This window comes from Burkholderia cepacia GG4 (assembly GCF_000292915.1).
GTDB lineage: Bacteria > Pseudomonadota > Gammaproteobacteria > Burkholderiales > Burkholderiaceae > Burkholderia > Burkholderia cepacia_D.
Genome location: NC_018514.1, coordinates 627,141 through 683,627, shown reverse-complemented (window position 1 = coordinate 683,627; position 56,487 = coordinate 627,141). Strand labels below are relative to the sequence as shown.

Annotated in this window: 54 protein-coding genes and 1 pseudogene (2 of these 55 running past the window's edge); 23 read left to right on the top strand and 32 right to left on the bottom strand. The window is 67.5% G+C overall.

Annotated features, from left to right (window positions below):
• Nucleotides 1-338, top strand: the 3' portion of a protein-coding gene (locus tag GEM_RS18905) for a hypothetical protein (RefSeq protein ID WP_041490918.1). It extends 310 nt beyond the left edge of the window; 338 of the gene's 648 nt are visible here — the last part of the coding sequence; its start codon lies beyond the left edge, outside the window; it ends in the stop codon at nt 336-338.
• 356 nt (nt 339-694) lie between these two features.
• Here GEM_RS18905 and GEM_RS18900 read toward each other — a convergent pair whose 3' ends face one another.
• Complete coding sequence (locus tag GEM_RS18900; RefSeq protein WP_014898976.1) at nt 695-970, bottom strand: hypothetical protein; 276 nt, start codon at nt 968-970, stop codon at nt 695-697.
• 582 nt (nt 971-1,552) lie between these two features.
• On the opposite strand from GEM_RS18900, the gene GEM_RS18895 reads away from it, so the two are divergent.
• Nucleotides 1,553-2,407 carry a helix-turn-helix domain-containing protein gene (locus GEM_RS18895; protein ID WP_014898975.1) on the top strand — a complete coding sequence of 285 codons (855 nt, stop codon included), beginning with the start codon at nt 1,553-1,555 and terminating at the stop codon, nt 2,405-2,407.
• 116 nt (nt 2,408-2,523) lie between these two features.
• Nucleotides 2,524-4,191 (top strand): ATP-dependent helicase, encoded by a 1,668-nt coding sequence (locus tag GEM_RS18890; protein WP_014898974.1) that lies wholly within the window; start codon nt 2,524-2,526, stop codon nt 4,189-4,191.
• 61 nt (nt 4,192-4,252) lie between these two features.
• Here the strand turns inward: GEM_RS18890 and GEM_RS18885 are convergent, their stop codons facing one another.
• Nucleotides 4,253-5,812 carry a methyl-accepting chemotaxis protein gene (locus GEM_RS18885; RefSeq protein ID WP_014898973.1) on the bottom strand — a complete coding sequence of 520 codons (1,560 nt, stop codon included), beginning with the start codon at nt 5,810-5,812 and terminating at the stop codon, nt 4,253-4,255.
• Nucleotides 5,813-6,040: 228 nt separating this feature from the next.
• Between GEM_RS18885 and GEM_RS18880 the strand changes: the two genes are divergently transcribed.
• Nucleotides 6,041-7,555, top strand: a complete 1,515-nt coding sequence (locus tag GEM_RS18880) for an MDR family MFS transporter (RefSeq protein ID WP_041490744.1) — start codon at nt 6,041-6,043, stop codon at nt 7,553-7,555.
• Nucleotides 7,556-7,651: 96 nt separating this feature from the next.
• On the opposite strand, the gene GEM_RS18875 is transcribed toward GEM_RS18880, so the two are convergent.
• Nucleotides 7,652-8,650: a quinone oxidoreductase family protein gene (locus GEM_RS18875; protein WP_014898971.1), complete on the bottom strand. Its 999-nt coding sequence runs from the start codon at nt 8,648-8,650 to the stop codon at nt 7,652-7,654.
• 125 nt (nt 8,651-8,775) lie between these two features.
• On the opposite strand from GEM_RS18875, the gene GEM_RS18870 reads away from it, so the two are divergent.
• The 5 genes from GEM_RS18870 to GEM_RS18850 all read left to right on the top strand — a co-directional run bounded on the left by GEM_RS18870 (nt 8,776) and on the right by GEM_RS18850 (nt 13,252).
• Nucleotides 8,776-9,684, top strand: coding sequence for a LysR family transcriptional regulator (locus tag GEM_RS18870; protein ID WP_014898970.1), 909 nt, complete (start codon nt 8,776-8,778; stop codon nt 9,682-9,684).
• 79 nt (nt 9,685-9,763) lie between these two features.
• The gene (locus tag GEM_RS18865) at nt 9,764-10,324 is read left to right on the top strand and encodes a GNAT family N-acetyltransferase (RefSeq protein ID WP_014898969.1); all 561 of its coding nucleotides are present in this window, start codon (nt 9,764-9,766) and stop codon (nt 10,322-10,324) included.
• 9 nt (nt 10,325-10,333) lie between these two features.
• Nucleotides 10,334-11,173, top strand: coding sequence for a MerR family transcriptional regulator (locus GEM_RS18860; RefSeq protein WP_041490743.1), 840 nt, complete (start codon nt 10,334-10,336; stop codon nt 11,171-11,173).
• A 123-nt stretch (nt 11,174-11,296) separates the two neighbouring features.
• On the top strand, nt 11,297-12,277 hold the full coding sequence (locus GEM_RS18855; protein ID WP_014898967.1) for a sulfonate ABC transporter substrate-binding protein: 981 nt from the start codon (nt 11,297-11,299) through the stop codon (nt 12,275-12,277).
• Nucleotides 12,278-12,607: 330 nt separating this feature from the next.
• Nucleotides 12,608-13,252: a J domain-containing protein gene (locus GEM_RS18850; RefSeq protein WP_014898966.1), complete on the top strand. Its 645-nt coding sequence runs from the start codon at nt 12,608-12,610 to the stop codon at nt 13,250-13,252.
• A gap of 427 nt (nt 13,253-13,679) precedes the next feature.
• Here GEM_RS18850 and speB read toward each other — a convergent pair whose 3' ends face one another.
• Nucleotides 13,680-14,642 carry an agmatinase gene (speB, locus tag GEM_RS18845; RefSeq protein WP_014898965.1) on the bottom strand — a complete coding sequence of 321 codons (963 nt, stop codon included), beginning with the start codon at nt 14,640-14,642 and terminating at the stop codon, nt 13,680-13,682.
• Between the two features lie 421 nt (nt 14,643-15,063).
• On the opposite strand from speB, the gene GEM_RS18840 reads away from it, so the two are divergent.
• From GEM_RS18840 to GEM_RS18820, 5 genes are all read left to right on the top strand, one after another.
• Nucleotides 15,064-15,735, top strand: coding sequence for a lysoplasmalogenase (locus GEM_RS18840; protein ID WP_014898964.1), 672 nt, complete (start codon nt 15,064-15,066; stop codon nt 15,733-15,735).
• 246 nt (nt 15,736-15,981) lie between these two features.
• Nucleotides 15,982-17,577 carry a flavin-containing monooxygenase gene (locus tag GEM_RS18835; protein ID WP_014898963.1) on the top strand — a complete coding sequence of 532 codons (1,596 nt, stop codon included), beginning with the start codon at nt 15,982-15,984 and terminating at the stop codon, nt 17,575-17,577.
• A 21-nt stretch (nt 17,578-17,598) separates the two neighbouring features.
• The gene (locus GEM_RS18830; RefSeq protein WP_014898962.1) at nt 17,599-18,537 is read left to right on the top strand and encodes an SDR family NAD(P)-dependent oxidoreductase; all 939 of its coding nucleotides are present in this window, start codon (nt 17,599-17,601) and stop codon (nt 18,535-18,537) included.
• Nucleotides 18,534-19,439, top strand: a complete 906-nt coding sequence (locus GEM_RS18825) for a metal-dependent hydrolase (protein WP_014898961.1) — start codon at nt 18,534-18,536, stop codon at nt 19,437-19,439. Before GEM_RS18830 ends, GEM_RS18825 begins: the two co-directional genes overlap by 4 nt.
• 4 nt (nt 19,440-19,443) lie before the next feature.
• Nucleotides 19,444-20,367 (top strand): alpha/beta fold hydrolase, encoded by a 924-nt coding sequence (locus GEM_RS18820; RefSeq protein WP_014898960.1) that lies wholly within the window; start codon nt 19,444-19,446, stop codon nt 20,365-20,367.
• Here the strand turns inward: GEM_RS18820 and GEM_RS18815 are convergent.
• A complete protein-coding gene (locus GEM_RS18815; RefSeq protein WP_014898959.1) occupies nt 20,328-20,882 on the bottom strand; it encodes a putative glycolipid-binding domain-containing protein in 555 nt (184 codons plus the stop codon). The two genes, GEM_RS18820 and GEM_RS18815, sit on opposite strands and share 40 nt — an antisense overlap.
• Nucleotides 20,883-21,125: 243 nt before the next feature.
• Here GEM_RS18815 and GEM_RS18810 point away from each other — a divergent pair, with 243 nt between their 5' ends.
• From GEM_RS18810 to GEM_RS18790, 6 genes are all read left to right on the top strand, one after another.
• Nucleotides 21,126-22,019 carry an urea transporter gene (locus tag GEM_RS18810; protein ID WP_014898958.1) on the top strand — a complete coding sequence of 298 codons (894 nt, stop codon included), beginning with the start codon at nt 21,126-21,128 and terminating at the stop codon, nt 22,017-22,019.
• Nucleotides 21,994-22,770, top strand: coding sequence for a class II aldolase/adducin family protein (locus GEM_RS18805; protein WP_014898957.1), 777 nt, complete (start codon nt 21,994-21,996; stop codon nt 22,768-22,770). Before GEM_RS18810 ends, GEM_RS18805 begins: the two co-directional genes overlap by 26 nt.
• A 53-nt stretch (nt 22,771-22,823) precedes the next feature.
• Entirely contained in the window at nt 22,824-23,012 is a 189-nt protein-coding gene (locus GEM_RS18800) for a 4-oxalocrotonate tautomerase (protein WP_014898956.1), read from the top strand.
• A gap of 302 nt (nt 23,013-23,314) precedes the next feature.
• A complete protein-coding gene (locus GEM_RS31370; protein ID WP_148283863.1) occupies nt 23,315-24,229 on the top strand; it encodes a hypothetical protein in 915 nt (304 codons plus the stop codon).
• 12 nt (nt 24,230-24,241) lie between these two features.
• On the top strand, nt 24,242-24,463 hold the full coding sequence (locus GEM_RS18795; protein ID WP_041490742.1) for a hypothetical protein: 222 nt from the start codon (nt 24,242-24,244) through the stop codon (nt 24,461-24,463).
• 159 nt (nt 24,464-24,622) lie between these two features.
• Nucleotides 24,623-29,464 (top strand): NAD-glutamate dehydrogenase, encoded by a 4,842-nt coding sequence (locus tag GEM_RS18790; RefSeq protein ID WP_014898953.1) that lies wholly within the window; start codon nt 24,623-24,625, stop codon nt 29,462-29,464.
• A gap of 15 nt (nt 29,465-29,479) precedes the next feature.
• On the opposite strand, the gene GEM_RS18785 is transcribed toward GEM_RS18790, so the two are convergent.
• The 6 genes and pseudogenes from GEM_RS18785 to GEM_RS18765 form a co-directional block, all read right to left on the bottom strand.
• On the bottom strand, nt 29,480-30,340 hold the full coding sequence (locus GEM_RS18785) for a class I SAM-dependent methyltransferase (protein WP_014898952.1): 861 nt from the start codon (nt 30,338-30,340) through the stop codon (nt 29,480-29,482).
• 25 nt (nt 30,341-30,365) lie between these two features.
• Nucleotides 30,366-30,446, bottom strand: a pseudogene (locus GEM_RS32525) (VOC family protein); the annotation flags it as partial.
• A 1-nt stretch (nt 30,447) separates the two neighbouring features.
• Nucleotides 30,448-30,624 (bottom strand): hypothetical protein, encoded by a 177-nt coding sequence (locus GEM_RS18780; protein WP_014898950.1) that lies wholly within the window; start codon nt 30,622-30,624, stop codon nt 30,448-30,450.
• Nucleotides 30,625-30,741: 117 nt separating this feature from the next.
• Complete coding sequence (locus tag GEM_RS18775) at nt 30,742-31,575, bottom strand: arylamine N-acetyltransferase family protein (RefSeq protein WP_014898949.1); 834 nt, start codon at nt 31,573-31,575, stop codon at nt 30,742-30,744.
• A gap of 129 nt (nt 31,576-31,704) precedes the next feature.
• Nucleotides 31,705-32,397, bottom strand: a complete 693-nt coding sequence (locus GEM_RS18770) for a hypothetical protein (protein ID WP_014898948.1) — start codon at nt 32,395-32,397, stop codon at nt 31,705-31,707.
• A gap of 254 nt (nt 32,398-32,651) precedes the next feature.
• A complete protein-coding gene (locus tag GEM_RS18765; protein WP_014898947.1) occupies nt 32,652-34,136 on the bottom strand; it encodes an amidase in 1,485 nt (494 codons plus the stop codon).
• 404 nt (nt 34,137-34,540) lie between these two features.
• Between GEM_RS18765 and GEM_RS18760 the strand changes: the two genes are divergently transcribed.
• Nucleotides 34,541-34,975: a universal stress protein gene (locus GEM_RS18760; protein ID WP_014898946.1), complete on the top strand. Its 435-nt coding sequence runs from the start codon at nt 34,541-34,543 to the stop codon at nt 34,973-34,975.
• A gap of 636 nt (nt 34,976-35,611) precedes the next feature.
• Nucleotides 35,612-35,860: a hypothetical protein gene (locus GEM_RS18755; protein ID WP_014898944.1), complete on the top strand. Its 249-nt coding sequence runs from the start codon at nt 35,612-35,614 to the stop codon at nt 35,858-35,860.
• Between the two features lie 185 nt (nt 35,861-36,045).
• On the opposite strand, the gene GEM_RS18750 is transcribed toward GEM_RS18755, so the two are convergent.
• The 20 genes from GEM_RS18750 to GEM_RS18655 form a co-directional block, all read right to left on the bottom strand.
• The gene (locus GEM_RS18750) at nt 36,046-36,450 is read right to left on the bottom strand and encodes a hypothetical protein (RefSeq protein WP_051138002.1); all 405 of its coding nucleotides are present in this window, start codon (nt 36,448-36,450) and stop codon (nt 36,046-36,048) included.
• A gap of 76 nt (nt 36,451-36,526) precedes the next feature.
• Nucleotides 36,527-36,928 carry a PPC domain-containing DNA-binding protein gene (locus GEM_RS18745; RefSeq protein ID WP_014898942.1) on the bottom strand — a complete coding sequence of 134 codons (402 nt, stop codon included), beginning with the start codon at nt 36,926-36,928 and terminating at the stop codon, nt 36,527-36,529.
• 119 nt (nt 36,929-37,047) lie between these two features.
• Nucleotides 37,048-38,070 carry a 2Fe-2S iron-sulfur cluster-binding protein gene (locus GEM_RS18740; RefSeq protein ID WP_014898941.1) on the bottom strand — a complete coding sequence of 341 codons (1,023 nt, stop codon included), beginning with the start codon at nt 38,068-38,070 and terminating at the stop codon, nt 37,048-37,050.
• A 13-nt stretch (nt 38,071-38,083) separates the two neighbouring features.
• Nucleotides 38,084-39,751, bottom strand: a complete 1,668-nt coding sequence (hcp, locus tag GEM_RS18735; protein ID WP_014898940.1) for a hydroxylamine reductase — start codon at nt 39,749-39,751, stop codon at nt 38,084-38,086.
• 192 nt (nt 39,752-39,943) lie between these two features.
• Entirely contained in the window at nt 39,944-40,171 is a 228-nt protein-coding gene (locus GEM_RS18730; protein WP_014898939.1) for a DUF3079 domain-containing protein, read from the bottom strand.
• Nucleotides 40,172-40,270: 99 nt separating this feature from the next.
• Nucleotides 40,271-40,822: a GNAT family N-acetyltransferase gene (locus GEM_RS18725; protein ID WP_014898938.1), complete on the bottom strand. Its 552-nt coding sequence runs from the start codon at nt 40,820-40,822 to the stop codon at nt 40,271-40,273.
• A gap of 172 nt (nt 40,823-40,994) precedes the next feature.
• A complete protein-coding gene (locus tag GEM_RS18720) occupies nt 40,995-42,395 on the bottom strand; it encodes an MFS transporter (RefSeq protein WP_014898937.1) in 1,401 nt (466 codons plus the stop codon).
• A 38-nt stretch (nt 42,396-42,433) separates the two neighbouring features.
• Entirely contained in the window at nt 42,434-43,678 is a 1,245-nt protein-coding gene (locus GEM_RS18715; RefSeq protein ID WP_014898936.1) for an NAD(P)/FAD-dependent oxidoreductase, read from the bottom strand.
• Nucleotides 43,675-44,637: a VOC family protein gene (locus GEM_RS18710; protein WP_014898935.1), complete on the bottom strand. Its 963-nt coding sequence runs from the start codon at nt 44,635-44,637 to the stop codon at nt 43,675-43,677. The genes GEM_RS18715 and GEM_RS18710 overlap by 4 nt, the downstream gene beginning before the upstream one ends.
• Nucleotides 44,638-44,655: 18 nt before the next feature.
• Nucleotides 44,656-46,146: an aldehyde dehydrogenase gene (locus GEM_RS18705; protein WP_014898934.1), complete on the bottom strand. Its 1,491-nt coding sequence runs from the start codon at nt 46,144-46,146 to the stop codon at nt 44,656-44,658.
• Between the two features lie 98 nt (nt 46,147-46,244).
• Nucleotides 46,245-47,084, bottom strand: a complete 840-nt coding sequence (locus GEM_RS18700) for an aspartate dehydrogenase (RefSeq protein WP_014898933.1) — start codon at nt 47,082-47,084, stop codon at nt 46,245-46,247.
• Entirely contained in the window at nt 47,077-48,744 is a 1,668-nt protein-coding gene (locus GEM_RS18695; RefSeq protein ID WP_014898932.1) for a thiamine pyrophosphate-binding protein, read from the bottom strand. The genes GEM_RS18700 and GEM_RS18695 overlap by 8 nt, the downstream gene beginning before the upstream one ends.
• Nucleotides 48,737-49,534: an SDR family oxidoreductase gene (locus tag GEM_RS18690; RefSeq protein WP_014898931.1), complete on the bottom strand. Its 798-nt coding sequence runs from the start codon at nt 49,532-49,534 to the stop codon at nt 48,737-48,739. Before GEM_RS18690 ends, GEM_RS18695 begins: the two co-directional genes overlap by 8 nt.
• Nucleotides 49,531-50,388, bottom strand: a complete 858-nt coding sequence (locus GEM_RS18685; RefSeq protein WP_014898930.1) for an IclR family transcriptional regulator — start codon at nt 50,386-50,388, stop codon at nt 49,531-49,533. The genes GEM_RS18690 and GEM_RS18685 overlap by 4 nt, the downstream gene beginning before the upstream one ends.
• The gene (locus tag GEM_RS18680) at nt 50,385-51,281 is read right to left on the bottom strand and encodes an alpha/beta fold hydrolase (protein WP_014898929.1); all 897 of its coding nucleotides are present in this window, start codon (nt 51,279-51,281) and stop codon (nt 50,385-50,387) included. The genes GEM_RS18685 and GEM_RS18680 overlap by 4 nt, the downstream gene beginning before the upstream one ends.
• Before the next feature lie 18 nt (nt 51,282-51,299).
• Nucleotides 51,300-51,827 carry a cupin domain-containing protein gene (locus GEM_RS18675; protein WP_014898928.1) on the bottom strand — a complete coding sequence of 176 codons (528 nt, stop codon included), beginning with the start codon at nt 51,825-51,827 and terminating at the stop codon, nt 51,300-51,302.
• A 34-nt stretch (nt 51,828-51,861) separates the two neighbouring features.
• Complete coding sequence (locus tag GEM_RS18670; RefSeq protein WP_014898927.1) at nt 51,862-52,632, bottom strand: SDR family oxidoreductase; 771 nt, start codon at nt 52,630-52,632, stop codon at nt 51,862-51,864.
• Entirely contained in the window at nt 52,625-53,695 is a 1,071-nt protein-coding gene (locus tag GEM_RS18665) for an aromatic ring-hydroxylating oxygenase subunit alpha (RefSeq protein WP_014898926.1), read from the bottom strand. Before GEM_RS18665 ends, GEM_RS18670 begins: the two co-directional genes overlap by 8 nt.
• Before the next feature lie 54 nt (nt 53,696-53,749).
• Nucleotides 53,750-54,061: a recombinase-like helix-turn-helix domain-containing protein gene (locus GEM_RS18660; protein ID WP_014898925.1), complete on the bottom strand. Its 312-nt coding sequence runs from the start codon at nt 54,059-54,061 to the stop codon at nt 53,750-53,752.
• 1 nt (nt 54,062) lies between these two features.
• Complete coding sequence (locus GEM_RS18655; protein WP_014898924.1) at nt 54,063-54,380, bottom strand: non-heme iron oxygenase ferredoxin subunit; 318 nt, start codon at nt 54,378-54,380, stop codon at nt 54,063-54,065.
• Nucleotides 54,381-54,828: 448 nt separating this feature from the next.
• On the opposite strand from GEM_RS18655, the gene GEM_RS18650 reads away from it, so the two are divergent.
• Nucleotides 54,829-55,908, top strand: coding sequence for a porin (locus GEM_RS18650; protein WP_014898923.1), 1,080 nt, complete (start codon nt 54,829-54,831; stop codon nt 55,906-55,908).
• Between the two features lie 99 nt (nt 55,909-56,007).
• On the opposite strand, the gene GEM_RS18645 is transcribed toward GEM_RS18650, so the two are convergent.
• Nucleotides 56,008-56,487, bottom strand: the 3' portion of a protein-coding gene (locus tag GEM_RS18645; RefSeq protein ID WP_014898922.1) for an IclR family transcriptional regulator. Its footprint extends 465 nt past the window's final position; 480 of the gene's 945 nt are visible here — the last part of the coding sequence; its start codon lies beyond the right edge, outside the window; its stop codon occupies nt 56,008-56,010.

The following is a 56,487-nucleotide window of genomic DNA, read 5'->3' as shown; positions in this document are numbered from 1 at the left end:
CACTGCGCCGTGCACTGCGCGCGCAGCCCGAGCCGGCCGAAGCGGGAACGCTCCCGCGCACGATCCCGGAATTTCAGCGCATCACGTGGGCCGAGCTTCGCGATCGCTGGCGCCACCTGAGCGACAAGCCATCGATTCGGCAGAATGTCGAGCAACGGATGGTGCTCGAGATTGCGCGCCAGCGATCCGTGATCCTCGCGCGAGCGAGGAAACTGGTCGATGCAGCGATCGCGGAAGCGGCGGCAGATGGAAAGCAGCTGTTCGCGCTCGATCAGCTCAAGCGGCTCCTGTCGGTCGAGCGCGAGGACGGCGAGCCGTTCACGTACATGCCGGCGTAAGGCGATTGCGCGCCGGCCGCGACGCTTGTCGATCGCGACAAAGGACATGGTCCGTCGGCAGCAACATCGCGCACTTCCGCGCCGCACGCCTTCTCGATCATTGCGACATTCACGGTGGAGTTCGTCGAGTATTGGTTAGCATTTCTACGTGATAAAGCATAAAAACATGCTGCTCGCGATGTATTCGACGACGTTACGTTGCTCCACCCATTGATACCTGATCGAAGGACAGGAAATGGCGCCGGTGTCCCGGCACGCGAGAATTAACTTCGGACTACTGAATCGAAGTCCGATCCGGATAGTCGGAATTCGTGGTCGGCGCCGGGGCGATCCCGGCACACCCGGAAGCAGTACGATCAGTACGAATAGCGCGTTTGAGCGCGTGTCGAACGCTCGAATGACCGGAGCCTCGCGAGCTGTTCGACCGACATCGCGGCGACCTCGAGAACATGCCGGACGATTTCGTCGTCCGCCATGCCGGCGTTGACGTACTGATCGATGCGCATCGTGCGGGGCGGATAGCCGCCCGATTCGTCGTCGACGATGTCAATCCTGGCTGTACGACTCTCAGGCGACAACATGACTTGAACAGTCTTACCGTGAACGACGGTCTGCATGAACAAGGTGGACATTCGCGGTCTCCGGTTGCGTTGCCTGAACGATCGATACCGCACAACGTGACGCATCAATCTACAAACTTCCGCCAACATTCGCAACTCACAGATGCGAATTGGCGGCTATCCGTCAATAAATGTACCTGCGATAGTTACGCTAGAAGAAAACGTCGAATCTTCCGTGTACAAGATCGAGACCTTCGTCCGGTCGTTGCTCGATGTTCCTGTGAATATTTGTCACTGGCGCGGTGGCACGACGCCGCCGTCGTGGAACGACGATGCGCCCTTGTCTGGTGCATCGCGTCGGCCGCGCAGCGCGATTACATGCCGCTCGTAACGGAATCGCCTCCCTGTCATCAGGATCCGCGCCTGAAGGTTTTCAACGCCCGTTTTCGCGCCGGGCTACCGCACGGGCGAGCGTTACGTCATGACACACCTTTTCACACAATCGCACCTTGCGCATCATGGAATGACCGCCGTTTTGCGGTAAAGTTATCTTTTCCGCGCGTGGCCGGTCGGCTCGCCACTGGACGTCGTCAAGACTGTCCGCCGAGACTGCCGCAAGGCGTCGTTCTGAACGTCACGATCCGTTCCCGTAGCATGACCACTGAAGCAATCACCACGGATTCCCTCGCGGTTGCCGAGCGCGTGCGCGAGCTAATGACTCGCAACGGCATCGGCAAGCGCCAGCAGACCACCGAGCTGTGCCGCATCCTCGACCTGAGCTTTTCGCAAGGTCACCGCAAACTGCGTGGCAGCAGCCCCTGGACGCTCGCGCAGATCAAGAAAGTCGCCGAAGCGTACGGCGAGCCCGCCGCTCAACTGTTCGGCGCGCAGACGCTCGACCCCGGCATGGTCGGCGCCTATTCCCAGGAGGCCGTCCTTTATGCCGGCGTCGCCGAAATTCCGTGCACCGCATGGATCGGTGCGCCGCTCGAAGCCGGCGCGCGTCCCGAGTTCGTCGCGTATGAACAGAACGGCCGCTGGCGCGTACTGCGCCACACGGGCGTGCTGTATCAAAACGCGTACGACGTGCACAAGATCGAGATCTATCCGCGCCGCGCGGAGAGCGACAAGCTCGTCGTCGCGGTGATCGATCCCGATCGCGTCAGCGCGACCGAGCTGTGCCGCTATCTCGAAGGGCAGGGTTTCGCGACGGCCGCGTTCGACGGCCTCGCGCCGTTCGTCGATGCACTGCAGGGCCAGGCGTTCGACGCGGTCGTCACCGAATGGCTGTTCGACGACAGCTCGGCCGCCACGGCGATCAAGGCCGTGCGCACGTCCGACAATCCGGGCGCGCCGATCTTCGTGCTGACGGGCGACCTGCTCACCGGCCGCGCGAGCGAAGCCGACATCAGCGAAGTGATCCGCGCGTTCGACGTCGTCTGCTACGAAAAACCCGCGCGCATGGCGATCCTCAGCGCCGATCTCGCGAAACGGCTGGCACGCGGGTAATTCCCGCCCGCCCTGTTCTTTCGCATGGCCGGCCCCGCGCGACGCGGCGGTCGTGAACAGGTTCCTCAGTACAATAGCCGGACCCTGTTCACGACCGGCATCCGCCGCCCGACTTCATGGCCCGCCTCATTCCCGACGACTGGAAAAGCCTCGCCGCCACCGGCGCGGCCGAACGCGAGCGCGAGACGCTCGCCGCCCTCGAACACGCGCTGCCGGACAGCTACACCGTCTATCACGGCGTGCACTGGACGCGCGCCGACCAGGGCTTCTCGGTGTTCGGCGAAGCGGCGTTCGTCGTCGTGAGCCCGGCCGGCCGCGTGCTGCTGATCGAGCAGAAGGCCGGCTTCCTGCGCGAAACGCCGAAGGGGCTCGTGAAGGTCTACCTGCAGAAGGAGCGCAATGTCCCGATCCAGCTCGCGCGCACGCAGGAAACCCTGCACCGGCGCCTGACCGCCGCGCTCGGCGCGGGCGTCTATGGTGTCGAGGCGCTGCTGTACTGCCCCGACTACTCGATCCGCGAGACGGCGATCGCCGGCGTCGCGGCCGACCGCATCGTCGACGCGTCGCGCAAGGCGCAGCTTGCGCAGGTGATCCTGCAGATCCTGCCCGAGCACGACGAACCGTTGCCGAACGCGTCGAAGCTGCATCACTTCCTCGCCGACGAGCTGGCGCTCACGCCCGACACGAGCGCGCTGGTCGGCCAGGCCGGCACGCTCGTCACGCGGCTGTCGGGCGGCCTCGCCGCATGGGCGCGCCAGCTCGAGTTCACGCCGTTCCGCTTGCGCGTGACGGGCACCGCGGGTTCGGGCAAGACGCAGCTTGCGGTGCAGGCGATGCGCGATGCGGTCGCGGCCGGCCAGCGCGTGCTCTACGTGTGCTTCAACCGCCCGCTCGCCGACTACATCGCGCGCATCGCGCCGCCCGGCGCGAAAATCGCGAACTACCATCAGCTGTGCGACTGGGTGGCCCGCGATGGCGGCTACACGCCCGACTTCGACACGCCCGGCGCGTTCGAGCGGCTCGAGGCGCGCTTCGCGGAAGCGCCGATTCCGGAACGCTGGCGCTTTGACGTCCTGATCGTCGACGAAGGGCAGGATTTCCACGCGCCGTGGGCAGCCGCACTGGAGCGCCTGCTGGCACCGGACGGTGCATGGTGGTGGCTGGAAGATCCGCTGCAGAACCTCTACCTGCGCGAACCCGTCGCGCTGCCCGGCTGGGTCACGCTGAAGGCGCTGACGAACTACCGCAGCCCGCGCGACCTGCTCGAATTCGTGCGCGACGTCGTCGGCCGCGTCGAACCGCTCGCGGCCGAGCTGCGCTCGGGCAGCCCGTTCGACGGTTCCGATCCGTCGGTGTCGTCATACGGGGAAGACGGCGCATCGGGCGACGCGCTCGCCGAAGCCTGCATCGACGCGACCAAGCGCGCGATCACGCATGCGCTGTCGCTCGGGTTCCGCAAGCAGGACATCGCGGTGCTGTCGTATCGCGGCCGCGAAAGCTCGGTGCTCGCCAGGCTCGACCAGCTTGGCCCGCACCGGGTCAAGCGCTTCACGGGCAAGTACGATCTGTTCGGCAACCCTGAATATCGCGAAGGCGACGTGCTGCTCGATTCGATCTACCGCTTCAAGGGCCAATCGGCACCGTGCGTGATCCTGACCGAGATCGACTTCGACACACTCGATGCGCGTGCGGCACGCAAGCTGTTCGTCGGCGCGACGCGCGCGACGATGAAGCTGCTGCTCGTCGCGTCGTCGCGGGCGGCTGCGCAGCTCACGGCCGATTGATGCGGCGGGTGGCGGGCGCGGCCTCAGGCTGACCGCCCCGCCGGCGGCATCCCGCCACGGATCACGCCACCCGAAACGCCCCCACCGCCCGACGCAGCCCGTCAGCCTGCTCCTCGAGCGACGCCGCGGCAGCGGCCGCCTGCTCGACCAGCGCGGCATTCTGCTGCGACACCTGGTCCATCTGCGACACCGCGCGGTTGACCTGCTCGATCCCGTCGCGCTGCTCGTTCGATGCGGCCGCGATCTCGGTCATGATGCCCGTCACGCGGCCGATCGCCTGCTGGATGTCCTGCATCGTCGTGCCGGCCACGCCGACGAGCCGCGAGCCGTTCGCGACACGTTCGACCGACTCGCCAATCAGCGTGCGGATTTCCTTCGCGGCGGACGCCGAACGCTGCGCGAGCGTGCGGACTTCGCCCGCGACCACCGCGAAGCCGCGGCCCTGCTCGCCCGCGCGCGCGGCTTCGACCGCCGCGTTCAGCGCGAGGATGTTGGTCTGGAATGCAATGCCCTCGATCGTGCCGATGATGTCGGCGACCTTCTGTGAACTCTGGTCGATCTCGTTCATCGTGCCGATCACTTCGCCGACCACCACCGCACCGCGCGTCGCGATCTCGCTCGCGTCGTCCGCGCAGGCCTGTGCCTCGACCGCATGATCGGCGTTCTGCTTCACGGTCGCCGTCAGCTGCTCCATGCTCGCGGCCGTCTCCTGCAGGGCAGACGCCTGCTCCTCGGTGCGCTGCGACAGGTCGGTGTTGCCAGCCGCGATCTGGTGCGTCGCGGTCGAGATGGCTTCGGAGCCCTGGCTGACCTGGCGCACCGTATCGGCGAGGCTGCGCTGCATGCCGGTCACGCCCTTGACCAGTTCGGCCATCTCGTCGTGCGACGACCAGCGCACTTCCGACGTCAGGTCGCCGTCCGACAGGCGGCGGAAATGCGACAGCAGCCGGTTCACCGGTTGCGTGATCGCGAAATGCAGGCCGACCGCACAGCCGAGACACGCCGCGAGACCGAACGCAATGCCGGCGATCGCGCCCGCGCGCATCCAGCCGTAATACGTCTGCGCGGTGTCGTAGACATCCTTGCCGCGCGCGGCCTGGTACGCGTCGAGCGCATCGCTCGCCTGCGTGAGCGCGACCGACAGCGGCGGCGCGACCGTCATCAGCAACCGGTCGGCGTCGTCGCGACGTCCTGCGCGGATCGCGTCGACCAGCGGCTTCAGCGCCTGCTCGATCAGCGCCTGGCGGGCGGCATCGAGTCGCGTCGCGAGCGGGCCTTCATCGCCGTCGTGCGGCATCGCCGCGTAGGCGCGCCACGCGGCGTCGGCCTTGGCGAGATAACTCTCGGCCTTCTTGACGAGATCGGGCACTTCCGGCGCCTCCGGATGCAGCAGCGCGCGATCGAGCGTGGTGCGCACGATCGTCAGGTTCAGGCTCGCGGCAGACAGCGTCGTCTTCGCGGCCATCTGCCGCGTGTAGGCCTCGTCGAGTGCACGGTTCGAGCTTTGCATGCCGGCGAGACCGATCAGGCCCGACGTGACGAGCAGCACGGCGACGAGACCGAGTGTGGAGAAAATCCGCGTACGGATCGAGAAACGGGAAAACAGGGCGTTCAGGTTCATGACGGGACGTGAGCGATGAAAAGTGCCGCGGTAACCGGTCCGCGGCACTCTGGATTACGGTTTGCCTGCAAAAAACTTGAGTCCGCCCCGCCTTCGGACTGATCGTGATCAATTTCCCGGCCGGCAATCTCCTGTTACCGATGCAACAAATCGAGGCCGGGCAGAAATTGACCAGGCAACTAATTGCCTTTATATTTCGGTCAATTCCCTGCCATGGCAGATATTCCAATGAGAACCGATACCCTCCTTGCTCCGCCGGCCGCCGACGCGGCCCACCGCGACGCGCCGACCGGGCTGATCGTCGCCGCGCTGCTGCTCGTCATGCTGCTGTCCGCGCTCGACCAGACGATCGTTTCGACCGCGCTGCCGACCATCGTCGGCGAGCTCGGCGGCCTCGACCAGCTGTCGTGGGTCGTGACCGCGTACCTGCTTTCCTCGACGGTCGTGCTGCCGCTGTACGGCAAGCTCGGCGACCTGTACGGCCGCAAGATCGTGCTGCAGGCCGCGATCGTGCTGTTTCTCGCCGGCTCCGCGCTGTGCGGCGTCGCGCAGGACATGACGCAGCTGATCGTGCTGCGTGCGCTGCAAGGGCTCGGCGGCGGCGGGCTGATGGTCGTGACGATGGCGGCGATCGGCGACCTGGTGCCGCCCGACCGCCGAGCACGCTACCAGGGAATGTTCGGCGGCGTGTACGGCCTCGCGACGATCGTCGGGCCGCTGCTCGGCGGCTTCCTGGTCGAACACCTGTCATGGCGCTGGATCTTCACGATCAACCTGCCGCTCGGCTTGCTCGCGCTCGCGGTGATTGGCGTCGCGTTCCGGCCGCACACCGCGCACGTGAAGCACCGGATCGACTACATGGGTGCGGCGTTCCTCGCGACGGCCCTCACCTGCGTGATCCTGTTCACGAGCGAAGGCGGTTCGCTGCTGCCGTGGTCGTCCCCGCAGCTGTGGATGACGCTCGTGCTCGGCGTGGTCGCGATCGGCGGCTTCATCTACGAGGAACGTCTCGCGGCCGAGCCGATCATGCCGCTCGAACTGTTCCGCCAGCGCACCTTCGTGCTGATGAGCCTGATCGGTTTCGTCGTCGGCATCGCGCTGTTCGGCTCGGTCACGTTCATTCCGCTGTACCTGCAGGTCGTGAAGGGCTCGACGCCGTCGCAAGCCGGGATGCAGCTGCTGCCGATGATGGGCGGGATGCTCGCGATGTCGGTTGCGAGCGGCCGGCTGATCTCGCGGCTCGGCACCTATCGGCCGTTTCCGATCGCGGGGACGCTGATCGGCGGCGTCGCGATGGCGCTGCTGTCGACGCTGTCGCTCGACACGCCGCTGCCCACCATGTACGCCTACATGGCGCTGCTCGGGATCGGGCTCGGCATGGTGATGCCGGTGCTGACACTCGCCGTGCAGAACACGGTCGAATTCCGTCACATGGGCGTCGCGACGTCGGGGGCGACGCTGTTCCGCTCGATCGGCGGCTCGCTCGGCGTCGCCGCGTTCGGTGCGTTGTTCTCGCACGGGCTGCAGTCGCGGATGCAGCAGGCGCTGCCGGCCGGCACCGAGCTGCCGCCCGCGCTGGGCCCGGCCGCCGTGCACCTGTTGCCGGAGGCCGTGCGCGATGCATACCTGCATGCGTTCGCCGGGTCGTTGCATGTGGTGTATCTCGCGGCGGCGGCCGTGATCGCGATCGCGTTCGTGCTCGCGTGGTTCGTCGAGAGCACGCCGCTGCGCAAGCATCACTGACCGGCAGGCGGGCGGCGGCGCGGCGCCAGCGCAGCCGACGTCGAAGCCGCGAGGCGCGGCCGTCCTGTCGCCTCGCGGTTGCCCCGCCGCCCGCCGTCACGGCACCAGCACCACCCCGCCCGTCGTCTGCCGCGACGCCAGCAGCCGGTGCGCGTCGGCCGCCTGTTCGAGCGGCAGCCGCGCGCCGATCTCCACATGCATCCCGCCCGCGAGCCGTTCGAGCGTCGCGCGCGCCGCCTCCTGATACCCCGCGACGTCACGCGCAATGAACCCGAGCACGCTTGGCCGCGCCAGCGCGATCGAGCGGGCCGGCCCCAGTTCGTCGAGATCGATCGTCTGTCGCGCACCGATCGCGGCAACCTGCCCGATGCTCGCGACCATCCCGAACGGCCGGACCGCGCCGAGCGTACGCGTCAGCACGTCGCCGCCGATCCCGTCGATCGCGTAGTCAACGCCCGCGCCGCCGCCGAACGCGCGCGCCGCCGCGACAAAGTCCTCCTCGCGATAGTCGACCACCGCCTCCGCGCCGTACGCGCGCACCAGTGCCGCCTTCGCAGCCGACCCGACCGTACCGATCACCCTCGCGCCGAGTGCGCGCGCCCACTGCGTCGCCAGCAGCCCGACGCCGCCGGCCGCCGCATGCACGAGCACGGTGTCGCCGGTGGCGACCTGCCGCACGCGGCGCAGCAGCATGTAGACGGTGATCCCTTTCAGCAGCCCGGCTGCGGCCGCGTCATCGCTCACGCCGTCGGGCACGGGCACCACCCGCTCGGCAGGCAGCGTGCGCATGCTCGCGTAGCTGCCGGTCGGCAATCCCGCGTACGCGACGCGCTGGCCCGCGACGAGTGCCGTCACGCCGGGCCCGACCGCGTCGACCACGCCGGCCGCCTCGACGCCGAGCGCGTCCGGCAGCGCCGGCAGCGGATGCGCGCCCGTCCTGAAATAGATGTCGACGAAGTTCACGCCGACGGCGGTCTGGCGAATTCGCACCTCGCCGGCGCCGGGCGGCACCACCGGCGCATCGACGCGCCGCAGCACGCCGGCGTCGCCATAGCGGTCGATCCCGATCCGGATGGCGGTGGCAGCTTGGGTCATGACGTTCCTCGCAATCGAATGAAGTGACACGATCATCCCATCGTGCATAATCGATCGGAATCCCCATTACTCGCCCATCTACTGTGCAAAATTCGACCGATCCAACGCCTGCGTCCGTGCTGCCGATGAGCTGGGACGACCTTCGCTATTTCCTCGCGGTGATGCGCGGCGGCAGCCTGTCGGCCGCCGCGCGGGCGCTGCAGGTCCAGCATTCGACGGTCGCGCGGCGCATCGACGCGCTGGAGTCCGCGCTCGGCATCCGGCTGTTCGACCGGCTGCCGCGCGGCTGGCCGCCGACCGACGAAGGGCTGCAGCTCGCCGAGCACGCGGCCCGCGTCGAAGCCGACGTGCACGCGCTCGCGCGCGCCGCGCAGGGGGCGGCGGCACTCGACGGCGTCGTGCGCGTGTCGGCGTCGCCGGTGTTTGCGAGCCACTTCCTCGCGCCGCGGCTTGCCCGCGCGCAGCGCGCGTGGCCGGCGCTGCGGATCGACCTGATGGGCGAGATGCATGCGGCCAACCTGTACGCGCGCGAAGCTGACCTTGCAGTGCGCCTGTCGCGGCCGAGCGAGCCGGGGCTCGCCGCGCGCCGGCTCGGCACGATGCGCTTCGCGCTGTGCGCGGCGCCGGAATGGGCTGCCGCGCCGCCCGACACGTGGACGTTTCTCGGCTACGACGACGCGCTCGCGCAAATGCCGCAACAGCAGTGGCTCGAACGGTTCGCGGCCGGGCGTCGCTTCGCGTTCATCGCCAACGATCTCGCCGCGCTGCATCACGCGTGCGTGGCCGGCGCGGGCATCGCGTTGCTGCCGCGCTTTCTCGTCGATACGACGGCCAGCGGCGCGGGCACGGGGGCCGCGGCCGATGCGTCGTGGTCGGCCGCCGCGCCGCTCGTCGAACTGACGTCCTTGCCCCGCTGCGATGTCGAGCGCGAGATCTGGCTCGTCGTCCACCCGGACGTGCGCCGGTCGCCGCGCGTGCAGCGCGTCGCCGACGCAATCGCCGACGCGGTTCGCGACGCAGACGGCCACCTGTAGGCATGCCACGCGGCCGACGCCTTTACCGCGCTGCCCGACGGCCGGCATAGTAGCGATTTCGTCCGCCCGCTCCGCCACCATGCCTGCCGCTCCCGCCTGCGTCGTCCGCGACGCGACCGATGCCGATCTCGACGCCATTCACGCGATCTACGCGCACCACGTGCGCCACAGCGTCGCGTCGTTCGAGGAGACGCCGCCCGACGTCGACGCGTTGCGCGCGCGTCGCGACGCGGTGCTGCGCGACGGGCTGCCGTATCTCGTCGCCGAATGCGACGGCCGCATCGCCGGCTACGCGTATGCGACGCCGTACCGCACGCGCAGCGCGTACCGCCACACGATCGAAGATTCGATCTACATCGACGACACACAGCGCGGCCACGGCATCGGCCGCGCGCTGCTCGCGGCTTTGCTCGCGCGGTGCGAGACCGGCCCGTGGCGGCAGATGATCGCGGTGATCGCCGACGGCGGCACCGGCGGCTCGACGTCGCTGCACCGCGCGTTCGGTTTCGAGCCGGCGGGCGTGCTGAAGGCGGTCGGTTTCAAGCATGGCCGCTGGATCGACACCGCGCTGATGCAGCGCGCGCTCGGCGACGGCGCACGCACGCTCCCCGCCTCGCCCGAGCCTGCCGCGTCGCGCTAGAATGGCCGCATGTCAAAACAGACTCCAACCATGCCAGACGAGGCCGCGGCGGATTCCCGCAACGAGTACACGGTCGACGAACTCGCGCGCGTGTCCGACACGACCGTGCGCAACGTTCGTGCGTACCAGGATCGCGGGTTGCTCGCGCCGCCCGAGAAGCGCGGGCGCGTCGGCATCTATGACGACACGCACGTCGCGCGCCTGAAGCTGATCAACCACCTGCTCGCGCGCGGCTACACGCTGTCGAACATCCAGGATCTGATCAAGGCGATCGACGAAGGCCACGACCTGCGCTCGATCCTCGGCCTGGAAAACGCGATCGGCGGCCGCTGGTCGCACGAACTGCCAAAAACCTACTCGCTGGCCGCGCTCGCACAGATGTTCGGCCCGCAGACGGCGTCGCAGCTGTCGCGCGTGACCGAACTCGGTCTGCTCGAACGGCGCGGCCTGTCGTTCGTCGCGAAAAGCCCCGCGCTGCTCGAAGCGGCCGCCGCGATGACAAAGGAAGGCATCCCGCCGCGCGAGCTGCTCGACGTGATCAGCCTCGCGCGGCCGCACTTCGACGCGATCGCGCGGCTGCTCGTCGATCTCGTCGTGAAGCGGCTCGACCGCTACGACGAAGGCACGCTGCCGCCTGCCAACGACGTGCCCGCGCTCGTCGATGCAATCTGGCGCCTGCGCCCGCTCGCGGCCGCGTTCGTCGAAGGCGAGACGAACCGCGCGCTCGAGAACGCGGCGAGTGCATATCTCGGCGGCCGCGTCGCGACGATCCTCGACAAGAAACTCAGCGACGAAGCGGCGCGCCAGGCCGGCACGCCCGATCCGCAAGGCGACGGCGACAAAGCATAGGTCCGCCGCCGCCATATTCATATCGGCAATGCTTCGTTTGCGGGCCCGACCGCCCATGCGACGATTCTTCCAACCGAGCGGCACGCGCCGCTCCCCGAAGACGTTTCGCATGGAGTCCGTTCGATGATTCGTTTCACCCGCTGGATCACCCGCACCGCCGCGACGGCGCTCGTCGCCGTCGCCGCCACATCGGCGTTCGCGCAGGGCAGCGCCGACAAGTTCGTGCGCATCGGCTACCAGAAGGCCGGCCTGCTGTCGATCATCAAGGCGCAGGGCTCGCTCGAAGCGCGCCTCAAGCCGCTCGGCTACAACGTCCAGTGGTTCGAATTCCCCGCCGGCCCGCAACTGCTCGAAGCGCTGAACGCGAACAGCATCGACTTCGGCTATACGGGCGCGCCGCCGCCGGTGTTCGCGCAGGCGGCTGGCGTGCGCTTCGTGTACGTCGGCGCGGAACCGCCATCGCCGCACAACGAAGCCGTGTTCGAGAAAGCCGGTTCGCCGGTCCGTTCACTCGCCGACCTGCGCGGCAAGAAGGTCGCGCTGCAGAAAGGCTCGAGCGCGAACTACCTGCTGCTCGAAGCGCTGAAAAAGGCCGGCGTGCGCTACGACGAAATCCGCCCCGTGTACCTGCCGCCCGCCGACGCGCGCGCCGCGTTCGAGAGCGGCAACGTCGATGCATGGGCCGTGTGGGACCCGTACTACGCGGCCGCGCAGAATTCGCTGAAGATCCGCACGCTGTCCGACTACACGGGCCTCACGCCCGCGAACAACTTCTACGAGGCGACGCGTGATTTCGCTGACCAGCATGCCGACGTGGTCGGTGCGATCCTGAAGCAGGCGCGTGAGACGGGGCTGTGGGTCAACGGGCACCCGGCGGAAACCGCCGCGCTGATCGCGCCGAAGGTCGGCCTGCCGCTGCCGCTCGTGGAAACGTGGATCAAGCACGTGCCGTTCGGCGCGGTGCCGGTCGACGAGAAGATCGTCGCGGTGCAGCAGGGAGTGGCCGATGCGTTCTACGCGGCGAAGCTGATTCCGCAGAAGCTGAGCGTCGCGGATAACGCGTGGACCGACAAGCGCGTGGCAACGGCGCTGGCGGCAAAGTAACGCGCAGCGCGCGCTCATTTGGAACAGGCCGACGGGTGCCCTGCCCGGCGGCCTTTTTTGGCTCTTCCCGAATTTGCGGGGAACGTCGGGCGTGCTGTCGGCGTTCGGCCATGAAGCGTCGTTCGCCTGCATGCTCCTTCGGACACTCGAGCGACAGCTCCAGTCGGCAAACGGCCGTTCCGACGAGAATGATTCAGATCTCGTCATCGGCCAAAGCGCCCCCCTGACCTGCACTCATGGCGTTCGGAACCTGGTGAACCCTCAACCCGACGGATTGGCGCTCGGCGACATGCTACGATCAACGCGATCCGACTTTCATCCCGACGCACAATGACGACATTGTATGAAATGCTTGGTGTGTGCGAGGACGCCACCGACGAGGAAATCAAGCGCGGCTACCGAAAGGCAGCGATGAAAGCGCATCCCGACCGCAACGTCGGATGCGAAGCGGACGCGCATGCGCGATTTCAGGAGATCAAGGAAGCTTACGCAATTCTCTCGGACCCGGAGCAGCGCCGCATCTACGACACCGTTTATGCTGAGGAAATGCTCCGTCACGCACGGCTTCGCGAAGAAGAAGAGGAGCGCTTGAAGGCGGAGCGCGAAGCGGAATATGCGCGGTTCGTGACATTGGCGATGCGCTTCGCCGAGCAAGGGCACAACCGCGCCGTCGTGTTCGGCGTTCTGCTCGGCCGTGATTGCGATGTGCAGCTCGCCGAGCGCATTGCCGGCAGCGTGGTCGAGCTGCATGCGTCGCGCCAGCCAGGCGCATCCCAGGACGCACAGCGTGATGAGCAGATGCCGCCATGCGACGAGAGGGCGCCACGGTCGGCGTCGGCGCAGGCCGCCCCGGAGTCGGACGAGATGCCGCAATCGGCGCCGGCGCCAAATAGCGACGCGGGAAGGAGTCACGAACGCGCGCATGCGGACTTTTTCAGCGCTCTGTGGCACGGCGTGTTCGGGCTGCGCTCGTGAATCCTGGTGGGGGACCGGTTTTGCGAACGCGGAACTCGACCTCGATCGGAGCCATCTTCGGGGGATGTTCCTCGATCGACTGCGTCATGAATTGAAGGCTTATTGGGCAGTATTCGGCGAGTAGCCGCCATAGCAACGCTACCTCAGTGTCGGAAAAGGCCGAACTGCCGTCCCCGAAAGGCCGGCTTCGATGACCGGACCACGCTGTTACCTGCCGTTGAACCCCTGACAGCGCGACCGGCGGCAACGGGTCGGAAAGCACCATCCACGAAAACGCACGACGAGCTTTTCAGCTCGCCCCACGGCAAGCAAGCCACCCACGGCCATCGATCAGTCGAAGTTGCGCGCTGCGCATGAAAGAAGGCCGGCGGCCACCCGGCCCGCCGGCCTTTTGCATTGCATGACCGTGCAAGCCGGCCTCCCCCCTTCAACGCCCCGCCACCTTCTTCTGCCGCCACAGACACAGCAAATCACACGCAACATGCGCAGCGGCAATCGCCGTGATATCCGCGTGATCGTAAGCCGGCGCGACCTCGACGACATCCGCACCGACCAGATTCACCGCGCCGAGCGCACGCACGATCGCGAGCGCCTGCGCGGACGACAACCCGCCCGCGACCGGCGTCCCCGTACCGGGCGCGAACGCCGGATCGAGACAGTCGATATCGAACGTCAGGTATGCGGGCCGCGCGCCGACGATGTCGACGATCCGCTCCACCGCCGCGCGCGGACCATGCTCATGCACCCACGCGGCATCGAGCCGCTCGATCCCGAGGAAATCGTCGTTCCACGTGCGGATGCCGACCTGCACCGATGTCGCCGGATCGATCAGCCCTTCCTTGACCGCCTTGTAGAACATCGTGCCGTGATTGAGGCTGTCCGGCTCGTCGTCGGCCCACGTATCGCAGTGCGCGTCGAAGTGGATCAGCGACAACGGCTTGCCGTAGCGCTCCGCGTGCGCGACCAGTAGCGGATACGTGATGTAGTGATCGCCGCCGAGCGTCAGCATCTTCGCGCCGGAGCGCAGGATCGTGCGTGCATGCTCGACGATCGCCGGCCTGATCGACAGCGGGTTGTGCGCATCGAACCAGCAGTCGCCGTAATCGATCGCCGCGAGATCGTCGAACGGATCGAAGCCCCACGGATACGGATTGAGCTCCGCGAGCTGCACGCTCGCCGCGCGGATCGCGGCCGGCCCGAGCCGCGCGCCCGAGCGATAGGTCGTCGCGAGGTCGAGCGGCACGCCGGAAATCGCGACGTCGACGCCGTCGAGCGCGCGCGAATAGTTGCGGCGCATGAACGACAGTACGCCCGCATAGGTGTTTTCGATCGAGGAGCCGTATGGCGTCGTGCGACGGATCGCGCCGTCGCCGTGGAGCAGTTCGGTCATGTCGAACCTGTTGGTCATGAGGACCGGGCCAGCCACTGCGTCAGGCGCGCTGGCGGGACCCGGCACGGATTCATTGAAAACGCGGCGGCATGCCCTCGCCGGGCGCGGCCGTCGCGCCGGCCTGCGAACCCTGTAGCGCGGCCGGGCGGGCAACGTCGATACGCGGCGATGATAGCAAGCCGAAACCGCAGCGTTGCCCCGGTTCGACCGGGGCAAGCGCATCGGAACAAGCGGCGCGGCGGCAGATGCACCGGCACCGCATGGCCCGAGCCGGCACCGCCGCACCGTCGCAACCGTCGCCATGCCGCGCCTAGAAGGATTCGCCGGTTTTTACCCGCCCGTTCTTCCGGATAATGGCCGCAGCCGCGCCGTCGAAAACGCGCCGTCCACCGCAGACAACAACAAACCGGAGACACCCGCCTTGATCGCCACGCTTCCCGCCACCTATCGCCGGCTCTGGCCGCTCGCCGTCGCCGCCGCGCTGCTGTACGGGCTGTCGCTCGCCGCCGCGCCCTATCCCGGCCAGGCCGTCGCGAAAGCCGCGATGGGCATCCTGCTGCTCGCGGCCGGCAGCACCTGCGCCGCGCCGCGCGAACGCGCGTGGCTGTGCGCAGCGCTTGCCACGGCCGTGCTCGGCGACGTGCTGCTCGCGCTGCCCGACTGGCCGCTGTCGTTCGTCCTCGGTCTCGGCGCATTCCTGCTCACGCACCTGTGCTACTGCGCGATCTTCTTTCGCTGGCGCGCGCGGCCGCACGGCTGGCGCATCGCCGCGCTGATCGGACTGTGGATCGCCGCTCCGGCGTTCTACGCGGCGTTCCTTCCGCACCTCGGCGAGCTGCTCGCGCCGGTCGCCGTCTACATGCTCGTGCTGTGCGCGATGGCGAGCTTCGCGCTCGCGGCCCGCACGCACGGCCCGCTGGTCGCCGTGGGCAGCCTGATCTTCGTCGGCTCCGACACGCTGATCGGTGTCGGGCGCTTCCTCGGCGGCTTTCCGGGCATCGACTACCTGATCTGGGGCCTCTACGCGCTCGCACAGGTCACGATCGTGGCCGGGGTTTTCCATGAGACGGCCACCCGCCCGATGCGTCCCTGATTGTGTTTCAAACAGGCCGCTGCGCGTCGGCGGCCTGATCGCCTTCCTCTTACGCCCTGCCGACGGCCGTTTCCGCCCCTTCCGCCATGCGGAAACCGCACCGTTCCAAACCCCGCTCAGCCTTTTCCCGTCTGGCTTCCGGCCCTTAGAGCGCCGCTTCTAGCCTCTTGCGGTTTCCGGGTTCACCCACTATCGTTACATCAAACAATGTAACATTCCAAAATGAGCCAAATCGGAGACACCCGGATGAATGCTCGCACGTTGCCTTTCGGCCCGCCCGGCCATGACGGCCCGGACGAAACCACCGACATCGCCATCATCGGCACCGGCTTCGCCGGTCTCGGGATGGCGATCCGCCTGCGGCAGACAGGCGTGACCGACTTCGTCGTCCTCGAGAAGGCTGCGTCGGTCGGCGGCACGTGGCGCGACAATCATTACCCCGGGTGTGCATGCGACGTGCAATCGCACGTCTATTCGTTCTCGTTCGCGCCGAACCCGCGCTGGACGCGCATGTTCGCGCCGCAGCCGGAGATCCGCGCGTACCTGGAAGACTGCGTGCAGCGCTTCGGCGTCGGCCCGCACCTGCGCCTGAACCACGAGCTGCAGCGCGCCGAATACGACGAAGCCGCGCAGCGCTGGCGCCTCACGTTCGCGAACGGCAAGCGGCTGTCGGCGCGCGTGCTGGTGTCGGGGATGGGCGGCCTGTCGCGCGCCGCGCTGCCGGCGATTCCCGGCGTCGAGAATTTCCAGGGCCGCGCGTTCCATTCGCAGCAGTGGGATCACGACTACGCGCTCGAAGGCAAGCGCGTCGCGGTGATCGGCACCGGCGCGAGCGCGATCCAGTTCGTGCCGCAGATCGCACCGCGCGTGAAGGAACTCGCGCTGTTCCAGCGCACGCCGCCGTGGATCATGCCGAAGCCCGACCGCAACCTGACCGGGCTCGAGAAATGGCTGTTCCGCGCGCTACCGTTCACACAGAAGGCCGTGCGCAGCAGCATCTACTGGATGCTCGAATCGCGCGTGCTCGGCTTCGCGATCCATCCGTCGCTGATGAAGAACGTGCAGAAGCTCGCGCTGCGCCATATCCGCAAGCAGATTCCCGATCCGGAGCTGCGCCGTGCGGTCACGCCGAACTACACGCTCGGCTGCAAGCGCGTGCTGATCTCGAACGACTACTACCCGGCGCTGTCGCGCAAGAACGTCGACGTGATCACGACCGGCATCGACCACATCGAAGCCGACGCGGTCGTGACGACCGACGGCAAGCGCCATGAAGTCGACTGCCTGATCTACGGCACGGGCTTCCAGGTCGCCGATCCGTATCCGCGCGGCGCAATCATCGGCCGCGGCGGGCTCGACATCGTCGACGCCTGGCGCGACGGCGCGCACGCGTATCTCGGCACGACGCTGCCTGGCTACCCGAACTTCTTCATGATCGTCGGCCCGAACACCGGCCTCGGCCACAACTCGATGGTGTTCATGATCGAGTCGCAGATCGAATACATCCTCGGCGCGCTGCAGGCGATGCACCGCGAGCGCGCGGACGCGATCGAGGTACGCCCGCTCGTCGAGGCGCAGTTCAACAGCGACCTGCAGGGCAAGCTCAAGAAGGCGATCTGGTCGACTGGCGGCTGCAAGAGCTGGTACCTCGATCCGCGCACCGGCAAGAACACGACGCTGTGGCCGGGCTTCACCTGGCGCTTCCGCCAGGCTACCGCCCGCTTCTCGATCGCCGATTACCACGCATATCGCGCGCCGCAACACGACAACACCGCGCGGCCCGTCGCCGCGCCGGCCGCTGCCGCTTCCACCTCCACCTCCGCCTCCGCCGAAGCGGCCTGAGCCAGACAAGGAGCAACCGACATGAGAGATTTCGCCAACAAGGTCGCCGCGATCACGGGTGCCGGCTCGGGCATGGGCCGCTCGCTCGCGATCCAGCTCGCGCAGGCCGGCTGCCACGTGTCGCTCGCCGACAAGAACGGCGTCGGCCTCGCCGAAACCGAGCGGATCGTCCGCGCGATCGCACCGAACGTGCGCGTATCGACGCGCGTGCTGGACGTCGGCGACCGCGACGCGATGTTCGCGTGGGCCGACGACACCGCGAAGGAACACGGCAAGGTCAACCTGATCTTCAACAACGCAGGCGTCGCACTGTCGAGCACGATCGAAGGGATGGAATACAGTGATCTCGAGTGGATCGTGAACATCAATTTCTGGGGCGTCGTGCACGGCACGAAGGCGTTCCTGCCGCACCTGAAGGCATCGGGCGACGGCCACGTGATCAACACGTCGAGCCTGTTCGGGATCTTCGCGCAACCGGGCATGAGCGGCTACAACGCGACCAAGTTCGCGGTGCGCGGCTTCACCGAATCGCTGCGCCAGGAACTCGACATGATGAAGTGCGGCGTATCGGCGACCTGCGTGCATCCGGGCGGCATCCGCACGAACATCGCGCAGGCCAGCCGCGTGTCGAAGAACATGGTCGGCTTCATGGTCGCGAGCGAGCAGCAAGGCCGCGACACGTTCGAGAAGTTCTTCATCACGACCGCCGACGATGCCGCGCGCACGATCCTCTCGGGCGTGCGCAAGAACAAGCGCCGCGTGCTGATCGGCCGCGACGCAAAGGCCGGCGACTGGATGGCGCGCGTGCTGCCGTCCGCGTACCAGGCGCTCGTCGTGCTCGCGACGCGCCGCGAGGCCGCGAAGGCCCGCCGCGCAGCCGCCCGGCACGGCGCACCGACGGCCGCACCGCTGCACGCCACCTACAACAACGCAGGCAATCAGGGAGGAGAACAATCATGACGACCCCGAACATGATGCCGGTACGACGCGACATCCGTTTCGCGCTACCGCCCGAACACGCGAAGGACTGGCACGTGCAGGGCGTGCCGGTCACGCACTTCATGAACGCGCTGTCGTTGCTGTTCCCGGCCGGCGAGCGCTTCTTCATGGATTCGGTGCGCAACTACCGCGACCGCATCGAGGATCCGGAGCTGAAGAAGCAGGTGCTCGGCTTCATCGGTCAGGAAGCGATGCATACGCGCGAGCACATCGAGTACAACGACTTGCTGCAATCGTCGGGCCTGCCCGCACACAAGCTCGACAAGCGCCTGTGGACGATCCTCGGCTGGTTCAAGAAGGCGCTGCCGCATTCGATGCAGCTCGCGATCACGATCGCGCTCGAGCACTACACGGCGATTCTCGCGAACCAGCTGCTGTCGGGCCACGAGCACCGGATCGACGGCTCGGTCGAAGGCTACCAGCAGATGTGGATGTGGCACGCGATGGAGGAAACCGAGCACAAGGCGGTGTCCTACGACGTGTGGACCACCGTGATGAAGCCGGGCCTCGGCAGCTACCTGCTGCGCACGGGCACGATGCTGACGACCACCGTGTTCTTCTGGACGATCGTGTTCGACTTCCACGTGCGCCTGATGCGCGCGCACCGTCGCGAGCACGGCAAGTTCGGCGGCATGTGGCGCCTCGTGAAGTACCTGTACGGCCCGAAGCACGGCGTGTTTCCGAGCATCGCGCGCGAATGGCTCGACTACTTCCGCCCGGGCTTCCACCCGTGGGACCACGACAACCACCAGTACCTGCAGGGGCTCGACACGTTGCTCGCGAACATCGACGCGACCAACGCGCGCCATGCGGCGCAGGCCGCCCCGCGCCGCGTGCCGCTGCATCCGGTTGCGCAGGCATGACGTCATGGCGCGCGCCCACGAGATGCTGACCGTCCGCTCTGGCGACGTGAAACTCGCCGTCTATGTCAGCGGCCCACGTCGCGCGCCGCCGCTGATCCTCGTGCACGGCTATCCCGATTCGGCGGCCGTGTGGGCGCCGATCCGCGCGCGGCTCGCGAAGCGCTACCGCGTGATCGCCTACGACGTGCGCGGCGCCGGCGCGTCCGATGCGCCGCGCCGCCTCGCGGACTACGCGCTCGCGCGGCTCGCCGACGACCTGAAGGCCGTCGCCGACGCGACCTGCGGCAACCGGCCGTTCCATCTCGTCGGCCACGACTGGGGGTCGATCCAGTGCTGGGAGGCCGTGACCGATCCTGCGTTCCGCGGCCGGATCGCGTCGTATACGTCGATCTCCGGCCCGTGCCTCGACCACGTGTTCCGCGCGAAGATGCGGCTCAAGCAAAGCCTGAAGTCGTGGTATATCGCGTTCTTCCACCTGCCGGTCGTGCCGTCGCTGGTCTGGCGGCTCGGCGGCGCTGCGCTGTGGCCGCGCTGGCTGCAGTTGACCGAGCGCGTGCGGCCGGAGCGCGATCCCGCGCAGTTGAAGAACGCGCTGAACGGGTTGCAGCTCTACCGCGCGAATTTCCTGGCGCGGGCGAGAAAGCCGCGCGAGCGGTATGCGCAGGCGCCGGTGCAAATCCTCGTGCCGGTGCGCGACCGCTACGTGACGCCCGAGATGTCGGTCGATCTCGACCGCTGGCTCGGCGAGCACGTGCGCGAGGAAATCGACGGCGCGCACTGGGTCGTGGTGCGCAATCCGGAGTTGATTGCGGCGCGGATCGACCGGTTTGCGGCGGCGCATGAAAGGCCGGCGGTTGCGGCAGCGCCAGCGGCAGCGCGAGCCGCGGTTCAGCGCAACGTCGGCAGGCGTCTGAACAGCGTTTCGTAGTCGATCACGAGCCCGTCGGTGTCGATGTCCATCTCCGCCATGAAATTCCGGAAGATGCCTTCGTAGCGGTAGCGCCGGCCGGGCTCGATGCACGCGTAGGCCTGCTTGACCGGCGTGACGGTCAGGTCCGGCGTCGAGATGTATGCGACGTCGATCGGCCGACGCTCGCCACGCGCGAGCCCCAGGCGGCCGATCGGCAGCGAATTCGTGAACGGCGTCGCCGCGATGTCGATGTCGACGCAGCCATCCAGTTCCCGCAGCGCACGGCCTGAACCGTCGCGCCAGTGCCCGGCCCCGTCGCCGCGCAGTTCCAGCGTGCCGCCGCCCATCACCCTGAGCACCGCATACCTGACCCGCCACTGCGGATCGCACTCGACCCGGTACGCAAGCCCGTAAGCACGGCCGTACCGCTGGCCGACCACGGCACTTTCGACGATGATACCGGCGTCACTCCGGTCGAACGTCAGATGCTCGATTCCGTCGCCTTCGAGCGACGCCCAGCGCAGTTCGTGCATTGTTCCTCCCCGGAAACGCCAACGCGTCAGCATACGCACGAAAAATCCACTGGCGATCAAAATTCCGATACCAACACCGGGAAATCCGTCGAAGGCACCATCACCCCCGGCAAACAAATTCCGGACCGCCTCTCTGCGCCCCACTTCGGGGCACCGACCTCAAATTCTGACTATCCAGGATTCCCTATTCCGGTGCATGAGATTGTGTCCTATGCTCGCGGCTCGTCCTGCTCCGCCGCCGCCATGCCTACCGCCCGCCCCGCTTCGCCGTCGATCGACCTGCGCATCCTGCTGCGCAGCATCGGACAGATCGTGCTGCAGGCGAACGCGTTCACCGGCGCGACGCTGGTTGCCGCACTCGCGCTGACCGACCTGCGGCTCGCGTGCGCGGCGCTGGTCGGCGCGGCCGCCGCCAACCTGACCGCGGTGCTGACCGGCGCGGCGCGCCGCGACGTCGAACAGGGTTTGCACGGCTTCAACGGCGCGCTCGCCGCGCTGGTGGCCGTGATCTTTTCCCCCACGCCGCTCGCGGCACTTGCGCTGGTGCCGCTCGCCGCAATCGGCGCCGCGCTCGTGCAGCGTGCGATGCGCACCCCGCTCGCGAAATGGCGCCAGTGCCCGTATTCGAGCCCATGCCTGGCGGCCACCGCGCTGTGGCTGCCGTTTGTCGCGGTGCAACATGCGAGCGGCAGCACCAGCGGGGCAACACCCACGCTCGAATCGTTCGCCCCCGCACTGCTCTCGGGCGTTGCGCAGACCACCTTCGCGCAAGGCGCGTGGGCCGGCGCGCTGATCGTCGCCGGCATCGCGGCTGCATCCCGCCGGGCAACCGCGTTCGCACTCGGCGGCGCGATCGTGTCGACCGTGTTGCTGGTCGCGCTCGGCGCGAGCGGCGCAGTGTTCGCCGACGGCCTGCTAGGCTTCAACGGCGCGCTCGCCGCACTCGCGCTGATGCCGCGCGGCGCACGCGCGGCGCTCGCGGCCGCCGCGCTGGCCGCGCTGATCCAGTGGCTCGCGATGCACGCGGGTGTCCCCGCGCTCACGGCCCCGTTCGCGCTCGCGTCGTGGATCACGGTGGCCGTCGCGCGCCGCCTTACCCTCGGAGAACCCGATGTCGTCATTCGCACACCGTCCTGACACCGTGAAGCCCGGCGGCCCGATCTCGGACGCCGAACGACGGCTGCGCGTCGATCTGGCCGCCGCCTATCGCCTCGTCGCGCTGAACGGCTGGGACGATCTGATCTACACGCATCTGTCCGCGACCGTGCCCGGCGAGCCCGGCCACTTCCTGATCAACCCGTTCGGCCTGACGTTCGACGAGGTCCGCGCGTCGAACCTCGTGAAGATCGACCTGGCCGGCAACCGGATCGGCGACAGCGAGCACGCGGTCAACGTGACGGGCTTCGCGCTGCACGCGGCCGTGCATGCCGCCCGTGCCGACGCCGTCTGCGTGATGCATCTGCACAATACGGCCGGCATCGCCGTGTCGATCCAGCGCGACGGGCTGCTGCCCGCGTCGCAGCACGCACTGCGGTTTCACGGCGACCTCGCGTATCACGACTACGAAGCGCTCGCGTTCTCGCCGGCCGAAGGCGCGCGGCTGACCGCCAGCCTCGGCGCAAAATCCGCGATGCTGCTGCGCAACCACGGTACGCTGACCGTCGGCCGGACCGTCGCCGAGGCGTATGTGCTGATGGATACGCTGATCAAGGCCTGCGACATCCAGGTGCGCGCGCAGGCAGGCGGCGGGCCGCTCGTGCTGCCCGAGCCGGCCGTCGCCGACCGCACCGCCGAGCAGTTGCGCGACGGCGGCGCGATCGAGGGCGAGCTGGAATGGCCGGCGCTGCTGCGCCGCCTCGACCGGATCGATCCGTCGTATCGCGACTGACGCCGCCGGCGTCCCGACCAACCTCTTCACCCCAACCATCGGAGCATCCAGTCATGCCGACTTTCAATATCCAGTTGTTCGAAGGCCGCACGGTCGAGCAGAAGCGCGCATTCGTCGAAGCAATCACGCGCGTCACGTGCGAGACGCTCGGCTGCGACCCGGGCTCGGTCGACATCATCCTCGCCGACGTGAAGAAGGAGAACTGGGCGACGGCCGGCAAGCTGTGGAGCGACGAGCGCTGACGAGCGCCCCGGGATATGCGTGCGTCCAGCCCGTGGGCGCACGCTACTCGGGTGCCAGTTTGTCATCTCAAAAAAGGGGGGCTGGCAATTCGAATATGCTGAAATCAGCAGCTATCTCGATATATTGCCGTTGACAATTAGCCTCACGGCAATTAGCTTCCGTAAGCGCAGGCACGTCCGGATTTTCTGTATATAAATCTGCATAACGAATCAAATGCATTGCATCAGAATCAGAAAAAATCTAGCCAGCTGATCGCCACCAGTGGTGTCACCGCCAGCAATGAACCCCGGCAATCAAAATCATGCCGATCTTCAACTCATCATTGCAGGTGGACGCCATGAAAATCATGACGCTTAAAGGCTATTTCGCCGCACTGCTGCTTTCATTGATTTCCTTCTCGAGCGCCGGTTTCGGCAGCTCGTTACCAACAGCATCCGGCGGAGCAGCCCCTCCCTCTGTCGGCCAGGCATGGGAAACCTTCGAAAACGGTACAAACTACAAAATCGTCAAGATTTCCAACGACCGTTTTCTAATTGTCTACGGAAACAAGAATAACATTTCAGGGTACGTTGTCTACGATCGACAAAACGGCCCGACCAGTACCGAATATGTGCCGTGGACGTCGATTTCGTCAGACATCACGATCGGAATTCAGGAGACGAGCAGCCAATCGATCGGTGTCATGCTAAGCATCGACGGCGAAACCACGAGCTTTGTCGCGAAACCCTACCGGCCTCGCCATAAGGTACGAGCCGTCATCCGCCCCGGAAAATGGTCCGCGGTGGTTTCCGGTACCTCGATGCAACTCCAGATCGCCCCGAACCTCGTGGACGTGTCCATCGATATTGGCAAATGCAGACTGACCGGAAAGATAAAATCATCCAATCAGGAAAATGCATATCGCGTGACGGCATCACCAGCAACGGCGGCCTGCCGGACGACTGTCGGGCAAACAATTGACGCCGCATTGCTATTCTCGGAGGATCTGGCTGTCGTCTATACGACGGAACGAGAGTCGGCAACCTTCATTTTCGTCGGTCCCGAGGCCAGTGCGAGCGTGCTCAACACGACGCCGGAGCCCCGAAACACCTCCGCCTGTGCACAATGGCGGGCATTGTGCCGGGCAAAATGTTCTGCAATGACTTTGCCCACCGGCAACTTCGGATTCAAGTTCTGGAACTGCGTCAACAGTTGTAATGCGTTGGCGGGATGCTAAAAAGGCGAACAAGTGATCTCAGACAAGCAAATCGCAAGTGTCCTTAACGACATGATCTTGCAAATGGGAGCCGATCTGGATCGCTCCCTGCTGACAGTCAAGGCGTCGTGTCCGGATTCGGAATTCGTCGCCTACCGCGAATTCGTGTCGCAACTGCTGACCACGATGCTGCTCGACTTCATGAATCCGCTCTACGCGCGGCACCCCGACCTGAAGCCACCGGACCTGGCTTGACCCTCCCGTGCAACGCCGGGCACCGGCGTTGCATGCAGCTTCCCTTCCCTGCTCCGCGTTGTGCGCCCGCACATCGCTCCATCACGCAATCGGCGCATCAATCGGCGCATAATGCCGGACACACGCAGCAGCCAATGGCCACCTGACCAGGAGACCGCCATGGAAGCGAAGAACGAGGAAGTCGTCGCACACCTGCTCTCCGATGTCGTCGAATTCGCGCGTGGGCGCCTGCCCGAAGCCACGTTCCGGATCGTCGAACCATTCCTGCGTCATTACTACGATTTCGTCGACGCGGATGATCTGCAGAGTCGCGGCATCGCCGACCTGTACGGCGCCGCGATGGCGCACTGGCAGACCGCCCAGAAGTTCGTGCCCGGCAGCGAGCGGCTTCGCGTGTACAACCCGATCCTCGAACAGCACGGCTGGCACTCGGACCACACGGTCATCGAGATCGTCAACGACGACATGCCGTTCCTCGTCGACTCGGTGACGATGGCCGTCAACCGCCTCGGGCTCGCGCTGCACTCGGCACTGCACCCGGTGTTCCGCATCTGGCGCGGCAGCCACGGCAGCATCGAGCGCGTCGACGCCGGCGGCGCGACGCCCGGCGACGGCCAGTCGCAGCTCGCGTCGTTCATCCACTTCGAAGTCGACCGCTGCGGCGACGCCGCGCTGCTCGACACGCTGCGCGACGACATTGCGCGCGTGCTCCGCGACGTGCGTGCATCGGTCGAGGACTGGCCGAAGATCGTCGACATCGCGCGCGCAACGATCAAGGACATGAAAGCCCGCGAATCGACCGCGGAAGACATCGAGGCGCGCGCATTCCTCGAATGGATGGCCGCCGACCACTTCACGTTCCTCGGCCAGCGCGACTACTCGCTCGTGTCGGACGGCACCGGCTTTGGCCTGCGCGGCGTCGAAGGCTCGGGCTTCGGCCTGCTGCGCGAATCGCTGCGCCCGCCCGGCGCGCCGGACGTGACACCGCTGCCGCCGGCCGCCGCCGAGATCATCACCGGCCCCTGGCCGATCTTCCTGACGAAAGCGAACTCGCGCGCGACCGTGCACCGGCCCGGCTACCTCGACTACGTCGGCGTGAAACTGGTCGGCGCCGACGGCAAGGTGATCGGCGAGCGCCGCTTCATCGGGCTCTACACGTCGACCGCGTACATGGTGTCGAGCGCCGAGATCCCGATCGTGCGCCGCAAGTGTGCGAACATCGTGCGGCGCGCGGGCTTTCTGCCGAAGGGGCATCTCGGCAAGTCGCTCGTGACGGTGCTCGAAACCTATCCGCGCGACGAGCTGTTCCAGGCCGACGAAGACCAGCTCTACGACATCGCACTCGGCATCCTGCGCTTGCAGGAACACCAGCGCACGCGCCTGTTCGTGCGGCGCGACCGCTTCGACCGCTTCGTGTCGTGTCTCGCATTCGTGCCGCGCGACAAGTACAACACCGACCTGCGCCGGCGCATCGCTAAGCTGCTCGTCGACGCGTACAACGGCGTGAACGTCGAATTCACGCCGCTGCTGTCGGAATCGGCGATCGCGCGGATTCACTTCGTCGTCCATGCGGAACCGGGCACGATGCCCGACGTCGATACGCGCGAGCTCGAAACGCGGCTCGTGCAGGTCACGCGCCGCTGGCAGGACGATCTCGCGGACGCGCTGCTCGACGCCTTCGGCGAAGAGCAAGGCAACCGCCTGCTGCAGCGCTATGCGGACTCGTTCCCGGCCGGCTATCGCGACGACTATCCGGCGCGCACGGCCGTGCGCGACATCGAGCTGATCGAGCGCGTGAAGGAGTCGGGCCAGCTCGCGATGAACCTGTACCGCCCGATCGAGGCCGAGGCGCGCGCGTTCCGCTTCAAGGTATATCGCGCGTGCGACCCGATCGCGCTGTCGCGCAGCTTGCCGATGCTCGAGCATCTCGGCGTGCGCGTCGACGAGGAACGGCCGTACCGGATCCAGGCGCAGGATGGCGCGCATGCGTGGGTGCATGACTTCGGCCTGGAACTTGCCGACGATACCGAGTTCGACATCGAGCGCGTGAAGGGCCTGTTCGAGGACGCGTTCGACCGGATCTGGAGCGGCCGGATCGAGAACGACGACTTCAACCGCCTCGTGCTGCGCGCGCACCTGAGCGCGCGCGAGGTCACGATCCTGCGCGCGTATGCGAAATACCTGCGGCAGGTCGGCTCGACGTTCAGCGATGCGTACATCGAGCGCGCGCTGACCGGCAACCCGGCGATTGCACGGCAGCTCGTCGAACTGTTCCTGCTGCGCTTCGACCCGGCCACCGGCGGCGCGCGCGACGTGCAGGCCGAACGCCTGCTGAAGGCGATCGAGACGGCCCTCGACCAGGTGCCGAACCTCGACGAGGACCGCATCCTGCGCCAGTTCCTCGGCGTGATCAACGCGACCGAACGCACCAACTATTTCCTGCACGACGGGAACGGCGAATCGAAGCCGTACCTGTCGTTCAAGTTCAATCCGGCGAAGGTGCCCGGCCTGCCCGAACCGAAGCCGATGTTCGAGATCTGGGTGTACTCGCCGCGCGTCGAGGGCGTGCACCTGCGCGGCGGCCGCGTCGCACGCGGCGGCCTGCGCTGGTCCGATCGCCGCGAGGATTTCCGCACCGAGGTGCTCGGGCTGATGAAGGCGCAGATGGTGAAGAACGTCGTGATCGTGCCGGTGGGCTCGAAAGGCGGCTTCGTCGTGAAGAACCCGCCGCCGCCGAGCGATCGCGAAGCGTGGATGCGCGAAGGCATCGCGTGCTACCAGACGTTCCTGCGCGGCCTGCTCGACCTGACCGACAACCTCGCCGGCAACGCGATCGTGCCGCCGCCCGACGTGGTGCGGCACGACCCGGACGACCCGTATCTCGTGGTCGCGGCCGACAAGGGCACCGCCACCTTCTCCGACTACGCGAACGCGATCTCGCACGAATACGGCTTCTGGCTCGACGACGCGTTCGCGTCCGGCGGCTCGGTCGGCTACGACCACAAGAAGATGGCGATCACGGCGCGCGGCGCGTGGGAATCGGTGAAGCGGCACTTCCGCGAGATGGGCGTCGATACGCAGACGACCGACTTCACCGTGGTCGGCGTCGGCGACATGTCGGGCGACGTGTTCGGCAACGGGATGCTGTTGTCGCCGCATATCCGGCTCGTCGCGGCGTTCGATCACCGCCACGTGTTCCTCGACCCGAACCCCGACCCGGCGGCGAGCTTCGCGGAGCGCCAGCGGATGTTCGCGCTCGAACGCTCGAGCTGGGCCGATTACGACACCACCGCAATCTCGGCGGGCGGCGGCGTCTACCCGCGCACCGCGAAGACGATCCCGCTGTCGCCGGCCGTGCAGGCCATGCTCGGCATCGACGCGCAAGCGTTGCCGCCGACCGAGCTGATCCGCGCGATCCTGCAGGCGCCGGTCGACCTGCTGTACAACGGCGGCATCGGCACCTACGTGAAGGCCGCGCACGAAACCCACCTCCAGGTCGGCGACCGTGCGAACGACGCGGTGCGCGTGAACGGCGCGGACCTGCGCTGCAAGGTCGTCGGCGAAGGCGGCAACCTCGGCTGCACGCAATTCGGCCGGATCGAGTTCGCACAGCGCGGCGGGCGCATCAACACCGACGCGATCGACAACTCGGCCGGCGTCGATTGTTCCGATCACGAAGTCAACATCAAGATCCTGCTCGGGCTCGTCGTCACCGACGGCGAGATGACCGAGAAGCAGCGCAACGCCCTGCTCGCGGAAATGACCGACGAGGTCGGGCTGCTCGTGCTGCGCGACAACTACTACCAGACGCAGGCGCTGTCGATCGCGGGCCGCTACAGCGTCGAGCTGCTCGACGCCGAGGCGCGCCTGATGCGCTGGCTCGAGCGCGCGGGCCGCCTGAACCGCGTGATCGAGTTCCTGCCGACCGACGACGACATCGCCGAACGGCAAGCCGCGAAACAGGGCCTCACGTCGCCGGAGCGCGCGGTGCTGCTCGCGTACAGCAAGATGTGGCTCTACGACGCGCTGCTCGAAACCGACGTGCCCGAGGATCCGCTCGTCGCCGCGATGCTCGTCGACTATTTCCCGAAGCCGCTGCAACAGCGCTTCAGCGAACCGATGCGCCGCCACCCGCTGCGCCGCGAGATTCTCGCGACGCACCTGACCAACGCGCTCGTCAACCGGGTCGGCTGCGCGTTCGTGCATCGGTTGATGGAGGAAACCGACGCAAAGCCGGGCGACATCGTGCGCGCATGCATCATGGCGCGCGACGTGTTCGATCTCGATGCGGTGTGGCGCGACATCGACGCGCTCGACAACCGTGTCGCCGACGACGTGCAGGCGCGCATGTTCGTCGACGTCGCGCGGCTGCTGGAGCGCGCGGCGCTGTGGTTCCTGCGGCATCTGCAGTCGGGCGCGGTGGCCGACGGCGGCGTCGCCGGATTGATCGCCCGCTGCCGCGACGCGGTGCAGCGCATCGCTCCGCAATTGCCGTCGCTGCTGCCGGCCTGCGATCTCGAAGCGCTGTCCGAGCGGCAGCGCATGCTGGTCGACGCCGGCGTCGACAGCGCGCTCGCGGTGCGCGTCGCCAGCGGCGACATCTCGGCCGCGCTGCTCGACATCGCCGAAGTGGCCACGACCTGCGATCGCAGCCTCGAACTGGTTGCGGGCGTCTACTTCTCGCTCGGCACGCTGCTGAACTACGGATGGATCGGCGAACGCGCGGCATCGCTGCCGACCCCGACGCACTGGGACATGCTGGCGCGCGCGGCCGCGCTCGCGGAAGTCGCGCGGCTCAAGCGCACGCTCGCCACCAGCGCGCTCGCGGAATCGGCCGATTCGACGGCGCCCGACACGATCGTCCACGCGTGGCGCGAACGCCGCGACGCCGCGCTGCAGCGCTACGAGCACCTGCTCGCCGACCTGCGCGCGTCGGGCGGCGCCAGCCTCGCGGTACTGCTCGTGATCGTGCGCGAGATGGCCGTGCTCGAACGCGCGTAACGGGTGCCGCCGGCGTCACACCGTCGCGACCAGCAGTTCTTCCGCGTTGTTCGGCGGACGCAGGCCATCGGTACGATCGGCGAAGTAGCGGCGCGTGAGATCCGCGGCCGACACATGCTCGGCCTGCGCAAAGCCCGCTTCGGTCGCGAGCGCGCGGATCTCCGCCGGCATGAAGAAGCTGATGAACGGCGTGCCGCTCGCGCGCGCGCCCTTCGCGGCCAACTCGAGCCCCGGGCGCACGTCCGGATCGGCATGTTCCAGCGGCAGCAGGAAGGTCATCGCGAACGTCGAGCCCGGCGCGAGCGACGCGACTTCGCGCAAGGCCGCCGCGTTCGCTGCATGCGTCAGGTACATGCTGACGCCGGTGGACACCACGACCGCCGGCTTGCCCGCGTCGAACCCCGCGCGCACGAGCGCGTCGCGCCACGACTGCTGCGCCTCGAAATCGACCGGCACGAACCGCAGCCAGTCCGGCACGCCGAAACCGAGCGCGGCCAGGCGACGGCGCTTCCACGCCTGCGGCGCGGGCGGATCGACTTCGAAGACGGTCAGGCGCGCCGCCATCTCGGGCCGGCGCTGCACGAAACTGTCGAGGCCCGCGCCGAGGATCACGTACTGGCTCACGCCCCGCGCGGTCTGCTCGACGACGAGATCCTCGATGAAACGCGCCCGCGCGACGATTGACGCGCGAAACGGCCGCGTGAACTGCGGATCCATGTCGCCGCGCTGCTGCCAGCCCGGCTCCGGCGCGAGCAGGCGCAGGCCGACTTCGTCGGCGAGCACGTGCGGCGGCGCATCGAGTTCGACGTGCAGCGCGCGCCACAGCGCGACGCGCGCGGCGGTGCTGTCGGGGGCGTCCGGATGGAGGTCGGTCATCGCCGCGGCCTCACGCGTTCGGCTTGCCAGGCACCGGGAAGAACTTCGCCGACTTGCCCCGGTTGTGCGTCGTCAGGAACACGGCTTCGATTTGCTCTGATGACATGTCACTCCTCCTTGGTGGACGGCCCGCCCCCCGGTTGCGGCGCGGCCAGGTACGCGCGCAATGCGTCGGCAACCCGCGCGGACAAGGACTGCTCCGATTCGATGGCGCGATGCTTGACCTGCCGGATCGGGCTCAGCGGCAGGTACACGTTGAACTGCTTCACTTCTTCGTCGGTCATGGAGGCCAGCCATGCCAGCAATCTAGCCGACGTCAGTCAGGGAACCGGAATCGGCGGCGTGGCGCGCGGCGGACGTCAACGCCCGCCCATGCCGCCGCACCGCCGCTCGCAACGCGCTCACATGCTGTTCGCCCGCGCCGCCACCCGCGCGAACAGCGCGTCGAGATCGAAGCCGGCCGTATCGATACCGATCGTGTCGCGCAGGCACGCGCCCCACGCCGCGGCGTCGTCGAACGTGACGGTGCGCCCCGCGCCCGCCGCGTCGCGCAGCGTCAGCGCGGTGTTGAACAGCGCCGCGCGGCCGTCCGGCAGCACGCGGCATGCGATCAGGTCGTTCACGAAGATCGATTCGGGATACGTCGACGTGAACCAGTTCGCCGCGTCGTAATCGATCCACTCGGCCGGTTTCAGCGAAAAACGGTAGGTCGTCTGCCAGCCGTCGGGGATCTCGAACTGCATGTCGAATTCGCCGTCGACCGGCGCGTCGACGACGCGAAACGCGCCATGCGGTGTCAGTTGCCGCTCGCCCGGCACGAAGCGCAGCGGCGCGGTCAGCGTCGCGCTGCCGAAGCCGATGTCCGCGAGCCAGGCCGCGCCGTCGAGGTCGATGCGCAGCAGCATGTGCGTCTGCGCGGTGACGATCTCGGGCGGCCGCATCCAGCGCACGCGCGCGATCAGCGGCGTCACGCGAAAGCCGATCGTCGTGAGCGCGGTGTAGAACAGCTTGTTGAGTTCGAAGCAGTAGCCGCCGCGACGACGCCCGATCACCTTGTCGACGATCTCGGGCAGGTCGAGCGCGACACGCGCGCCGGTCAGCGGATTGAGGTTTTCGAACGGGATCGCCTGCGGATGCAGCAGATGCAGCCGGCGCAACACGTCGAGCGTCGGCTCGGCCGGGCCGTCGTAGCCGATGCGGGCGAAGTAGCGCGAGAGGTCGAACGAGTCAGTCATGAACCGGCACCGGGAACGGGGAACACGCAACGATAGCATCGAGCGATATCCCCCACATTGCGCGGGGCCATTCCGGATCGCCGCGCGCGACGCCAGCGCCGCAGCGCCGCCGCGCGCGGTTCGGCAACGTTACGGCAGCAGCTTCAGCGCGGACGACGCGACCGACGGCACCGAAATGCCCTGGCTCGTCGCGAACTGCACGGCCTGACTGAGCGTCGACGTGAGCGACTGCAACTGGCCCGGCGCGCTTTGCGCGATATACGAAGCGGCCTGCATGTTCTGCGGATTCAGGCCCGCCTGCAGCAGCGACGCGGCGCTCGTCGAACCGAGATTGCCGAGCCCCGACTGTAGTTGCGAATACTGCGTGAGGCCCTGGCCGAGCGATGCGAGGCCGTTGCTGAACGCCTGCTTGTCTACCTGGCCGTGCGTGGCGCCGCCGCTCGCGAACGCCTGGCCGAGCGCCTGCGACACCGACTGCTGCGCGCCGCCCATCTGCGACAGCGCGGCCGGCGTCAACGCATTGCCGCCGCCGAGCAGGCCGGCGGCCTGCTGCGCCTGCCCGGCCGCGCCGCTGAGCCCCATCGCCGACGCGAGCGACGACTGGCCGACCAGCACCTGCTGGTTCGCGCCGACGTACGCCTGCAGCAGCTGCGCGACACCACCCTGCGCAGGTGCGGCCTGTTGCTGCCCGGCGCCGAGCAGCGCCGATCCGATCGACTGCAGGTCGAGCTGCGCATGCGCGGTGCCGCTCACGCCCAGCAGGATGCCGATAGCGATGCCCGCCGATGCCAGGTGCTTGCCCGTCGCGCCAATGTGCTTCATCTGTTGTTTCCCTCGTGCCCGAATCATTGAGGTCAACATTTTCGAAGCGCGTCGCGCGCCGCCGCAACGACTGAAACACATCGAAACGAAATCGCCGGCCGCGGCCGCTTGCAATTCCGCCGCTGTCTCACGTCGGCGTGCGCATTCATCGGTGTTTGCCGCGCGATATCAAGCGCGCATCAGGATTCGTTCCTTGTCGGCATCAATATTGTTCCGGCCGGGTTCCGGCGTCGGCGCTGCAATGGGCGTTAGGGTTATGCCGCCATCCAGCCCGGCAACCGCTGGCCGACCCAGTCGGCCGCCTGCTCGTAGCCGCGCGCGAGCTGCAGCACCGCGAGATCGGCACGCGGCCGGCCGATCAGCTGCATCCCCATCGGCAGTCCGGCGTCGTTGAAGCCGACCGGCACGCTGATCACCGGGCAGCCGGCCAGCGTCCACGGCACGACCGTTTCCATCCAGCGGTGGTAGGTGTCCATCGTGCGGCCCGCGATTTCCTTCGGCCAGCGCTGGTCGACGTCGAACGGGAATACCTGCGCGGTCGGCGCCGCGATGAAGTCGTAGCGATCGAAGAAGCTCAGCACGGCCTGATGCCATGCGGTGCGCTCGATGCTCGCGTCGAACACCGCCGCGCCCTGCATCGCGAGCAGCCCTTCGACCTCGTAGATCGCCTCGGGCTTCAGCAGCGCGCGCCGCGCCGGATCGCGATAGTGCGCGAGCAGCCCGCCGCCGGACAGCAGATGCCGATGCGCGAGCCACAGGCGCCAGATCCGGTCCGGCGCAAACGCCGGCAGCGCGGCATCGACGTCGCAGCCGATCTCGCGCAGCGTCGCGAGGCCCTTTTCGCACTGCGCGAGCACGCCCGGCTCGGTCGCGAGATAGCCGTTCCAGTCACCGACCCACGCGATGCGCTCGCCGCGCAGGTCCTTGTCGAGCGGCTTCGCGAACAGGGCCGGATCCTCCGCGAGCGACAGCGGATCGTTCGGGTCGTAGCCGGCCTGGATCGCGAGCAGTTGCGCGACGTCGCCGACCGTGCGGCCCATCGGCCCTTCGATGCCGAGCTGCTGCATGTACACGTCGACGCCCGGCCAGCGCGGCACGCGGCCCTGCGACGGACGGAAGCCGTAGATGTTGCAGAACGCGGCCGGATTGCGCAGCGAGCCGCCGAAGTCACTGCCGTCCGCGACCGGCAGCATCCGCGCGGCCAGCGCCGCGGCCGTGCCGCCGCTGCTGCCGCCCGCGCTCTTGGTCAGGTCGTACGGATTGCGCGTCGCGCCGTAGATTTCATTGAACGTATGCGAACCGAGGCCGAACTCCGGCGTATTGGTCTTGCCGATGAAGATCGCACCCGCCGCGCGCATCCGCCCGACGCCGACCGCATCGGCCTGCGGCACGTTATCGCGGAAGATCGGCGAGCCGTAGGTCGTCCGCAGCCCTTTCGTCATCGCGAGATCCTTCGGCGCCTGCGGCATCCCGTGCAGCCAGCCGTGATACTCGCCGCGGGCCAGCGCGGCATCCTTTTCCGCGGCTTCGGCGAGCAGCATGGCGCGATCGCGCAGCGAGACGAGCGCATTCACCGCGCCATTCACGCGTTCGATGTGATCGAGATACGCATGCATCGTCTCAACGCAGGAGACCGCCTTGCTGCGGATCGCCGACGCGAGCTCGCCGGCCGGCAGGCGCACGATCGGGTCGACGGTGATGGATGCGGGAGCAAGAAGCTGCGGGGCGCCATGCGGCATGCGAGGTCTCCTGGAATCGGAATGGAATGACGGGCCGCGTGGCGGCGGCGGTCCGTTCCGAGCAGCTGTGAGCGGCCGGGAGGGACCGCGCCGCGGCCGATGCACTACTCTACGCGACGCCGAATGGCCGACCTCCGATATTTTCCGCAGCGATTCATTGAGGATTCGACTAAATCGGCGCGCAGGCCCTCGGGATTACCCGCACTGAGCCGCCAGCCCGCCCGGCAGGCCGACCGGCCGATGAAAACGTTTATGCGCATAAACTTAAATTTCTTATATTTCTATCAGGTGCTGCCCGACCCGGTGCGCGTTGACGATCTTTTTACGCCGCCGCCCGGACTCTTTAGGTCGCGCCATCCGGTCACGCGCTACGCTGGAAGCCTGTCGATCCCGAGGCACCCTCGATGCTCAAGCTGCTGGTTCCGGTCGGCCACTCGCCCCGCTCGCTTCAGGCGGTTCGTCACGCGACATTCCTGTATCGCGAACGCTGCGCGTCGGAGATCGTGCTGATCAACGTACAGGCGCCGCTCGAAGCGACTCGGCTCGAGGCGTTTCACCCGCTGTCGCGGCTGCGCGCGATCGAGGACAAGTTTGCGTGCGACGATCTGGCAATGGCCGAGCGGATGGTGCAGGAGGCCGGCGCCCGGTACAGCGTCGTGAAGAAGGTCGGGCCGGTGGCCGACACGATCGCGGCCGTGGCGGCCGAGACCGGGTGTGACGAAATCGTCGTCGTCGCGCCGCGGCACGATCCGTTTCACATGCTGCTGTCGATGTTCCGTCGCAGCGTGATGGCGCGACTGGTGCGGATTTCGAATGTGCCGGTGACGGCGGTGCAATGAGCCGTGCAGCTCAACGGTTGCGTCGTCGCGGGGTTCGCCGCGTCCCGCATTGCGCTGCTTCACCGCGCACACGGCGACGCGCGCCAGCCGGATCACATGGACATCACGGACCCGCTTCGGCGGGTCGTTGCTTTGCCGATGCCGCGTGACGGCTGTATCCGGTGCGCAGGACAGCGCTTACTTGATGACCTTGCGCCAGAACACGAGATAGGTCGCGGCGGAAGAGGCGACCAGCAGAATTGCCCACATCGGTGCCAGACTGATCAGGACGGAAGACACGTTAAGCATTTGGATTCCTCACTATTTCGATAGCGATGTTCAACACATACCTGCTTCACCAGGAACCGGTGCGCTCATCGCTCGCCGCACATCGCGTTCCGTTAAAACATGCATTCATGCTATCGCTTTGACTGCCGGTGCGACCGTCTCGCCCTGCTCGTACCCTGACATTCGTCAAACTCGCGCCAATCGCGCTCCGGTGCGGCCGGCCACCGCCCTTTTCCTCGTTCGCGCGGCAGAAAACAGGACGCGATCACCCCGGGGCCAGCCTCGATTTCAGCAGACGTTTACCGGGGGAAGTCCCAAGTGCTTTGCGAAACGTGTCCGCGTTACGCTTGAGCGACGAGGAGACGAACCATGAGACGAGTTGTACACATCGCTTTTTTCGCGCTGCTGGCCTACCTGATCGGCGATCGGGCGCTGCTGCATGCGCAAGGCCGCGACGCCAGCCCGACGGCGTGCTCGCAGGGTGCCGAGCAGGTGAAATACGACGCGCTCAGCCGGGGCTTCGGCAGCGCGGCAGCCAGCAGCCAGAGCGAGGCATTCATGTCCGGCTGCCTGGTGACCGGGCGCGGCAACCAGGATGTCGCGATGGCGAACAACTGACACGCACCGGAAGACCTGCGGGTTGCGTGTCCGTCATGTCGCGCGAGCTGAAGTCGCATCGGCTTGCGGTGTTCGCCGTCAGGGGCCCGCTCGATGCTTCGACGGACGTGGGTACGGGTGCCGGCGACGTCCAGGGTTCGCACGCGATCCGCGCACGATGAACGCCTGCCGACCCGGCCCGCCGCCTACATGGCATGCGGGTCGAAATAGGCCTCCCATGTGAGGGGATCGGCCGCGAACCCCGCGCCCCGCTTCAACACGGCCCGCGCTTCGTCCACGCTCGAATGCTCGAGCATCGCGACAAACAGGTTGAAATACGTGTTCCTGTCCGTCGACCCCAGATGGATGGCCTCGACCAGATACTCGCGTGCTTCGGCATACAAGCGAAGGCCGCACAGCACGGCCCCCAGGCAGGTCAAGACGGCGATATCGTCGGGGTTGTCGTCGAGCGCCCGCTCGAGCAGGGTCCGGGCTTCTCCAAGCAGCACGTCGTACGGCGTCGGGTCATCCGTCCAGGTTCGAGCGACGCAGTTTCGCGCCGCAGCAACAAGCATCCTGCCCTGATCGTTCACATTTGCCTCGTCACGCATGCAACGACGTTTCGGTTCGTCGCGTCGAATCGGCTGTCGCCAGCGTCCGGCCACAACGCGTGCGGTTGTTCACCCTTCACGCTGCCCCGCCCCGGATCATCAGTTCGTTGAATCCGGTGACCGCGTCCGGCTCACGGGAGAAACGATGCGCGGGCAACGTGACGAGCAATATCTCGGCGGTCGTGCGCACCACGCAACCGCTCGCGACGTGTCCACCCGATACACGGCCCTGTGCGTCGGACACCGACATATGCAGATGAGCGCCGTCCGGCGATACCGAACCGGCAAGCGTGAGTATTTCGAGGTCGGCGCGCAATTCGGTCGGTGCGTCGACGCCTGCGAAGCGCAACTGCGCGACGCTCAGGCTGCCGATTCCCTGGATGACGAATGCCGCGTGTGCGCCGAGCCGATGCAATGCGTGCTCGATGGATGCGCGCAGATCGTCGCCGGGGGAAAGACGCAGAGGATGGGCTTGCATGGTCGATATTCCGCTCGTTGACCTGGTGTCGACCAAGCGTACGTTCGGCCATGCAATCCCGCAAGTCGTGCACCTGAAGAAATGCCGCGCCCGCGTCACCGCGATGCGCGGCACGTGCGTCATACGGTAAACCGCTCGCTCGCGAACTGCGCATCCGGTATGCCGGCCGCGACGGCAACTTCCCGCGCCCCCTCCACGAGCGGCGGCGGCCCGCACACGTAGAGATCCGGCGACCCGCCGGCCTCGCCGAGCGCCACGCGCAGCGCATCGACCGGCGTACCGCGAAACCCGGACCAAGCCGCGCCCGGCCGCCACACGCACGCATCGACCCGCAATTGCGGCAACTCGGCCTGCAGTCGTTCCAGCTCGTCGAGCATGAACAATTCGCGATCCTCATTGACGCCGAAGAACAGCCGCGCCTCGTCCATCTCCTGATACTCGGCCATGCGCCGCAACATCGACAGGATCGGCGCGAGGCCCGTGCCGCCCGCGACGAACCAGCGCGGCCGCAGGCTGTCCGCGAACAGGCCGAACCCGCCCATCGGCACGCGCACGGTCAGCGGGTCGCCGGGCCGCGCCCGCTCGCGCAGGTAGGTCGAGAACCAGCCTTGCGGCCGCAGCCGGATCAGGAATTCCAGCCGCCCGTCCCAGTTGCGCGTGTTCGCGAGCGAATACGGCCGGCGCAAGCCGCTGCCCGGCACCTCGAGCTCGGCGAACTGACCTGCTTCGAACTCCGCCGCCGCACCGAACGCGTCGTCGGGCTCGAGCTGCAGCTCGACGCGCATCGTGTCGCGCGCGATCGTGTCGAGCGCCGCGATCCGCGCGGTGCGCACCGGCACCGGATGAAGCAGCACCTTGCTCCGATCGTACGGCGCGGCGACCCGCAGATCGCCGAGCGGCGTCGTCCGGCACAGCAGCACCGTGCCGGGCTGGCCGGCCGGCAACGCGGCGGCGCTGTGCGCCTGCATCTCGTACGGGCCGTCGACGACGGTCGCCTGGCACGCACCGCAACTGCCGCGCCGGCATTGCGACGGCAGCGTGATATCGGCCTGCGCCGCCGCCGCGAGCAAGTCCTGGCCGGGCTCGCAGTCGAAGCCGAACGGCTGGCCGTCGCGCGTCGTGATCTCGATTCGATAGCTCATCGAACCATCCGGCTCACGCAGCCTTGCGGGCCAGCGCCGCGGCAAGATCGGCACCAGCCTCGCCGATCGGCTGGATCCCGAACTGCTCGACCAGCACCGCAAGCACGCCCGACGTGATGAACGCCGGCAGCGTCGGCCCGAGGCGGATGTTGCGGATGCCGAGCGCGAGCAGCGTCAGCAGCACGGCCGCCGCCTTTTGTTCGAACCACGAGATGACGAGCGACAGCGGCAGGTCGTTCACGCCGCACTCGAACGCGTCGGCAAGTGCGGTCGCGATCCGGATCGCCGAATAGCTGTCGTTGCACTGCCCGACGTCGAGCAGGCGCGGAATGCCGCCGATGTCGCCGAACGCGTGCCGGTTGAAGCGGTACTTGTTGCAGCCGAGCGTCATCACGACCGTATCGTCGGGTGCCTGCTCCGCGAACTCGGTGTAGTAGTTGCGGCCCGGCGCCGCGCCGTCGCAGCCGCCGATCAGGAAGAAGTGGCGGATCTGTCCGGCCTTCACCGCGTCGATCACCTTGTCTGCGACGCCCAGCACCGCATGCCGGCCGAAGCCGACGGTGATCGTCTCCGCCGGCGCGGTGGCCAGATAACCGGGCAGCGCCTGCGCCGCGCGGATCAGCATCGAGAAATCGTGCGCTTCGAGATGCCGCACGCCGGGCCAGCCAACCGGCCCGGTCGTGAAGATCCGCTGCCGGTATTGCGGCTGCGGCTCGATGATGCAGTTGGAGGTCATCAGGATCGGCCCGGGGAAATGCGCGAAGTCGCTCTGCTGGTCCTGCCACGCGCCGCCATAGTTGCCGGCCAGGTGCGGGAACGCCTTCAGCGCCGGATACGCATGGGCCGGCAGCATTTCGCCGTGCGTGTAGACCTGGATGCCGGTGCCCGCCGTCTGCTCGAGCAATGCATGCAGATCGCCGAGATCGTGGCCCGATACGAGGATCGCCTTGCCCGCCACCGGCGACACGCGCACCGCAGTCGGCTGCTGCTCGCCGAAGCGGCCGGTGTTCGCGTGGTCGAGGAGCTCCATCACCGTCAGGTTCAGGCGGCCGAGATCGAGCGCCTGCCCGAGCAGCGCGTTGACGTCGTCGGGTTCATCCGCGAGGAACGCGAGTGCCGCCTCGACGCCCTCGTAGATATCGTCGCGCTCGTAGCCGAGCACCCGCGCATGATGCGCATACGCGCACACCCCCTTCAGGCCGTACAGCACCAGCGCACGCAGCCCGACGATATCCGCGCCCACCGTGTCGAGGCCCGCGTCGATGCCGACGCTCGCCGCCTGCGCCAGCAAGCCGGCCAGATCGCCCGCCGGCTGCCACGCGGCCGGCCCCTGCAGCACCGGCACCGCGATTCCAGCGGCCCGTGCGTGTGCTTCGCACGCGGCCTTCACGCGATCGCGCGTCTGCGCCGCTTCACGCAGCAGCGCGACGAAGCGCGTCGCATGGAAGTTCACGTTGGTCAGCGTGGTGAACATCGCGTACAGCACGAACCGGTCCGCGTCGCGGTCGGGCGCGCCCATCGTGCGCGCGATCGCGCCGTACTGCGCGATGCCCTTCACCGCATGAACCAGCAGGTCCTGCAGGTCGGCCGTCGTCGCGTCCTTGCCGCAGTTGCCCTTCGCCGATGCGCAGCCGGGCCGTGCGCCGGTCCGGTCGGTCTGTTCGCATTGATAGCAAAACACGGTGCTCTCCTTTCTCGATCATGGGGGCGCGGGTCGGCGCGATCGGCGGCGGGAATCATGTTCCGGGCCGCCGGGCATCCCGCCCGCTTCAAGATGCGTGTTCTATGCATCTTTTTCATGATGTTTCGGCGCGGCTTCGGCCACCGTGACGCAGATCAAGAAACCGCCCGCGCGCGGTGGGACAACTTGTCGCTACGCCTGCCCGCCAGCCGGCGCGGCGCGTGCCGGTTCGTTTTCGTCATCCGCGCAGTCGATGCCCCAGTCGCCGTATCGATACCAGTCTTCGCCGAGCAGTTCGCACGGGTGCTGGGTGCGGCTGGAGCCGTTGCCGCAACGCATGGCATGCGTCGGGCAGTAGTTGTCGCATCCCCAGCAGATCCGTTCCGGATGCAGGGGATGCAGCGGAAATTTCTTGGCCATGGTTCGTCGTCCCGGTGTCGTTGTGCCCGCTACCGTTCGACTCTAGTCCGCGCGGCGAATGATGCCGATGCGGCATTCGTTCGCACCTGCGCCGCCGCGCTACCCGCGATGCTCGCTCGCGAGCAGCCCGTACAGCGCGCTGTCCGACACCTCGTCGCCGACGATCCAGCGTTCGCGCAGCACGCCTTCCCTGACGAAACCGAGCCGCTCGAGCAGCCGTGCCGACGCGACGTTGCGCGGATCGATGTCCGCCTCGATCCGGTTCAGGCGCAGCGTATCGAACGCGTGCGCGATGAGCGCCGACGCCGCTTCGCGCATATACCCGCCGCGCCAGTATCGGCGACGCAGGCTGAAGCCGATCTCGGCACGCCGGCATTGCTCGTGCGCATGAAACAGCACGCATTCGCCCAACACCTCGCCGGTGTCCCGCGCTTCAAGCACGCAGACGAGATCCTGCCCGCTGGCGGTCGTCGCCAGGTTGCGCGCAACGCGCTCGACGGCCTGTTGCAGGTCCGCGAGCGGTGCGAACGAGAAATAGCGCATCGCTTCCGCATCCGACCAGATGTCGAACAACGCGTGCACGTCCGCTTCGCGAAGCGGACGCAGAACGAGGCGGGACGTATGCAGCGTGACGGGTTCGAACATGGGCATCGCGACGGCCGGATGAAAAACGGGATCGTGAATTAGAACACGCACGCCGCTGGGCGGCTATCGCGCGTGCCCGCCCTGCCCGGCACCGGCATGTCACTGTCGCGCACCCCGAAAACGAAACGGCCCGGACATCGTCCGGGCCATTCGCGTCAGCCGTTGCTGCCGGCCGCGCTTACGCTTCCAGCGCTTCGAGCACCTTCCCCTTCGTCTCGATCCCGACGAAGTGGACAGTCACCGCCGCGATCAGCGGCACGACGCCGATCAGGTAGAACGCCGGCGCGAGGTTGCCGCCGATGATCGCGTGCGGCACGATCATCGGCGCGGCGAACGACGCGATCTTCAGCCATGCGCTGCCGAGCCCGCAACCGGACGCGCGGATGCTCGTCGGATACTGTTCCGGCGTATAGACGTACGCGGTGATGAACCCCGACGCCATCAACCCGAGCGACAGCGAGCAGAAGACCGCGACGACATACACCGACGACGCGTGATAGATGCCCGCGAGCGCCAGCGACAGCGCGCACAGCACGAACGACCACACGATCACCGGCTTGCGGCCGAGCTTGTCGACCAGCAGCGCAGAGGCGAGCGAGCCGAACACACCCATCACCGAGCCGATCACGGCAAGGTTCAGCGCGAGCTGCAGCGGCGCGTGATAGAAGTTCTTGTAGATCGTCGGCAACCACGTGGACAGCCCGTACTGGATGAACCCGCAGGTTGCCCACAGCGTCGCCACGGCGAGCGTACGCTTGCGATACGCGGCGCTGAACAGGTCGCTCATCCGGCGCTTCGGATGCTGGCGCACCATCTCGTCGAACGCGGCAACCTGCGTGACCGGCGGCAGCTCGCCGCGCACCGACGCTTCGAATACGCCCACCGCGCGCCCGGCTTCCGCGAGCCGTCCGCGCGACGCGAGCCAGCGCGGCGACTCCGGCACGACACGCGTGAGCACCAGCGCGAGGATCAGCGGCAGCCCGCCGACGAAGTACATGATCTCCCAGCCGAACCGCGGCACGAGCCACGCGCCGAGCGCCATCGACACCAGCAGGCCGATCGGGAACACGATTTCGTACAGCAGCACGAAGCGGCCGCGGCCGTGGGCACGCGTGATCTCGTTAATATAGGTCGCCGCGACCGGCAGTTCGCCGCCGAGCCCGAGCCCCTGCAGGATCCGCAGCAGCACGAACACCTCGAACGTCGGCGCGAACCCGCACGCGATGCTGGTGATGCCGATCACGGCCGAGCTCCACGCGATCGCCTTCACGCGGCCATGCTTCTCGGCGAGCGCCGGAAACAGGAACGCGCCGATCAGCTGGCCGATCGCGCCGGACGCGATCAGCATGCCGATCTGCGTCGGCGACAGCCCCCACTTGTGAATCAGCAGCGGCAGCGTCGCCGCGATCGTGATCACGTCGAAGCCGTCGAAGAACGTCGCGGTGCCGATCAGCACGCGCGCGCGGATCTGCATCGAGTTGGCCGGAAGCCGCTCGAGCCGCGCGATGATCGCGCCGGGCGTGGAGGCGGCAGCTTCCGTCGTGGCCCTGCCGGCCACGACGTTGTCGAAAGTGCTCATGCGGGGTGTCTCCTGGATCTTTGTACCGGCTTGGCCGGTCAGGCAAGCGCTTTGGACGTGTCTGCCAGGGCTTCCGTATCGACTGCCCGGCCCTGGTTCATCCACTTGCGCGCGAGCTTCAGCTCACGTGCGTTGTTCACGGCGATGACACCTCTCACATGCCCGTCGCCCACAAAAAACAGCGTCGCACGGCGCGCGGCGAGATCGCCGCGCACGACGAGCTGCGCATCCGCCGGCAGATCGCCGAGGATCTGCAGGTTCACGTCGTACTGATCGGACCAGAACCACGGAATCTCCGCATACGGCGCGCGCACGCCGAGCACGGCCTTCGCGGCCGCGATCGCCTGGTTCTGCGCGTTCGCCCACGATTCGAGCCGCACGCGCCGCTTCAGCCAGCCGTTGTGATGGTTCGCGACGTCGCCGCACGCGAAGATCGCCGGGTCGCTGGTCGCGCCGAATTCGTCGACGACGATCCCGTCGTCGAGCGCCAGCCCCGCGTCGCTCGCGAGCGACGCATTCAGCGCGAGACCGATGCCGGCCACCGCGAAATCGGCGTCGATCGTCGTGCCGTCCGCGAGCGTCGCGCGCACCTTCGATGCGTCGTCCTGCTGCACGTCGAGCGATGCGAGCGCCGCGCCGAGACGCACGTCGACGCCGTTCGCGCGGTGCAGGTCGAGCAGGAAGTCCGACACGATCTGCGGCACCGAGCGCCCGCACAGGCGCGGCGCACCTTCGACGACGACCGCCTCGACGCCGAGCTTGCGCGCGGTCGCCGCGACTTCGAGGCCGATCCAGCCGCCGCCGATCACGAGCACGCGCCGGCTCGCGCGCAGCTTCTCGCCGAGCGCGGCCGCTTCGTCGAGCGTGCGCAGGTAATGCAGGTTCGGCGTCTTGACGATCGCATCCGGCAAGCGGCGCGACGTGCCGCCGGTCGCGATCACGAGCCGGTCGTATTCGATCTCGCGGCCGCTTTCGGTCTTCACCACGCGGCGTGCCCGATCGATCGACGCCGCGCGTTCCGGCTGCCACGCCTCGACATTCAGCGTGTCGAATTCGTCCGGGCGCACGACGCGCACCGTCTCGATGTCGGCATCGCCGGCCAGCACGGCCTTCGACAGCGGTGGGCGCTCGTACGGCAGGTGCGGTTCATCCGCGATCATCACGAGGCGGCCCGCGAAGCCTTCCGCGCGCAGCGTCTTCAGCACCCAGCCTGCAGCCTGGCCGCCGCCGATCACGACGACCGTGCCCGGCGCGGCCGACTCCGGTGTGTTCGCTTCGGTCATGATTTGCGCTCCGTCATGAACTTGCCTTCCGGCGCCTTCGCGTTCTTCTGCCGGCGCGTGTTGCCGTCGAGGCCGCCGTCGACGGCCCATTCGGCGAACACGGTCGGGCCCGGTTCGAATTCGCGCGGCTGCCATTCGGGCGTCAGCACGTCTTCGTCCGCGTAGTACTCGATCAGCGCGCCGGCCGGATTCTGGAAGTACCAGAAGTACGCGGACGACACCGGGTGACGACCCGGGCCGAGCTGCGTTTCCCAGCCGCAGCGGTCGATGTGCATGCCGCCGCCGAACACTTCGTGGATGTCGCGCACGGTGAACGCGACGTGGTTCAGGCCGCGCTTGCCATTCGGCAGCGCGAGCAGGAACAGGTCGTGGTGGCCGCCGTGCGGCGCGCAGCGCATGAACGCGCCGCGGCCCGGGTAGCGGTCCGACGTCTCGAAGCCGAGTAGCTCGTGATAGAACTTTTCCTGCGCGTCGAGGCAGTTCGTGAAGAACACGACGTGTCCGACCTCGACCGGCTCGGCGCGCGCGTAGATCGGGCTCGGCTGGTCGACCCGCACCGTCTGGCCCCACACGTTCGACGGCGAGCCGGTGATGTCGAGTGCACGCTTGCGCGTCACCTCGATGCGGATCGCCATCCCGTTCGGATCAATGCAGCCGACCGCATCGTCCTGCGCGTAATAGCCGGGCTGGCCGGCCAGCTTCGTGCGCAGCGCGTCGACTTCCTGCTGCGTCGCGACGCCCCACGTGACTTCACGCAGCGTCGGGCCCGCTTCGAACGCGGGCGGCAGCGACGGATCGTCGGCCTTCACGACCAGCACGGTGCAGCCGTTCAACGTTTCGAAGCGTGCGCGCGTGTCGTCGTGCGCGACTTCCTTCAGCCCCCAGTCGGCGAAAAAGCGCCGGCACGTCGCGAGGTCGTCGACACCGTACGTGATCTGCTCGATACCCAAGATGCTCATTGCGTCATTCCCCTTCGCTCAGTTCGCCCACGGCAGCGGCGCGTCGTTCAAGCCCCAGTAGAGGCTCTTCTGCTGCATGTACTCGCGGATGCCGAGACGCCCCTTCTCGCGTCCCATTCCGCTCTCCTTCCAGCCGGAGAACGGCGTGGAGATCGAGAACAGCTTGTACGTGTTGATCCAGACGGTGCCCGTCTCGAGCGCACGCGCGGTGCGCCACGCGCGCTTGTAGTCGCGCGTCCAGATACCGGCGGCGAGACCGAACACGCTGTCGTTCGCCTGGGCGATCAGCGACGCTTCGTCGTCGAACGGCATCGCGACCAGCACCGGCCCGAAGATTTCTTCCTGGCAGATGCGTGCGCTGTTCGGCAAGCCTTCGAGAATCGTCGGCTGATAGAAGAAACCGTCCTCGCGCCCGTCGCCCGACGGCCGCTCGCCGCCGCACAGCAGGCGGCCGCCTTCTTCCAGCCCGAGCGCGACGTAGCGCTCCACCGACTCGCGATGCTTCGCGGTGATCAGCGGGCCCATCTGCGTGTCGGGCCGCGTCGGGTCGCCCACGCGCAGCTTGCGTGCGCCGGCCACCAGCCGCTGCATGAATTCGTCGTACACCGCGCGCTGCACGAACAGGCGCGAACCCGCGATGCAGGCTTCTCCCGACGAACTGAAGATGCCGTACAGCACGCCGTTGACCGCGTGATCGAGATCCGCGTCGTCGAACACGATCGTCGGCGACTTGCCGCCGAGTTCCAGCGACACGGGCATCAGCTTTTCGGCCGCGATGCGCGCGATGCCGCGGCCGACTTCGGTGCCGCCGGTAAACGACACCTTCTTCACGAGCGGATGACGCACCAGCACGTCGCCGATCACCGAGCCCTTGCCCGGCAGCACGCTCAGCACGCCCTTCGGCACGCCGGCTTCCTCGCAGATGCGGGCCAGCGCGAGCGACACGAGCGGCGTGACTTCGGCCGGCTTGAGCACCACCGCGTTGCCGCCGGCGAGCGCCGGCGCGAGCTTCTGCGCGTCGGACGCGATCGGCGAGTTCCACGGCGTGATCGCCGCGATCACACCGATCGGCTCGTGCACGCTCATCGTCAGGTAATCGCCGCGCGACGGCGTCAGTTCCTCGTCGAGCGTTTCGAGGCAGGCCGCGAAATAGCGGAACGTGTTGGCCGCGCTGGCCACCAGCACGCGCGTCTCGCCGATCGGCTTGCCGTTGTCGCGGCGCTGCAGGTTCGCGAGCGCCTCGTGACGCTGCATGATCAGGTCGGCGATCCGGTACAGCACCAGCGCGCGCTGGTGCGGCTTGAGCCCGGCCCAGTCGGCGCGACGCCACGCGGCATCGGCAGCCACGACGGCTTCGGCCGCGTCTTCCGCGTTCGCTGTCGAAACTTCCATGTTCAGCGACTGGTCGGCCGGATAGATGCTCGCGAAAGGCGCGCCACGGCCGCGCCGCCACTCGCCGCCGATCAGGATGTCGCCGTTGGGTACGAGGCTCGTATCGAATGGAGTCATGTCACAAGTCCCACAAATCTGTCTCTGCACAGCTGCCCGCGCCGTGGCGCAGGCGGCCGTTCAATGGCCCGAATGGCCGGGTCGACCGGGCGGTCCGCTCAGATCACGCAGCGGGCCGCGCGATTGCGCAGCGCGCGGATCGCGCTGTACGCGGTCAACGCGGAAGTCTTCGGGTTGTCGGGCAACGGCTTGCCGCTCATTTCGAGCGACATCTCGCCGAATGCGCCGCGTGCGGTAATGCGGTGCACGTTGCGCTCGACGGCCGGATCGGCAATCAGGCGCACGCGCGTCGCGTCGAGGCCGAGGCCCGCCAGCGCAACCGTCGCCGCGACGTTTGCGTTCTTCGGGTACAGCCGCGCGGCGTCGCGTGCGGTGCCTTCGAAGATCACCTTCTCTTCGGTCATCGCACGCAGGTCGCACAGTTCCTCGGCGGGCGTGCCGAGCCAGCCGAGCGGCGGCTTGCGGCCGACGTACAGCACCTCGTCGAGGCCGCCCTGCTTTGCCGACGCCAGCGCGTCGATCCCGCCGATCGCGCCGGACAGCAGCGTCACGGTGGCATCGCCTTCGTCGGCAGCCTGCGACAGCACGTCGAGCAGAGCGAGATCGGACAGCGCGCCGATCGACGCGACCGCGCAATCGGTGCCGGCCCTCAGCAGCGGCACGACGTGATCGACGAGCGCACTGTGGCCCGCGCATTCGAGCGCGAACTCGGGGCGGCGGGCCAGCGCGTCGACCGACGACACGACCTCCACCGCACCGCCGAGCTCACGCTGCACCGCGTCGCGCTGGTGCTCGGGCACGATCACGTGCGCGACGCGCAACGACGCATCGTGCTCGACCGCGTGATACACGGCGGCACCGATCGCGCCGAAGCCGATCATCGCGACGTCGACGGGCGCATGCCCGTGTCCGTGGCCGTGGTGGCGTCCGTTAAGCATATTGGCGCTCCGACGGCGCTTCCTTCTTCACCGGCGGGCCCGCGAATGCCGACGTGAACGAGCCGACCGACAGCATGTCGACTTCGACCATCACCGGGCCTTCCTTCGCGATCCCTTCGCGCACGATCGCTTCCGCCTGGTCGAGCGACGTGATCCGGTAGTGCGTGAGGCCGAAGCTCGCGCAGAACTGCGCGAAATCGGGCTGGTGCAGTTGCACGAAGCAGCGGCGGCCGCCGTAGTGCGCGTCCTGGATGTTGCGGATCACGCCGTAGCACTGGTCGTTCATCAGCACGATCATCACGTTCGCGTTTTCCTGCACGGCCGTCACGAGTTCGCCGACGTTGACCATCAGGCCGCCGTCGCCGACCAGGCAGACCGTCTTCGCCGCCGAGCCGGCCAGCGCCGCGCCGATGCCCATCTGGATGCCCTGGCCGATGCCGCCGCCGAGCGCATGCACGCCCGCGCGCGGTTCGAAGATCTTCAGCAGGCGGTTGCCCCACGTGCTGTTCGAGATCGTTACGTCGCGCACCCAGTTGTAGTCGCGGCCCACCGCGCCCTGCAACGTGTCGACCAGCTTCTTGTACGGCCCGAGGCCCTCCGCCACACTGGCGACGGCCTGCTCACGCGCCGCCGCGAGGTCGGCCGCGAACTGCGGATCGACGGACAGGCGGCCTTCGAGGCGATCGGCCAGCTCGGCCAGCACGCGCTTCGAATCGCCGTGCACGAACAGCTCGTTGCGATAGCCGCGGTTGTCGGCGAGCGCATCGGCGTCGACGCGGAACAGCGGCTGCGGCAGCGCGAGCTTGTACTTCAGCGTCTCGTTGCCGCGCAGGCGCGAGCCGACCACGACGAGCGCGTCGCAGGTCTTGTAGAACGCTTCGACGGATGCGTGGACGTTGAACGCGCCGAGCGTCGCCGGATGATCTTCCGGCAGCACGCCGCGGCCCTGCACGCTCGTCACGACGCCGAAACCGAGCTTGACCAGGCGTTCGACTTCCGCACGCGCATGACGCGCGCCGCCGCCGAGCCACAGCAGCGGACGGCGCTTGGCCGCCAGCGCGTCGGCGAGCTTCGCGACGCGTGCGTCGTCGTGTTCGCGCACCGCGACATGTGCGGGTGCGAGGTCTTCCGGCCATTCGATTTCAGCGGCCTGGATGTCGATCGGAATCTCGACCGACACGGGGCCCGTCGGCGCGGTCTGCGCGATGCGCACCGCTTCGCGGATCGTCGGCAGCACGGTTTCGACCGTACGCACGCGGAACGCGGCCTTCGAGATCGCGTCGAGCATCGTCAGCTGGTCCGGCGCTTCGTGGATGTATGCCAGATCCTGGTCCAGGTACGGCGTCTCGATCTGCCCGGTGATGTGCAGCAGCGCCGTGCCGGCCGTCAGGGCCTCGACCATCGCGCCGGCCGCGTTGCCCGCCGCCGTGCCGGTGCTCGTGAACGCGACGCCCAGGCCGCCCGACACGCGAGCCAGGCCGTCGGCCATGTTCACCGCGCCCGCTTCACCGCGCGCGCCGACATACCGGATGTTGCCGCGCGAGTTGATCGCGTCGAGGATCGGCATGTTGTGGATCGAGATGACACCGAATGCGGTTTTGACGTCGCACTGCTCGAGAAAGGCGGCAATCAGCTCGCCAACCGTGGTTTTTTTAGACATGGCGTGCAAAACCTCCAGAAACGTCGATATGGCTGCCCGTCGTATAGGACGACAGATGCGTTGCGAGATAAAAAAGTGCCCAGGCTGCCTCGTCGGGCTTGCCGAAGCGGTTCAGCGGAATGTTCTTGTTGCGGGCGAGCGCGCCCGTCCAGTCTTCCCAGCTTTCGCCGGCTTGCGCCTGCGCTTCGTAGCGGCGGCGCCACTGCCCCGACTCGACGATGCCGATCAGGATCGAGTTCACGCGGATGCGCTGCGGCGCCAACTCGGTCGCGAGCGACTTCACGAGGCTCAGCACGCCCGCGCGCGCCGACGACGTCGCGACCATGTGCGGTTCCGGCTGCAGCGCGAGCAGGGAGTTCACGCAGGTGATCGTCGGCGCCTGCGCGTCGCGCAGCAGCGGCAGGAACGCGCGGGTCGGGCGGATGATGCTGAAGTACTTCAGCTCGAGCTCTTCGCGCCATGCGTCGTCGGTCGTTTCCGCGAAGGTCGACACGCGGCCCTGGCCTGCGTTGTTGACCAGCATGTCGGCCCGGCCGAAGCGCTCGGACACGGCCTGCGCGAATGCGGCCACGTCGGCTTCGTCGAGCACGTTGCAGCGCACGGCGAGCAGTTGCGCGCCCGGATATTTTTCGCCGAGCATCGCTTCGGCGCGCGCGAGGCGCTCGCCGTCGCGGCCGCAAATCGCGACCGACGCGCCGGCCTGCAGGAACCGTTCGGCAGTCGCGAGGCCGATGCCGGACGAACCGCCCGTCACCACCGCCACCTGCCCGGTCAGATCGATCTGAATCATCGCAGTCCTAAAGCTTTGAGAAACGTGTGCTCGTCGTCCGAGCGGTAATTGAGCCGCCGCGACAGTTCCGCCGCCGCGCGCTGCACCTTGTCGATCAAGCCATCGGCGATCAGCGCCGCGTCGATCTCCGGCCGCGGCACCGTCACCGTGATGCACGCGACGATCTTCTGCGTGTCGTTGCGCACCGGCGCCGTGACCACCGAGATGCCGCGCTCGAACGACGAATTGCTGACGCCGTAGCCGCGCAGCGCATCCTCGCGGATCACTTCATACAGCGCGTCGACCGATTCCGGCGTCGCGCTCGTCATCCGGTTCAGCGTGCCTTCCGGATACAGCGCACGCAGCGCCTGAAGCGACAGGTCGCCCATCAGCACGTGGCCGTGGGTCGTCGCATGCGCGGGCAGCCGCGTGCCGACGTTCACGCGAATCGAGCTGAACACCGGCGACTGGCTCTGCGCCTTCGCGACGAACACCACGTCGCGGCCGTCGCGGATCACGATGTGCGTCGTGAAGCCGGTCGCGTCGCGCAGGCTCTCGATCACCGGCAGGCCGAGATCGGTCAGCTCCAGCGAGCTCAGGTATTCGAAGCCGAGCCGCAGCACGGCGATGCCCAGCTTGTAATTGCGATCCTTGTCCGCGCGCTCGAGAAAGCCGAGCGATTCGAGCGTCTGCAGCAGACGGAACACCGTCGTGCGCGGAATCCCGAGGCGCTTGGACAGTTCCGGCGCGCCGAGCACCGGCTCGCGCGGCGAGAATTCGGCGAGGATCCGCAGTCCGCGTTCGAGGCCAGGCACCACGTAGTTGGCCTCGGACTTCGCGTTATCTGCGTCCTGTTGTTGCAACGGTTCGCTCATTCCAGACCCCGTTGACGGTCGCATTGACGACAGAACGTGTCGATCAGCGACGAATAGACTGCCGGCGCCTCCACGTACCCCGCATGACCGGCCTGCGGAATCACCTGCAGCCCGACGTGCACGGCCGCGGCGATCCGCTCGCATGCGGCCGGCGGCGTGATCGCGTCGTTCGCGCCGACCGCCACCGCCGTGCGGCCGCGAAAGCCGGCGAGATCGGACGCGAGATCGGCGTTCGCGAGCAGATGCGTGGCCTGCGCGTAGCCGGCCGGCACGATGCGTGCCATGTTCCAGCGCACCCACGCACGCGCATCCTCGCTCGCGAAGCCCGACAGCATGTTGCCGCTGCGCTGCTCGGCGAGCCCGGCCGGGCCGAGTTCGTCGAGCATCGCCAGCCGCGCATCGCGGCGCGTGTCGCGCGTTTCGGCGGGCGCGCTGCCGTAGCCGCCCGCGGGCGAGATCAGCAACAGCCCGGCGATCCGCGCGGGCATCACGCGGGCCAACCCGCCCGCGATGATCGCGCCGAGCGAATGCCCGACCAGCACGCAGCGTTCGATGCCGAGTGCCTCGAGCCACGCGTTCAGCGACGCCGCGTAATCGGCGGCCGCCGGCGACGCGCCGTGCACGGGGGTCGACACGCCGTAGCCGGGCGCATCCCACGCGAGCACGCGGCGCGACGCGCCGAGCGTGTCGAGCTGGCGCACCCACGACGCGGCACCCGAGCCGATCCCATGCAGCAGCACGACGGGCAACGCGTGGCCCGCATGCTGCGCGCCGGCCTCGCGATAACCGATCGTGCCCGCCGCGCCGGCTGCGCCGCGCTGTTCGGGAAACTGCCCGAGCAGCGCTGCGAATGCCGCGGTGCGGTCGCGTTCACGTTTGTCGATGACACTCATGGCTTGCTCCGCTCCGTCTCAGCGCTTGATCTTCGCGAGCGGCGAATCCGGCGGATAGGTCGGCGTGATGGGCTTCGACGAACCGAGCATCACGCACATCAGCGCATCTTCCTCACCGATGTTGATTTCCGTGCGATACACGCCCGGCGGCACCGAGATCAGGTCGCGCTCGCCGAGGATCGCTTCCCAGGTCTCGCCGTCGCGCTCGCAGATCACCTTCATCTTGCCGCGCAGCACGAAGAAGATTTCCTCGACGTCGATGTGGATGTGGCTCGGGCCGATGTTGCCGGCCGGGATGACCATCGTCGAGAACGTGAAGTTGCCGGCCGGCACCGTGTTGACGTCCTTCGCGACGCCCGTGCCGCCGGTGCCGACGTAGCGCATCTGCGCACGGCGGTACTTCGGGTCGTAGTCGGCCTGGAACTTCAGCGCGTCCCAGTCGTAGCGCCGCGTTTCGTAGCGCGCGACACGCCCTTCCATCCAGTCGCCGAAGCTTGCGTCTTCCGGCTGGTCCCACGACTTGCGTTCGAGATCTGCGTCCGCCATCGTCCTCTCCTTCATTCCGAGTGAAAACTTCAATTCAGTTCATTACGAAGCCGCCGTTCACCGGCAGCAGTTGACCCGTCACGAAGCGCGCGCCGTCCGACAGCAGGAACAGCACGGGGCCCGTCACGTCCTCGGGCACCTGCGCACGCGTGAGCGCGCGGCCCTGCATGTAGAACGCGTGGCGTTCGGCCGGCACGTAGGCCGTCGCCTCGACTTCGGTGAGCCCGGGCGCGATCGCATTGACCGTCACGCCGTGCGCGCCGAACTCGCGGGCCTGCGCATGCGTCATCGCGATCACGGCGCCCTTGCTGGCGACGTACGCGAGCAGCTTCGGCGCGCCCCACAGCGCGGTGTCCGAGGCGAGGTTCACGATCGCGCCGCGCCCCGACTGCGCCAGGTGCGGCAGCGCCGCATTGCTGACGAGCCACACGCCGCGCACGTTCACGTTCATCACGGCATCCCAGGTCGACACGTCGAGTTCCGTCGACAGCCTGCCGCCCGAGTTGGTGATCGCCGCGTTGTTGATCAGTGCGTCGATGCCGCCGAGCGCCGCCGCGCCCTGCGCGACGAACGCGTCGACGCTCGCCGGATCGGCCAGGTCGAGCGCAAAGAAATGCGCGGCGTGGCCGGCTTGCGTGAGCTGCGCGGCCAGCGCACGGCCCTCTTCGACGAGCACGTCGCCGAACGCGACCTGCGCGCCCGCGGCGACCAGTGCCTTCACGAACGCCGCGCCGAGACCGCGCGCGCCGCCCGTGACGAGCACGCGGCGCCCCGGCAGCGACACGACCGGAGCGAACTCAGCCATTCGCGGGCTCCGATGCGGCTTGTGCCGCGCGGTGCGCGTCGAGCGCGGACAGGTGTTCCTGCGCACGCTGGCGCAGCATCCGGCGCACGCGCGTGATGCCGACGTCGTGCTGGTACAGGTATTCGTGATCGCGTGCGTGCGGCGCGAGGCTTTCGAGGACGTAGCGATCCTGCTCGAGCACGTCCCAATGGAGACCCTCGAGGCGGTTGCGGTACATGAAGCGCCACACGTCGCGCTGCCAGCCGCTGACCTTGCGGGTACGCCAGAAGTAGACCTGGCAGTTGTCGCCGTCGACCGGCGTCGCGAAGCCGATGATCCCGAAGTTGCCGCCCGGGCCGAACTTCTGCTTGTACGGAATCGCGAGGCGCATCCACAGGCAGCCGGTTTCGCCGAGCTCGACCCAGTCGAAGTTCACGTCGCGCTGGCCGACCTTCTCGAACATCAGGCCCGTTTCCGTCTTGCGCACGCGCATCTCGGCCTGCTTGTCGCCTTCGGCCATCGAGTGCGACGTCGCGTGCAGGTACGCGCCGTGCATCGGGTCCATCACGTTATCGATCGCGTACTGGTAATTGCACTTCCAGTTCGACACGCACAGGAAGTGGCCGTACTCGTCGGCGACCAGTTCTTCCGGCAGGTTCAGCGGCGCCGGCTCGCCGTGCGCTTCGTCGCCGAACCACAGGAAGATCGCGCCGGCCTTCTCTTCGACCGGATACGACTTCACGCACTTCGTGCCTTCGAGCGGACAGTTCGATACCGCCGGCACGCGATTGACCGTGCCGCCGCCGTCGATTTCAACGCCGTGATACCAGCAGGCGATGTTGCCGCCGAGGTTCCAGCCGAGCGACAGGCGCGCGCCGCGGTGCGGGCAGCGATCTTCCAGCGCGTGGACTTTGCCTTCGTGATCGCGCCACAGCACGATCTGCTCGGACAGGCGCGTGAGGCCGACGGGCGCATTCGATACCTGCCAGCTCGGTGCAACGGGATACCAGTAGTTCTTGATGCCGCGGTCGAGGTAGTCACGGACCGGGTCGTGTTGGACTTCGTGTTGTGCGGGGAACGTCATCAGTGTGCTCCGGATGCGGTTGTCGTCGGGTCGGCGGTCACGCGGTGCGCGGGCTCATTCCGCCAGCGAGGCCATTTCGGCGCGGAAGCGCTCGGCCGTCCACGCCGTGCCGTCCGGCGCGCGGAAGCCGATGCGGTTCAGGCCCGCGACGACATCGTCCAGCTCGGTCGCGCCGCTCTCGAACACGCGTTCGAGCGCATCGCCGAGGTCGTTCTCGTACTGGGTCGGCTCCGCCTTGCGGTTCTGCCAGACACGGTTCTCGACCTGCCCCGGGATCTCGATCTGCCCCTTGCCGGCGACGTTGTTCGGCTGCGGCGCCACCCACGGCTTCAGGAAGGGATTGAAGTTGACGGTCGCTTCTTTCATGTCATTCCACCTTGATCTGGATTTCCTCGCCGGCAAGGCGCACCGCGTACTGCTTCAGCGCGCGCCCGCCCGGGCCCTTCAGGCATTCGCCCGTCTTGATGTCGAACACGGCCTCGTGCAGCGGGCATTCGACGGTGCCTTCGTCGACGAACCCCTGCGTCAGCAGCGCGTACGCATGCGGGCACACGTTCTCGAGCGCATACACCTCGTCGCCGACGCGGTAGATCCCGATTTCAACGCCGTCGGTCCGCTTGAACTCGATCGGCGTGTCTTCCGACAGCGCGCCGGCGTGCCCGGCGCAAATCCATTGTTCAGACATCTCACACCCTTCCTTCTGATCGACTCTCGGTTCGCTCCGGACTTGTTCCATATCCGGAACAGCAGTTTATGGATGGTGATTATAGGAGCGACTTTCCACGAGTAAAACAAAAAGCTGCATGCCCTAGGGAAAACACCGACCGCCAGCCCGACGATCATCTCCGACCCCCACGCCAGACACGATTTCTTCTTTAAAGGCAGGGATTTAAGCGGGTTTTCCGGGATGCTCGGGTCCGTGTGGCGCAGCGTCCGATTTCCCATCCGTCCCGATAAATTTATTTTTGACCATCGGCACAGCGCCTCTATACTCCATTCCATCAGAGGCACATTGTTCCTTATATGGAACACAAGAAATGCCCGGCCGGCGGCAGGAAACGCGCGACGGATGGCCGTCCCCGCGCCAGCCGCCACGGCACGTTTTCATCAGGTTTGGAGAGTCAGGAGATCAAATGGTCAAGCATGCGGTAGCAGCAGCAGTCATCGGAATGGGCGCCGTGTCGGGCGCCTGGGCGCAGAGCAGCGTGATGCTCTACGGCAGCATGGATGCCGGCGTCGCCTACGTGAACAACGTCGGCGGCCATGCGAAGTGGGCGATGATCCAGGGCAATACCCAGCCCGACCGGTGGGGTCTGAAGGGCAAGGAAGACCTCGGCAGCGGCCTGTCGGCGATCTTCCAGCTCGAAAACGGCTTCTATACGAACAACGGCCAGTTCGCGACCGCGAACACCATCTGGAACCGCTCGGCGTTCGTCGGCCTCAGTTCGGACCGCTACGGCACGCTGACGCTCGGGCGCCAGACCCCGCTGAGCTTCGACTATCTCGATCCGCTCAGCACGGCCTACCTCGCGATGAGCTGGTATGCGTTCCACCCGGGCAACATCGACGGGCTCGCTGCGACCGGCAACGTGCCGTACAACAACTCGGTCAAGTACCGCTCGCCGAGCTTCGCCGGCTTCTCGGCCGCGGCGACGATGGCGCTCGGCAACACGACGAACTTCTCGACCGGCAAGTCGGTGGGCGCCGCGCTGAACTACTCGAACGGGTCGTTCAGGGCGTCGGCCGTCTACTCGAACGAACACGATCGCTCGATCCTGATCAGCCAGACGGGCATTACGTCGTTCCAGGGGCAGAACACCGCGAACGGCTACATCGCAAACAAGGTCGAGAACATCGGCGCGGGCGCGTCCTACCAGTTCGGCGACTTCCTCGTGCATGGCCTCTACACGCGCACGAAGATGCAGTCGAACGGGTATTCCGACACGTTCCAGAGCTACGACGCGGGCGTGAACTACCGCAACAGCGCGTTCAACACGATCGCGGGCGGCGCGGCGACCACGACGCTGGCCGGCCGCCGCTGGACCCAGGTCGAGCTCGGCGACATCTACTCGCTGTCCAAACGCACGCAGCTCTACGCGAACGTGTTGTACGAGCACGGGTCGGGCGGCGCGAAGGCCGCGTTCTTCACGGCCGGCACGTCGAGTACCGCGAACCAGGTGATCGTGCTGACCGGCATTCACCACTCGTTCTGAGCGGCGCCGGGCGCACGCGCCCGAGGCCGGAAACGCAAAGAGCAGCCCGCGGGCTGCTCTTTGCGTTGGCGAAGCCGCGCGCTGCGGCCGTTCGACGGGTCAGAACATCGCGACCCGGTGACGGGCGTGCGCGAACGTCGGGTCGCTTTCGAGCGGCCGGTAGTTCAGGCGCTGCGACAGGTCGACCGCCGCGCCGCACACTGCTTCGACGAGCCGTTCCTTCTCGCCGGCCTCGCCGATCTCCGAGCGCGGCACCGTCGCGGTGATCGCCGCGACGATCGCGCCCGAATGGTCGCGCACCGGCGCGGTCACGGCCGAGATGCCGCTTTCGAACGCGGCCTCGCTGACCGCGTAGCCGAGCCGCGCGTAGTGGCGCACGCGCTCGTACAGTTCGTCGACACTGCCGGGCGTGCGCTCGGTGAACTGCTCGAGCCGCTTTTCCGGATAGAGCTGGCGCAGCGCGTCGCGCGTGAGGTCGCCCATCAGCACATGGCCGTGCACGGTCGCGTGCGCGGGCAGCCGCGTGCCGACGTGCACCTTCACCGAACCGAACATCGACGTGTTGCTCTGCGCCTTCGC

Coding starts and splice junctions, on each gene's coding strand:
- GEM_RS18900 (WP_014898976.1), bottom strand. CDS start 970: ATGTCCACCTTGTTCATGCAGACCGTCGTTCACGGTAAGACTGTTCAA.
- GEM_RS18895 (WP_014898975.1), top strand. CDS start 1,553: ATGACCACTGAAGCAATCACCACGGATTCCCTCGCGGTTGCCGAGCGC.
- GEM_RS18890 (WP_014898974.1), top strand. CDS start 2,524: ATGGCCCGCCTCATTCCCGACGACTGGAAAAGCCTCGCCGCCACCGGC.
- GEM_RS18885 (WP_014898973.1), bottom strand. CDS start 5,812: ATGAACCTGAACGCCCTGTTTTCCCGTTTCTCGATCCGTACGCGGATT.
- GEM_RS18880 (WP_041490744.1), top strand. CDS start 6,041: ATGAGAACCGATACCCTCCTTGCTCCGCCGGCCGCCGACGCGGCCCAC.
- GEM_RS18875 (WP_014898971.1), bottom strand. CDS start 8,650: ATGACCCAAGCTGCCACCGCCATCCGGATCGGGATCGACCGCTATGGC.
- GEM_RS18870 (WP_014898970.1), top strand. CDS start 8,776: ATGAGCTGGGACGACCTTCGCTATTTCCTCGCGGTGATGCGCGGCGGC.
- GEM_RS18865 (WP_014898969.1), top strand. CDS start 9,764: ATGCCTGCCGCTCCCGCCTGCGTCGTCCGCGACGCGACCGATGCCGAT.
- GEM_RS18860 (WP_041490743.1), top strand. CDS start 10,334: ATGTCAAAACAGACTCCAACCATGCCAGACGAGGCCGCGGCGGATTCC.
- GEM_RS18855 (WP_014898967.1), top strand. CDS start 11,297: ATGATTCGTTTCACCCGCTGGATCACCCGCACCGCCGCGACGGCGCTC.
- GEM_RS18850 (WP_014898966.1), top strand. CDS start 12,608: ATGACGACATTGTATGAAATGCTTGGTGTGTGCGAGGACGCCACCGAC.
- speB (WP_014898965.1), bottom strand. CDS start 14,642: ATGACCGAACTGCTCCACGGCGACGGCGCGATCCGTCGCACGACGCCA.
- GEM_RS18835 (WP_014898963.1), top strand. CDS start 15,982: ATGAATGCTCGCACGTTGCCTTTCGGCCCGCCCGGCCATGACGGCCCG.
- GEM_RS18830 (WP_014898962.1), top strand. CDS start 17,599: ATGAGAGATTTCGCCAACAAGGTCGCCGCGATCACGGGTGCCGGCTCG.
- GEM_RS18825 (WP_014898961.1), top strand. CDS start 18,534: ATGACGACCCCGAACATGATGCCGGTACGACGCGACATCCGTTTCGCG.
- GEM_RS18820 (WP_014898960.1), top strand. CDS start 19,444: ATGGCGCGCGCCCACGAGATGCTGACCGTCCGCTCTGGCGACGTGAAA.
- GEM_RS18815 (WP_014898959.1), bottom strand. CDS start 20,882: ATGCACGAACTGCGCTGGGCGTCGCTCGAAGGCGACGGAATCGAGCAT.
- GEM_RS18810 (WP_014898958.1), top strand. CDS start 21,126: ATGCCTACCGCCCGCCCCGCTTCGCCGTCGATCGACCTGCGCATCCTG.
- GEM_RS18805 (WP_014898957.1), top strand. CDS start 21,994: ATGTCGTCATTCGCACACCGTCCTGACACCGTGAAGCCCGGCGGCCCG.
- GEM_RS18800 (WP_014898956.1), top strand. CDS start 22,824: ATGCCGACTTTCAATATCCAGTTGTTCGAAGGCCGCACGGTCGAGCAG.
- GEM_RS31370 (WP_148283863.1), top strand. CDS start 23,315: ATGCCGATCTTCAACTCATCATTGCAGGTGGACGCCATGAAAATCATG.
- GEM_RS18790 (WP_014898953.1), top strand. CDS start 24,623: ATGGAAGCGAAGAACGAGGAAGTCGTCGCACACCTGCTCTCCGATGTC.
- GEM_RS18785 (WP_014898952.1), bottom strand. CDS start 30,340: ATGACCGACCTCCATCCGGACGCCCCCGACAGCACCGCCGCGCGCGTC.
- GEM_RS18780 (WP_014898950.1), bottom strand. CDS start 30,624: ATGACCGACGAAGAAGTGAAGCAGTTCAACGTGTACCTGCCGCTGAGC.
- GEM_RS18775 (WP_014898949.1), bottom strand. CDS start 31,575: ATGACTGACTCGTTCGACCTCTCGCGCTACTTCGCCCGCATCGGCTAC.
- GEM_RS18770 (WP_014898948.1), bottom strand. CDS start 32,397: ATGAAGCACATTGGCGCGACGGGCAAGCACCTGGCATCGGCGGGCATC.
- GEM_RS18765 (WP_014898947.1), bottom strand. CDS start 34,136: ATGCCGCATGGCGCCCCGCAGCTTCTTGCTCCCGCATCCATCACCGTC.
- GEM_RS18760 (WP_014898946.1), top strand. CDS start 34,541: ATGCTCAAGCTGCTGGTTCCGGTCGGCCACTCGCCCCGCTCGCTTCAG.
- GEM_RS18755 (WP_014898944.1), top strand. CDS start 35,612: ATGAGACGAGTTGTACACATCGCTTTTTTCGCGCTGCTGGCCTACCTG.
- GEM_RS18750 (WP_051138002.1), bottom strand. CDS start 36,450: ATGCGTGACGAGGCAAATGTGAACGATCAGGGCAGGATGCTTGTTGCT.
- GEM_RS18745 (WP_014898942.1), bottom strand. CDS start 36,928: ATGCAAGCCCATCCTCTGCGTCTTTCCCCCGGCGACGATCTGCGCGCA.
- GEM_RS18740 (WP_014898941.1), bottom strand. CDS start 38,070: ATGAGCTATCGAATCGAGATCACGACGCGCGACGGCCAGCCGTTCGGC.
- GEM_RS18730 (WP_014898939.1), bottom strand. CDS start 40,171: ATGGCCAAGAAATTTCCGCTGCATCCCCTGCATCCGGAACGGATCTGC.
- GEM_RS18725 (WP_014898938.1), bottom strand. CDS start 40,822: ATGCCCATGTTCGAACCCGTCACGCTGCATACGTCCCGCCTCGTTCTG.
- GEM_RS18720 (WP_014898937.1), bottom strand. CDS start 42,395: ATGAGCACTTTCGACAACGTCGTGGCCGGCAGGGCCACGACGGAAGCT.
- GEM_RS18715 (WP_014898936.1), bottom strand. CDS start 43,678: ATGACCGAAGCGAACACACCGGAGTCGGCCGCGCCGGGCACGGTCGTC.
- GEM_RS18710 (WP_014898935.1), bottom strand. CDS start 44,637: ATGAGCATCTTGGGTATCGAGCAGATCACGTACGGTGTCGACGACCTC.
- GEM_RS18705 (WP_014898934.1), bottom strand. CDS start 46,146: ATGACTCCATTCGATACGAGCCTCGTACCCAACGGCGACATCCTGATC.
- GEM_RS18700 (WP_014898933.1), bottom strand. CDS start 47,084: ATGCTTAACGGACGCCACCACGGCCACGGACACGGGCATGCGCCCGTC.
- GEM_RS18695 (WP_014898932.1), bottom strand. CDS start 48,744: ATGTCTAAAAAAACCACGGTTGGCGAGCTGATTGCCGCCTTTCTCGAG.
- GEM_RS18690 (WP_014898931.1), bottom strand. CDS start 49,534: ATGATTCAGATCGATCTGACCGGGCAGGTGGCGGTGGTGACGGGCGGT.
- GEM_RS18685 (WP_014898930.1), bottom strand. CDS start 50,388: ATGAGCGAACCGTTGCAACAACAGGACGCAGATAACGCGAAGTCCGAG.
- GEM_RS18680 (WP_014898929.1), bottom strand. CDS start 51,281: ATGAGTGTCATCGACAAACGTGAACGCGACCGCACCGCGGCATTCGCA.
- GEM_RS18675 (WP_014898928.1), bottom strand. CDS start 51,827: ATGGCGGACGCAGATCTCGAACGCAAGTCGTGGGACCAGCCGGAAGAC.
- GEM_RS18670 (WP_014898927.1), bottom strand. CDS start 52,632: ATGGCTGAGTTCGCTCCGGTCGTGTCGCTGCCGGGGCGCCGCGTGCTC.
- GEM_RS18665 (WP_014898926.1), bottom strand. CDS start 53,695: ATGACGTTCCCCGCACAACACGAAGTCCAACACGACCCGGTCCGTGAC.
- GEM_RS18660 (WP_014898925.1), bottom strand. CDS start 54,061: ATGAAAGAAGCGACCGTCAACTTCAATCCCTTCCTGAAGCCGTGGGTG.
- GEM_RS18655 (WP_014898924.1), bottom strand. CDS start 54,380: ATGTCTGAACAATGGATTTGCGCCGGGCACGCCGGCGCGCTGTCGGAA.
- GEM_RS18650 (WP_014898923.1), top strand. CDS start 54,829: ATGGTCAAGCATGCGGTAGCAGCAGCAGTCATCGGAATGGGCGCCGTG.